This window comes from Sphingomonas trueperi (assembly GCF_011927635.1).
Taxonomy (GTDB): Bacteria; Pseudomonadota; Alphaproteobacteria; order Sphingomonadales; family Sphingomonadaceae; genus Sphingomonas; species Sphingomonas trueperi.
In genome coordinates, this window is the sequence record NZ_JAATJB010000012.1 from 57,072 (window position 1) to 110,870 (window position 53,799).

Genomic DNA, 53,799 nt, shown 5'->3' on the forward strand with positions numbered 1-53,799 from the left:
GTGTAGATGATGCAGGCCAGATCCTCGCGCTTGAACGTGGCGTGCGCGGCGGCGGTGGCGGCATCGGTGGCGTGCGCGGCGATCAGCTCGCGGAAGTCGTGGACCTCGAGGCTGCCCTGTTGCGCCAGTCGGACGTCGTCGATGCCGATCACGATCCGCCCTGCGGAGGATCGCAGCATCGCCGGCAGCAGCGTCTTGGCGAGTTTGGTGTTCGAGACGATCACCGCGCAGGCGCCGCTGTTTTCCAGGATATGCTGGTGATCGCGCTCGGTATTGGTGGTGTAGGTGGGGACGGTGACGCAACCCGCCGCCATGATCGCGAGGTCGCTGATGCAGAATTCGGGGCGGTTCTCGGAAACGAGCATCACCCGGTCGCCGGGCTTGAGCCCCAGCGCCTTGAGCGCGGTGGCGAGGCTCGCCACCTGGCGCGCCGCCTCGGCCCAGCTGGTCGGGTCCCAGGAGCCGCCGGCCTTGTGCCAGAGGAACGGCGCGTCCCCCTTCTCCGCGGCCCGCGTGAGGAACATCGTCACCAGATTATCGAAACGTTCGAGCTTGCGCATTCCTACTCCCCCTGCAGGCGCCCCATCTTATCCTTGAGCGTCCCGCGTCATTCCGACGGGCGGTTGGTCTTGGCACCCACCCGCTGTATAACCGTTACCGAGCCGTCCTGATCCATTGCCACCCCTTCGCTGCGCGGATCGGCGGCGCCCACCCAGCGCCCGCCCACGCGCTCGATCGCATTGGCCTTGAGGCCCATCGGAGCAGCACGGACGTCCTCGCCCAGCGCGCGTAGCACAGGCAGCATCGCGTCAAGCTGGGTACCCTGCTCGGCGATCGCGGTTTTGCCCGGCGCGTAAAGCAGGCCGAGGCCGATCGCGTCCTGCGCGGAGAGCTTCCAGTCCACGACGCCGATGATCGCCTTGGCCACCTGCGCGATGATCGTGGAGCCACCCGCCGCGCCGACCGCGAGGCGGACCTTGCCGTCGGGGCCGAACACGATCGTCGGTGCCATCGAGCTGCGCGGCCGCTTGCCGCCCTCGACCCGGTTGGCCACCAGATACCCGTTCTTCACCGGCACGGTGTCGAAATCGGTCAATTGGTTGTTGAGGATCATGCCGTCGACCGTCAGGCCTGAGCCGAACGGCCCTTCCACCGTGGTGGTGACTTCGACGACATTTCCCGCCCCGTCGGTCACCGCCAGGTCGGTGGTGCCGGCGACTTCCTGCACCTTGGCCATCACGCGCTTCGGCGCGCCCGGCGGCGTGCCCGCGGCGATGCTGGTCATCGTCCTGGCGGGGTCGATCAACTTGGAGCGGCTGGCGATATAGCGGCGGTCGAGCAGCCCCTTCAGCGGTACGGCCACGAAATCCGGATCGCCGAGATACAGGTCGCGATCGGCATAAGCGAGCCGCGAGCTTTCGGCGAACAGGTGCCAGGCGGTGGCCGAGTCCTTGCCCAGGCGCCCCATGTCGAAGCGTTCGAGCTGCGCCAGGATCATCAGCACGGTGATTCCGCCCGAGGAGGGCGGGCCCATCGAGCAGATCTTGTACCCGCGATAGCGCCCGCACAGCACCGGTCGTGCCTTGGCGTCGTACGCCGCGAGGTCGCCGGTGGTCATCTTCGAAGGATTGCGCGCCGCGCCGTTCACCGCCGCGACCAGCTTGGCGGCCTGCGGACCGACATAGAAACTGTCGGGCCCCTGGCTTGCGATGCGCTCGAGCAGCGCGGCCTGCTCCGGGTTGCGCACGGTGGTGCCCGCGGGCAGCGGCTTGCCGTCGGCGCCGAAGAACAGCGCGCGATAGGCGGGATCGACATGGCCGGAGAATTGGGTGAGCGAATTGTTCATCCGCGGGCTCAGCACGAAGCCGTCGCGGGCGAGGCGGATGGCGGGGGCGAACAGCTTGGCCCAGGCGAGCTTGCCCGAACGGCGATGCGCCAGCGCCATTGCCCGCACCGCCCCCGGCACGCCGACGCTGCGCCCGCCGGGCACCGCGGCGAAGTGGCTGAGCGGTTTGCCGGCGGCGTCGTAGAACCAATGGTCGTCGGCGGCCATCGGCGCGGTCTCGCGGCCGTCCACCGTGGTCATCGCCTTGGTCCTGGCATCGTAGAGCACCAGGAAGCTGCCGCCGCCGAGGCCCGAGCTCTGCGGCTCGACCACGCCCAGCGCCAGCATCGTCGCGATCGCCGCATCGGTGGCGCTGCCGCCCGCGCGCAGGATCTCGACGCCCGCCGCCGCCGCGCGGGGATCGGCGGCGCTCACCATGCCCTGGGCATGGGCGAGCAGCGGCGTGAACAGCAGGAGGAGCAGCGCGACCGTTTTTCTCATGGACCTAGGCGTAGCGCGCTTTGCCCCGGAGGCAAGCCGTCAGGCGAGCGCCCGCGCGATGCTGCGTGCCAGACCGGTCCCGCGATAGAGCAGCGCCGAATAGACCTGCACCAGCACCGCACCCGCCTCGATCCGGCGCTTGGCCTCGTCCGGCCCGTCGATGCCGCCCGCCGAAATCAGCGGCAGCTGCTCGCCCGAGATTTCGCGCGCCTCGATCAGCTTGGCGCGGGCGAGGTCCTTTAGCGGCTTGCCCGAAAGCCCGCCGGCCTCGCCGGCATGGGCCGAGGCGAGGGGCGGGCGGGAGATGGTGGTGTTGGAGACGATCAGCGCGTCGACATGATGATCGATCGCCGCGCGCACCGCGCCTTCCAGCCCGGCGCGATCCAGATCGGGCGCGACCTTGAGGAACAGCGGCGTGGTGCCGCGCGCCGCATGCGCGGCCGCCAGCAATTCGTCGAGCGCAGGCCGCGACTGGAGATCGCGCAGGCTTGGCGTGTTGGGCGAGCTGACGTTGATCGTGATATAGTCGGCATGGCGCGCCGCCTTGGTGACGCCCAGGGCGTAATCGGCGACGCGGTCGGTCGAATCCTTGTTGGCACCGACATTGATGCCGAGGATGCCGGGCCGCTGCTTCAGCCGCGCGATTCGCGCCAGCGCGGCGTCGATCCCGTTATTGTTGAAGCCCATGCGGTTGATCACCGCCTCGTCCTCGACCAGCCGGAACAGGCGGGGCTTGGGATTGCCGGGTTGCGGTCTGGGGGTGAGCGTGCCGATTTCGACCGCGCCGAAGCCCAGTCCGAACAGGCCGGCGATCGCCTCGGCATCCTTGTCGAGCCCCGCGGCGAGCCCGACCCGATTGGGGAAGCTCAGCCCTGCCAGCGTCACCGGCGCCGCCGACTCGGGGCCGCCACCGAAGGGTGCGCCCGCGCCGCCCCACAGAGCCAGCGCGCGAATCGCCGCGCGATGTGCCCGCTCCGGATCGAGCGTGAAGACCAGGTTGCGAAGAATCTTGCCCATGAAAGCGCTCATGCATCGCAAGGCAAACGTCGTCAAAGGCTGGAATGTCGATTCCGTACAATACCGTGCCTCTCGAATCGGGTAGAGCATCCCTGCGACCCGAGGGGTTCCGCTTAACGGGGGGAACCCTTTCCTTTGGGCCCGGCCGGGCAACCGGCCGGGCCTCTTTTCCGTTGCGCTTTCCGCGCAGCCATGCTCCAGCTGTGCGACGAACCGAAGCACAGGGGAACAGCGTCGCATGCGTGGCGCCGAAGAGGGCCAGGTTGCAATTGCCGCGCGCCGTGGCGCGGGGGCGGGCCAGCCTTTGAACATTCGCTTTCAGCCGTCCACCGGGCGGCTGATACCGCATGTCGAAAGCTTTTATCTCGCTCATATCGATGCGCCGTGCATCGAGGGCGTCGAGCGCGTCGATCTCGGCCAGTGGCGCTTCTGCCTGGAGGGCGATGGTACCGTCCATTTCCCGGACGCGCATAGCGAGACAACGCTGCCGGTGATGGTCAACGGCCCCGGCACCGCGCACTGGACCTATCGGATCCAGGGCCCCTTCCGCTGCTTCGGCATTTCCTTGCGCGGCATCGGCTGGCGCACTTTGGTGGGCCGCCCGGCGGACCAGGTGGCCGATCGGCTGGTGGACGGCGGCGAGATCTTTGGGCCGGAGGTGCATGCGCTGCATGCCGAACTCCGCACGCTCGATACGCTGGAAGCGATGGTCGCCGCGGTCGAGCCCTTCCTGCTGCGCCGGATCGACGCCGCGCGGCGCGTGCCCAAGGCACATATCGCCTTCCTTCGGATTGTGCGCGAATGGGCGGCCTCGGGCGATCCGACGATCGATGCGCTGTACGACGCGATGGAGGCCGAAACCGGCATGGGGCAGCGCCAGGTCCAGCGGCTGTGCAAGGAATATTTCGCCGGGCCGCCCAACCATCTGCGCCGCAAGTTTCGCGCGATCGGCGCCGCGATGCGCATCCACCAGGGCGCGCCCCTCGCCGAAGTGATGGCGCCCTTTGCCGACCAGTCGCACATGATCAACGAGATCAAGCATTTCACCGGCCAGACGCCGGGGTTGCTGCGCGACGGCATCGATCCGGTGCTCGCTGCGACGCTGGAGAACGAGAAGTTCCACTTTCTCCCCGATGTGATCCCCGAGACGGTTGACCTCGGCGGCCGCTAGGCCCACATGCCCAATCGGATCAACTTTGTCCGATTGGGAGTCGATGCGTCTTTCGAGCCTTGCCGACTATGCCGTGGTGATGCTGGCCGCTGCTGCGCGCCATTGCGGCGCGTCGTGCCGGCTCAACGCGACGCTGCTGGCGAACGAGACCGGCCTGCCGCTGCCGACGGTGCAGAAGCTGGTGAGCAAGCTTTCCGCCGCCGGCCTGATCGAAAGCGCCCGCGGCACCGGCGGCGGCTTCCGCCTCGCCCGGCCGCCCGCGGCGATCAGCCTTGCCGAGATCGTCGAGGCGATCGAGGGACCGATCGCGCTGACCGTGTGCGTCGACTCGGCGCGGCATGATTGCGCCGTGGAAGGAAACTGCCGGGTGAAGCCGCATTGGGGCGTGGTGAGCGATGCGGTGCGTTCGGCGCTCGCCCAGGTCAGCCTCGCCAGCCTCGCTACGCCTCCGGTGCTTGCAGCCCCGGCAATGCCGGTGCATGGGCTCGCGCCTTCCACCTCCGACCTTTCTTCTCCTTCTCCGGTGCTCGCCGGGGAAAGCCAGGTATCTTTCTGATGGCCACCAAGAATGCCGAGGCGCTCGCCGCCGCGAACAAGAAGTACGAATGGGGCTTCGCCTCGGACGTCGAACAGGAGTTCGCGCCCAAGGGGCTGAGCGAGGATACCGTCCGGTATATCTCCGCCAAGAAGAACGAGCCCGAGTGGATGCTCGACTGGCGCTTGAAGGCGTTCCGCCTGTGGCAGACGCTGGAGGCGCCGGACTGGGCCAAGCTCAACGTGCCGCCGATCGACTATCAGGACGCGTATTATTACGCCGAGCCCAAGCAGAAGAAGACGATCACCAGCCTCGACGAGCTCGATCCGGAAATCCGCCGGACCTATGAGAAGCTCGGTATTCCGATCGAGGAGCAGAAGGTGCTCGCGGGCGTCGAGGGCGCGCGCAAGGTCGCGGTCGATGCGGTGTTCGACTCGGTGTCGGTCGCCACGACCTTCCGCGCCGAGCTCAAGGCGGCGGGGGTCATCTTCCTGTCGATCAGCGAGGCGATCCGCGAATATCCCGAGCTGATCCAGAAGTGGCTCGGCAAGGTGGTGCCGCAGCGCGACAACTATTTCGCCACGCTCAACAGCGCGGTCTTCTCCGACGGCACCTTCGTCTATGTGCCGGAGGGCGTGCGCTGCCCGATGGAGCTCTCCACCTATTTCCGCATCAACGCCGAGAATACCGGCCAGTTCGAGCGGACGCTGATCGTCGCCGACAAGGGGGCGTATGTGTCCTATCTCGAAGGCTGCACCGCGCCGATGCGCGACGAGAATCAGCTGCACGCTGCCGTCGTTGAGCTGGTCGCGCTCGACGATGCCGAGATCAAATATTCGACCGTCCAGAACTGGTATCCGGGCGACGAGAACGGCGTGGGCGGCATCTACAATTTCGTCACCAAGCGGGCGCTGTGCCAGGGGCGCAACTCCAAGGTGAGCTGGACCCAGGTCGAAACCGGATCGGCGATCACCTGGAAATATCCGAGCTGCGTGCTCGCGGGCGAGAATTCGGTCGGCGAATTCTATTCGGTGGCGGTGACCAACAACCGCCAGCAGGCCGATACCGGCACCAAGATGATCCATCTCGGCAAGGGCAGCCGCTCGACCATCGTGTCGAAGGGCATCTCGGCCGGGCGCAGCGACAACACCTATCGCGGGCTGGTCCGCGTGGCGGCGAGCGCGGAGAATGTCCGCAACTTCACCCAGTGCGACTCGCTGCTGCTCGGCGACCAGTGCGGCGCACACACCGTGCCGTATATCGAGGTGAAGAACCCGAGCGCCCAGATCGAGCATGAGGCGACCACCAGCAAGATCAGCGACGACCAGCTGTTCTACGCGCTCCAGCGCGGGCTGGACCAGGAGGCCGCCGTGGCGCTGATCGTCAACGGCTTCGCGCGCGAAGTGCTGCAGCAGCTGCCGATGGAGTTCGCTGTCGAGGCGCAGAAGCTGCTCGGGATTTCGCTCGAAGGTTCGGTGGGATGATTCGTCCCGCCGCCCCCGCTCAGCCTGCGCTCATCTCGGCTGACGTATCGACGACGCAGGGCCGCGTTCCGGGCCCGCAGGAGTATCGTGCATGTTGAACGCCCTTCTTGCCGCAGCCTTCGCCCTTCAGGGCGGCGTCGCGATCGACAGCGCGGCCCAGTTCGGCGCGGCGACCAACCACGCGCGCTGCATCGTCCGCGCGATCGGCACCGCGCCGGCGGACGCGGGCGCGCGCGCGACCAAGGTCGCCGGCGCGATCAAGCAGTGCCGCGACTTTCTCGATTCCGATTTCCAGGCCGGTCGTCTATTGCTCAACGACCGGCCCTACCAGCCGAGCGCCTGGCGCAAGCTGACCCCGGTGCTCGACAGGATCGAGGCCGACATCAAGGCCAGCGTCACCGCGCCCAAGCAGTACAAGATCATGTGGAAGCTGCCCGACGGCTCGCTGGTCGATGCCTATGACGCGGGCGCCCAGCCCAAGACCCTCTCTCTCGTGACCGTGGCGATCTAAACCCCATGCTGAACATCCAGAACCTGCACGCCGAAGTCGACGGCAAGGAAATCCTCAAGGGCCTCACCCTGTCGCTCAACGCGGGCGAAGTGCACGCGATCATGGGCCCGAACGGCGCCGGCAAGTCGACGCTGGGCTACGTCCTGGGTGGCCGCAACGGCTACGAGGCGACCAGCGGCAGCGTGACCTTCGACGGGCAGGATCTGTTGGAACTCGAACCGCACGAGCGCGCCGCCGCCGGCCTGTTCCTCGGCTTCCAGTATCCCGTTGAAATCCCCGGCGTATCGAACGTCCAGTTCCTGCGCGAGGCGGCCAATGCCCAGCGCCGCCACCGCGGCGAGGCCCCGCTCTCGGGTGCCGAGTTCCTCAAGCTGGCGCGCGCCCAGGCGGCGGCGCTCGGCATGGATGCGGAGATGCTCAAGCGGCCGGTGAATGTCGGCTTCTCGGGCGGCGAGAAGAAGCGGAATGAGATGGTGCAGATGGGCATCCTCAACCCCAAGCTCGCCATCCTCGACGAGACCGACAGCGGCCTCGACATCGATGCGCTGAAGGCGGTGGGCGAGGGCATCAACCGCATCATGCGCGCGCCCGACAAGGCGGTGCTGCTGATCACCCATTATCAGCGCCTGCTCGATTACGTGAAGCCGGACTTCGTCCATGTGCTGTTCGATGGCCGCATCGTCCGCTCGGGCGGGCCGGAACTGGCGCTCGAACTCGAGCGCGAAGGCTATGGAGCGCTGGCGGCGTGACCGTGCTCGATCTTCCCACGAAGAAGGCGGAGGCGTGGCGCTGGTCCGACATGGACGCGCTTCGCGCTTCGGCCGAGAGCCCGCAGGCACCGGCAGGCATCGACCCGGCGGACCTGTTCCTCGACATCGAGGGCCCGCGGCTGTGCTTCGTCGACGGCGTGTTCGAGCCTGCGCATAGCCGTCCGGGGCCGGTGGAAGTCACCCGCCAGATCGCCGCGACCGACCATCCGCTCGGCAGCCTGGCGATCGGCGAGGGCTGGGCGCTGCACCTCGGTCCCGAACATGCCGCGACCTGCATCCAGATCGTCCATCTCGGCACCGGCGGCGAGAATCACGTGCCTGCGCGCATCCTGCTCGCCGACGATGCCGTGGCGACCGTGGTCGAGACCTTTGCCGGCACCGGCTGGGCGAACCGGCTGACCGCGATCGCGCTCGGCAAGGGCGCGCGGCTGATGCGCTCGGTGCGGCTGGTCCAGACCGGCGGCTTCGTCTCGATCCGCGACGAGGCGGAAGTGGGCGAGGCGGCGAGCCTCGTCTCGATCTTCCTCGGCGCCGGCGGCATGGGCAGCCGGATCGATGGCGCGCTGACCCTCACCGGCAAGGGCGCCTTTGCCGAGATGGGCGGCGCGCTGCTCACCAGCGGCACGCAGCGGCAGGAAGCTGCGGTTGCGGTGCGCCACGAGCAGGTCGAGGGCAGCTCGCGCCAGATCTGGCACGCGGTGGCCGCCGACCAGTCGGTGGCGAGCCTCGCCGCGCGGGTGGAAGTCGCCCGAGGGGCCCAGCAGACCGACGGCGAACAGTCGCTGCGCGGACTGCTGCTCCAGCGCACCGCGACGGTAAACCTCAAGCCCGAACTCGAAATCTTCGCCGACGACGTAAAGTGCGCGCATGGCGCGACGGTCGGCGAACTCGATCGCAATGCGCTGTTCTACCTGCAGAGCCGGGGCATCGAGGAACCACAGGCCAAGGCGCTGCTGACCCACGCCTTTGTCGCGGACGCGCTGGCGCGGATCGGCGAGGAGCCGGTGCGGGAGGCGTTCGCGGCGGATGCGGCCAAGTGGCTGGAGGCGGCGCTGTGAGCGTACTGGCCACCACCGCCCCGCTCGACGTCCTCGCGGACTTCCCCGCGATCCCGGCGGGCTGGGCCTATCTCGACACCGCCGCCACCTCGCAAAAGCCTCGCCCGGTGCTCGACGCGATCGCGCGCGGCTATGGTGAGACCTATGCGACCGTCCATCGCGGGGTGTACCAGCGCTCGGCCGACATGACGCTCGCCTTCGAGGCGGCGCGGGCGCGGGTGGCGAAGTTCATCGGCGGCAAGCCGCAGGAAGTGGTGTTCGTCCGCGGCGCGACCGAGGGGATCAACCTTGTCGCTGAGTGCTACGCCGCCACCCAGCTCGAGGCCGGCGACCGCATCCTGCTCTCCGCGCTCGAGCATCATTCGAATATCGTACCCTGGCAGATGGCCGCCGAGAAGATCGGCGCGCAGATCGATGTGGTGCCGCTAACCGACGATCACCGCATCGATCTCGACGCGATGGCCGCGATGCTGACCGACCGGCACAAGCTGGTCGCGCTCGCCCATGTCTCGAACGTGCTCGGCTCGGTGCTCGATGTGAAGCGCGCGACCGAGCTGGCGCGCGGCGTCGGCGCCAAGATCCTGATCGACGGCTGCCAGGCGGTCGCCCGGCTGCCGGTGAACGTCGCCGAGCTCGGCTGCGACTTCTACGTCTTCTCCGGCCACAAGCTCTACGGCCCGACCGGCATCGGCGTGCTGTGGGGTCGGTACGAGCTGCTCGACGCGATGCCCCCCTATCAGGGCGGCGGATCGATGATCGACCGGGTGACCTTCGCCAAGACCACCTACGCACCGCCGCCGGGCCGCTTCGAGGCGGGCACCCCGCACATCGTCGGCGTGGTCGGGCTGCATGCGGCCATCGACTATGTGGACGGCATCGGGCTCGACCGCATCCACGCGCACGAAACCGCGCTCGTAATTGAGACGCGCGCGGCGCTCGCGGGGATCAACAGCGTGCGGCTGTTCGGTCCCGCGGACAGCGCGGGCATCGTCAGCTTCGCGGTGGAGGGCGTGCACCCGCACGACGTCGCGACGATCCTCGACGAGGGCAATGTCGCAATCCGCGCCGGGCATCACTGCGCGCAGCCGCTGATGGAGCTGCTGGAGGTCCCCGCCACCGCGCGGGCGAGCTTCGGCGTGTATAACGGGCCGGCCGATGTGGCCGCGCTCGTCAAGGGTATCGAACGAGTGACGAGGATCTTCGGATGAACGAAGAACGCAGGATCGTGGTGGAAGAGGTCGAGGCCGTCGAGGCGCCGCCCAAGGCGCGCGTCGACGATGCGGTCGAGCCCGCCGCCGAGCGCAAGCGCGACTATCTCTCCGGTTTCCTTTCGCAGAAGCCCGCCGAGCCCGGCGCCGGCGAGCCGGGCGGACCGCTGTACGAGGCGGTGATCGACGCGCTCAAGGAGATTTACGATCCGGAAATCCCGGTCAATCTCTATGACCTCGGGCTGATCTACGGCGTCGACATCACCGCAAACGGCCATGCCGCGATCACCATGACGCTGACCACGCCGCATTGTCCGGTAGCGGAGTCGATGCCGGGCGAAGTCGAGCTCCGTGTAAGCGCGGTGCCGGGCATCGCCACGGCCGACGTCAACCTCGTCTGGGATCCGCCCTGGGACCCGCAGAAGATGAGCGACGAGGCGAAGCTGGAACTGGGGATGTTGTAATTTCTAGCCCCTTCCCGCGTGCGGGAGGGGGTTGGGGGTGGGCCCCCGGCACCCAATATCCGGAGCGCTCGCGGAGAGCGGGCGCCCACCCCTCGGTCCCCTCCCGCGCGCGGGAGGGGAAGAAGGTTAGAAGACAGACGATGACCACCGTGACCACCCCCCGCCAGCGCCCCGCCGCGCTGCTCCTCACCCCCGCCGCCGAGGCGCGCATCGCCGCGCTGATGGCGAAGGCGCCGGAAGGCACGGTCGGCGTCAAGCTCTCCACCCCGCGCCGCGGCTGCTCGGGGCTGGCCTATTCGGTCGACTATGTCGCCGAGGCCAAGCCGCTGGACGAGAAGATCGAAACCCCCGGCGGCACCTTCTTCGTTGACGGCGCCTCGGTGCTCTACCTGATCGGCTCTACGATGGATTGGGTGGAGGATGATTTCACCGCCGGCTTCGTGTTCACCAACCCCAATGCCAAGGGCACCTGCGGCTGCGGCGAAAGCTTCATGGTCTGATACCGGGCTCAGACGGAGGAGAGGGCTGTACTTTCAACCCTCCGCGTCACCTCGGCGAAAGCCGGGGTCCATTGGGGTCTCCGTCCCGGCTCTTTCGCCGGCCGAGTGGCGAATGGATCCCGGCTTCCGCCGGGATGACGGCTGAAGCTGAGGGAACTGCCGTCACCGCCCTTGGTAAAATCGCGTTGGCTGGAGTAGATCCGCCGAAATGACGAAAGCTTCGGACGATGCCGCGCTGCCGATCCGCGTGGCGGCGCTCTACCAATTTACCCGGTTCGACGATCCGGCGGCGCTGCAGGGCCCGCTGGCCAAGCTCTGCTGTTCGCAGGGCGCGAAAGGCACGCTGCTGCTCGCGCGCGAGGGCGTGAACGGCACGATCGCGGGCAGCGACGATGCGATCGCGGCGGTGGTCGACCATATCCGCGCGCTGCCGGGCTGCGCCGGGCTCGACGTGAAATACGCCCGCGCTGCCGAGCAGCCCTTCTACCGGATGAAGGTGCGCCTGAAGCGCGAGATCGTGACGATGGGCCAGCCGGACATCGATCCGCTGGCGAGCGTCGGCACCTATGTCGCGCCCGAGGACTGGAACGCGCTGATCGCCGATCCGAACACGATTCTGATCGATACGCGCAACGATTACGAGGTCGCCGCCGGCACCTTCCGCGGCGCGATCGACCCGCGCACCAGGAGCTTCCGCGACTTCCCCGACTGGTTCCGCGCGCACCGCGAGGAACTGCTCGGCAAGGGCGAGACGCCGCCCAAGGTCGCGATGTTCTGCACCGGCGGCATCCGCTGCGAGAAGTCGACGGCCTTCCTCAAGTCCGAGGGGATCGAGCAGGTGTTCCACCTCAAGGGCGGCATCCTCAACTATCTGGAAAAGGTGCCCGAAGCGCAGAGCCTGTGGGACGGCGAATGCTTCGTGTTCGACCAGCGTGTGACCGTGGGCCACGGCCTCGCGCCCGGCAGCTACGCACTCTGCCACGCCTGCCGCCGCCCGGTCAGTGCCGAGGATCGCCGTTCGCCGCGCTATGAGGCGGGGGTGAGCTGCGCCGCGTGCTACGACGAGCGCAGCAACGAAGACCGCGAACGCTACCGCGAACGTCACCGCCAGGAGCGCCTGGCGGCCATCCGCGGCGAGCCGCATGTCGGCAAGGTCTATCCCGCCGACCCCGACGCATGAGCGGAACTTCAGCGCCGGCAACACAGGGTTTCCCGCGCGCGGCTTGATCCTGCGCAAGGACGCGCCCATGTGGGCGGCATGCTGATCGAGACCGAAGCCACCCCCAACCCCGCCACGCTCAAGTTCCTGCCCGGCAGGATCGTGATGGAGGCGGGCACCCGCGACTTCGCCAGCCCCGAGGAGGCGGAAGCCTCGCCGCTTGCCACCGCGCTGTTCGCACTGGGCGACGTGACCGGGGTGTTCTTCGGCCGCGACTTCATCTCGGTGACCGCCGCGCCGGGCGTCGAGTGGCTGAGCCTCAAGCCCGACGTGCTCGGCATCCTGCTCGACCATTTCTCGGCCAACATGCCGCTGTTCATGGCAGGCTCGGCCGCCGGCTTCAGCGTGCCGCCCGAGAGCGCCGATTTCGGCGACAATCCCGAGGATGCCGACATCGTCGCGCAGATTCGCGAGCTGATCGACACCCGCATCCGCCCTGCGGTCGCCAATGACGGCGGCGACATCGTCTATCGCGGGTTCAACGAGGGCAAGGTGTTCCTCCAGATGCAGGGCGCCTGCTCGGGCTGCCCTTCGTCCACCGCGACGCTGAAGAACGGGATCGAGCAGCTGCTCAAATATTACGTTCCCGAAGTCACCGAGGTGCGCGCGATCTGATCGCGCACCCGCTTCCCGCCCCCCCAAGCATGAAAGGATCGCAGGCCATGGGCCAGCCGCTGAACGACGTCGCCCTCGACACGATCTTCCGCACCGCGCGGACCTTCAACGGCTATACCGACGCTCCGGTGACCCAGGCCGATATCGAGGCGATGTACGACCTGCTGAAGATGGGGCCGACGTCGGTCAACCAGCAGTCGGCGCGGTTCGTCTGGGTGCTGAGTCAGGAAGCCAAGGACAAGCTCGCTAGCCTGTCGAGCGGCAGCAATGCCGAGAAGATCCGCAAGGCGCCCGCCAGCGTCATCATCGGCTACGACATCAACTTCCACGAGCATCTGCCGGCATTCTTCCCGCACGCGCCCGAGGCGAAGAACTGGTTCCCGACCGAGGAAGGTCGCCGCGAACAGGCGTTCCGCAACTCCTCGCTGCAGGGTGCCTATTTCATCATTGCCGCGCGCGCGCTGGGCTTCGATACCGGCCCGATGTCGGGGTTCGACAATGCCAAGGTTGACGAGGCGTTTTTCGCCGATCAGCCGGGCGTGAAATCGAATTTCATTTCCACGCTCGGCGTCGGTGATCCTTCGAGCCTTCATGCGCGGTCGCCGCGTCCGGCATTCGATCAGTTCAACCGGGTGATTTGACCTGTACCCAGTTCTATGGCTAGCGCGGGGCGATGGCTGAAGCCCCGCGACTGCTCGTGATCGAAACCGCCACTGCCGCCTGTTCGGTGGCCTTGCTGGCGGATGGAGCCGTTCTTGCCGAACGGCACGAACTGGTCGGCCGCGGCCATGCCGAGCGGCTGATCCCGATGATCGGCGAGCTGCCCGGCGGCGGCCGCGCCGATGCGATTCTGGTCGATGTCGGCCCCGGGAGCTTTACCGGGGTGCGCGTGGGCCTCGCCGCCGCGCGAGGCCTGGCGATCGGCTGGGGGGTGCCGGTACACGGCTATTCCTCGCTCGCCCTGATCGCCGCCGCCGGGTTCGCCGGCGACCCCGCGCTCGCCCGGCTGTCGGTGGTGCTCGAAGGCGGGCACGGCGAAGTCTTCGTCCAGCATTTCGCGACGCCGCTGGTCGACACCGCGCCGCTTGCCTCCCTGCCGCCCGAAGCTGCGCTTGCCGCGCTCGACGGCCGCGCCGCATTCGGCAGCGGCGTCCGGCGCCTCGCAGCACTGGCCGAGGGGCTGGACCTGCGCGAGGCGCTCCCCCGCGCCGCCGACGCGGTGCTGCTCCCGCCCGATTTCGCCTTGCTGCCGCCGCGCCCGCTCTATGGCCGCGGTCCCGACGCCAAGACGCTCGCCGAGCGGGGGCTCGCATGAGCGCCGCGCCCCAGCCGATCGAGCTGCGCGAGGGCGGGGTGCACGACCTGATCCCGGTTAACCGGATCATGCAGTCGGCCTTCGATCCCGAATTCGGCGAAGCCTGGACCCAGTCGCAATGCGTGGGGATGATGGCGCTTTCGGGCGTGTGGCTCGTCGTCGCGAGCATCGGCGGGCGCGACGTCGGCTTCGCGATGGCGCGGGCGATGCTCGACGAGGCCGAGCTGTTGTTGCTGGCGACCAGTCCCGGTGCGCGGGGACTTGGCGTGGGCGGAGCGTTGTTGCGCGCGGTGATCGCGGAGTCGCGCAATCGTGGGGCGACCAAGCTCCATCTCGAAGTCCGCGCAGGCAATGAAGCGATCCGCCTCTATCACCGCGAGGGTTTCGAGAAGATCGGCGAACGTCGTGGCTATTATCGCGGTACTAGTGGGCTGGCGCTCGATGCTCTCACTTTGGCACGTCCGCTTGCATAAAAATTACAACCATTGCGACGTTGATCTCTTGCCAATCACCAAGCTTCGCACGATAGGACGCTGCAGGCGACATCCAGAATAGTCGCCATGAACGGGTCGAAAGGAATATCATGGAAGCTTCATCTGAAATTCAGGAAACCCTGATCGCGCTGACCGCCGATATTGTCGCTGCGCATGTCAGCAACAACAGCGTCGCCGTGTCGGACCTGCCGCAGCTGATCCAGAACGTGCATGGCGCGCTCACCGGTCTCGGCACCGTGCAGCCGGAGCCGGAAGTGAAGCAGGAGCCGGCGGTTTCGGTGCGCGCTTCGGTGAAGCCCGACTACATCGTCTGCCTCGAGGACGGTAAGAAGCTGAAGATGCTCAAGCGTCACCTGATGACCCATTATCAGATGACCCCGGAACAGTATCGCGCCAAGTGGAACCTGCCGGCCGACTATCCGATGGTCGCTCCGAACTATGCCGAGCAGCGCCGCAGCCTGGCGAAGAAGATCGGCCTCGGCACCAAGCGTCGCAAGACCCGCTGATCGCCATTCCCAGGATGGACTTCGAAGCGCCGGCCCGGGCCCCGTCCGCGGCCGGCGTTTTCGCATTCGCTCGATTAGGATGAGCGAGCCGCTTGCCCTTTTCCGATGACGTCAATGGCGCTACAGCGGTGTCATGGTTCGCAAGATTGATCTCGAAGCGCTCTGCCACGAAAAGGGGCTGCGCATCACCGAACAGCGCAAGGTGATCGCGCGCGTGCTTTCCGACGCCGATGACCATCCCGATGTGGAAAAGGTCTATGAGCGCGCTGCCGCGATCGATCCCGGCATCTCGATCGCCACCGTCTATCGCACGGTGCGGCTATTCGAGGAGGCGGGCATTCTCGACCGCCATGATTTCGGCGATGGTCGCGCGCGCTACGAGCCGGCGCCCGAGGCGCATCACGATCACCTGATCGACGTCGAGAGCGGCAAGGTGATCGAGTTCGTCGATCCCGAGCTCGAGCTGCTGCAGAAGCAGATCGCCGAGCGGCTCGGTTTCCGCCTCGTCGACCACCGCATGGAACTCTACGGGGTTGCACTCGAGCGCAAGAACTGAGCGCGCCCGGCGCCGCCGCGAGGAAGCGACCCAGGGACTGCCGACCCGGCTGACCGGGGCGGAGCAGGTGCGCCTGTGGTTCCGCATCGCGCGGCTGGTGCTGGCGCTGCTGGTGCATGTGCCGCTCCACTATCTCTTCCGGCTGGTGCGGCTGCCCTCGCCCTGGCCGCGGCTGTTCCTGGGCAGCGCGGCCCGGATCGCCGGCGCCAAGGTGAAGCGCGTCGGCACGCCGCTCAAGCGCGACGTGTTCTACGTTTCCAACCATCTCAGCTGGATCGACATTCTGGCGCTCGGCGGGGCGAGCGGCACCGCGTTCGTCGCCAAGGCGGAGATCGGCGCCTCGCCGCTGGTCGGCTGGCTCGCGAGCCTCAATCGCACGGTATATGTGAAGCGCGAGAACCGGATGGGTGTGGCCGAGCAGATCAACCAGCTGCGCGAGGCGCTGGCGGAGACCTGGGCGGTCACCATCTTCCCCGAGGGCACGACGACCGACGGCAAGTCGCTGCTGCCGTTCAAGACGCCGATGCTGCGCGTGCTCGAGCCGCCGCCGCCGGGGGTGATGGTGCAGCCGGTGATGCTCGATTACGGCACGGCGGGCGAGGACATTGCCTGGATCGGCCAGGAGCGGGGCCTCAACAACGCCAAGCGCGTGCTGGCGCGCAAGCGGCGCTTCCGGCTGCGCGTGCATTTCCTCGAACCCTTCGACCCGCGCGACTTCCCCGGCCGCAAGGCGATCGCGGCGGAGAGCCGGCGGCGGATCGAGGCGGCGATGGTGCGCACGCTGGGCCATCCGCTGCGACCGTTCCGCTTTGCCGAGGACCCGATCGGGTACAAGACGCTGGCGCAGGGTGCATCCGAACCTTCCGTATAAACCGTCATACCGGCGCAAGCCGGGATGACGGGTGGGGTGCGGGTGCCCTTCGCAAACAAGCGCAAGGCCTGTTTTCTGCCGTCATTTCCGCGTATAGGCGCGCCGATCATGACCACCCCCAAGACCTATCACGTCAAGTCGTACGGCTGCCAGATGAACGTCTATGACGGCGAGCGCATGGGCGAGCTGATGGCCGCCCAGGGCCTTGTCGCCGCCGAGGCGGACCAGGCCGATCTCGTCGTCCTCAACACCTGCCATATCCGCGAGAAGGCGACCGAGAAGGTCTATTCGGAGATCGGCCGCTTGAAGCTGCGCGAGGCGGGCAAGCCGATGATCGCGGTGGCCGGCTGCGTCGCCCAGGCCGAGGGCGAGGAGATCGCCCGCCGCGCGAAGGTGGACGTGGTGGTAGGTCCCCAGGCCTATCACAATCTGCCGGAGCTGGTGGACAAGGCCGCCAAGGGCCAGCTCGGCCTCGACACCGACATGCCGATCGCCAGCAAGTTCGGCAAGCTGCCCGCGCGTCGCAAGGTGGGGGCGAGCGCGTTCCTCACCGTGCAGGAAGGCTGCGACAAGTTCTGCACTTATTGCGTGGTGCCCTATACCCGCGGCGCCGAAGTCAGCCGGCCCTATGCGGCGATCGTCGACGAGGCCAAGGCGCTGGTCGATGCCGGCGCGCGCGAGATCACGCTGCTCGGCCAGAACGTCAACGCCTGGGGGGACGACGACGGTCGCGGGCTGCACGACCTGATCGTGGCACTCGACCGGATCGAGGGGCTGGCGCGGATCCGCTACACCACCAGCCATCCCAACGACATGGCCGAGGGGCTGATCGAGGCGCACGCCCATGTGGCCAAGCTGATGCCGTTCCTGCACCTGCCGGTGCAGGCGGGCAGCGACCGCATCCTCAAGGCGATGAACCGCAGCCACACGCGCGATTCCTACCTGCGCATCATCGAGCGCGTCCGTGCCGCGCGGCCGGACATCGCGCTGTCGGGCGACTTCATCGTCGCCTTCCCCGGCGAGACCGAGGCCGAGTTCGAAGAGACGCTGCAGCTGGTCGACGCGGTGCGCTATGCGCAGTGCTTCAGCTTCAAATACTCGCCGCGCCCGGGCACCCCGGCGGCCGACCTGGTCGACCAGTATCTGCCCGAAGCGGTGGCCGACGAGCGGCTCCAGCGGCTCCAGGCGGCGCTCGGCCGCCATTCGCAGGCGTTCAACGAGGCCAGCGTGGGCAAGCGCTGCGCGGTGCTGATCGAGCGGGTGGGGCGCCGCCCCGGGCAGATGATCGGCAAGTCGCCCTGGCTGCAGTCGGTCCATCTGGAGACGTCCGCCAGGATCGGGGACCTGATCGAGGTGGAGTTGGTCAGCGCCGGGCCCAATTCGCTCGCCGGTCGGGAACTGGCGCCAGTTTCCGCGTGACTGGAGGCGCGCCGCGCGCATCGAAGCGCTCCGCCGCCAAGCGGCCGGTGAGCGTCGTCGGCGCGCTTTGGGAGGGACAGCCGTGCCCATACCGGCAACCGCGGCTCGCCGGTGACGACGGGCGAGGTCAACGCGCTGGAGCCGGTGCAGGCCTATGTGCAGCTCGACCTCGGCGCGGCGCTAGAGCATTTTCAAGTTGACCGTGTACGGTCAACGACTCGGAAAATGCGGCAAACAAACATCTAGAGCGTCTTCACCCATGGTGAAAACGCTCTAGGGCCCGGATCGAAGCTTCGGCTGCGGGCTGGCCGCTTCCTGCGCAACCTCGACTCGCTGCTGTCGAACGCGTCGGCGATCGATCGAGAAGGCGCGGCGCTGGTGCTGTGGGGCGGGCTGATCAGTTGCGCGCGGACGATCGGCCCTGCGCTTGTCGAGACGCGCTACCTCCATCTCGGCGAGCACGACACCCCTGGCCGTCCGACGCGCGATCGCTCGCTCGATACCGCCGCCATCCGCTTCGCGCGCGATCCGCTGCCGGCCAGGCTCGACTATGAAGTCGAAGCGATCGGCCAGACCGGGTCGCAATCGGTGAGCCTGGTGGCGGCGGCGGGGCGCCAGCCGGTGCGCGCCTGGTTCGTCCATGGGCGGGTGGGCTACCGGCTGAGCAAGGCGGTGCGGCTGGAGGCCGATGCGGTACTGCTCGCCAAGGGGCGCTTCCTGCGCGATGCCCCGAACGCGCAGCCGGGGCGCTGGACCTGGTAGGGGTCGCTCAACCTGCTGATGAACCTGCAGCCGAGGCCGGACACGACATCGTCGCCCCGGCCCAGGCGGATTTTCAGGCCAGTGCCGCGCGACGCTTGCGGCGGGTGCGGATTGCGCCGCCTGCGATGCCGAAGCCGCCGATCAGCATGGCCCAGCTTGCCGGCTCCGGCACCGCACCACCGGTGGCGCCGGTCAGGCGGATACCGAGATTCTGCTCGCGCAGGCGGCGCCAGTCACCCTCGCTGCCATGGAGGTAGGCGACCAGCGGGTTGGACACGCCGCCCGGCATATAGCTGGTGCGATGTTCGTCGGCGGCCGAGAAGACGACCCAGTAGGATCCCGCCTTCAGGTTCCACTTGAGCGAATCGGCACCCTGCCAGTCGACCAGGCCCCGGTTGACGAAGGTCGTGGAGAAGAGCTGCTTGGCGGGCACGAAATCGATTTCGCTGTAGATGCTGGCGGTGAGGCGCGCGCCTTCGTCACCGCCGATCCAGCCATAGATGCCGTCCACGGTCACGTCGTTCAGGAGCTCGAAATAGCCGGCGAGGCTGCGCGAGCCGGAGACATCCATCGCGCTGGCGGTGGTGGGGTTGCCTGCGCCCGTGTCGAGGATCGGCGCAGCCCGGGCGGCGCCGGTCATGGCGAGCATGGCGGCAGCGAACGCCGCTACAGCGAACTTCATCTTCTTTTCCTTTGCAACTAGACGTGGGGACGCTTGTACAAGCTGCGGGCATTGCGCTCGACGGCAGCGTTGGGGGAATGCGTCTCACCGGTGTGGGTGTGCGTCTCAGCGCTGTCCCACTTTGAGCGTTTCGTGCGAAAGCTATGCGAGCGACGAGCCGGCGTACAGCAGGAGCGCACATGCGAACGCGCCCCGAAGCAGATACTTCATGGAAGACCTTGGTTGTTACTGATGCGTGGCCGTGCAGATAGCGACGGCGTCGTGCATTTCCAACCCAAGGCTGGTTGCTGTCGTTCCCGTTTCGGCACGCGCGGGGCAGGGGAGGCGCCCGGGGGCGACGCGGCAGGGTGTCGCAACCGCGTCACATGCGCGCGGCATTGCACTGGCAACGCACACGCCCCCTGTGCAGCCGCGCCCGCGTCTGCCATCTTGTTCATCGACATGCGCCAAGGAACCTCCGCACGATGCCAAGGTTTGCCCCTCCGGGGCCGCGTGATCCCCGCGCCCCGCGCCAACACCGAAAGGACCGCATGAGCCGCAAGCCTGTCCCCGCCCAGTCCGGCGACCGTTCCCGGGTAGAGGTGACCTTCGACAAGCCCCAGCTCCTGCCGCAGCTCTTCGGAGAGTTCGATTCCAACCTGCTGATGCTCGAGGAGCGGCTGGGCGTGTACATCCACGCGCGCGGCCAGCGGGTCGTGATCGAAGGCGGCACCGAGGCCGTGGCGCATGCCCGCGAGGTGCTCCAGGAACTGCACAGCCGGGTGATCCGCGGCGAGGAAGTCGATGGCGGGCTGATCGACGCGGTGATTGCCATGTCAAGCGAACCGATGTTCACCGGCATCGTCCGCGCCGAGCCGACGAATGGCGGACCCAAGCCCTCGATTATGATCCGCACGCGCAAGAAGACGATCGTGCCGCGCTCGGTGACGCAGACGCATTACATGCGCGAGCTCGCCTCGAACGACCTGATATTCGCGCTCGGGCCGGCGGGTACCGGCAAGACCTATCTGGCGGTGGCGCAGGCCGTTGCGCAGCTGATCACCGGCAGCGTCCAGCGGCTGATCCTGTCGCGGCCCGCGGTGGAAGCGGGCGAGCGGCTGGGCTTCCTGCCGGGCGACATGAAGGAGAAGGTCGACCCCTATCTCCGCCCGATCTACGACGCGCTGTACGACTGCCTGCCGGCCGAGCAGGTGGAGCGGCGCATCGCTTCGGGCGAGATCGAGATCGCGCCGATCGCGTTCATGCGCGGCCGGACGCTTGCGGACGCGTTCGTCATCCTTGACGAGGCGCAGAACACCACGCCGATGCAGATGAAGATGTTCCTCACCCGCTTCGGCCAGAACAGCCGGATGGTGATCTGCGGCGACCCCAACCAGACCGACTTGCCCGGCGGGCCGAGCGCCTCCGGCCTCAACGACGCGGTCAACCGGCTGGAGGGCGTGGAAGGCATCTCGATGGTGCGCTTCGGCGTGGGCGACGTGGTGCGCCATCCGATCGTCGGCCGCATCGTCGCGGCCTATGAGGGGGAAGGTTGAAGGCGAGGATATCCCGTCCTACATTCGGGATATCCCTATCGGAGACGCGGCGTGGCATCGCTCTACATCAAGGACCCGGACACCGCGGCGCTCGCCGCCGAGGTCGCGGTCGCGCTCGGCACCACCAAGACCGAGGCGGTGCGCGACAGCCTGTTGCGGCGCAAGGCGGAGCTCGAGGCCAAGGGCCGCGCGCAGGACGTGCTGCGCAAGCTCGACGCGCATCGCCGCGCCCACCCGCTCCCGCCGCCGACCGGGCTGCCCGCCGACAAGGCGTTTTTCGACGAGCTGTGGGGCGAGCCTTGACGCTGTTTGTCGATGCATCGGCGATGGTCGCGATCATCGCCGAGGAACCCGAGCGCGATCGGCTGGTGGTCGAGGCGGTCGAGGGCGCGCCGGCGATCTGGTCGGCGATGGCGGCCTGGGAAACCGTCGCCGCGCTCTCGCGTTCGCGCGAAATGGATATCAATGCGGCACGCCAGGAAGCGGCACTTTACGCCGATCAGCTCGGGCTGACGCTGGTGCCGATCGGCGCGCGTGAGCTGGACCTGGCGCTCGATGCCTATCAGCAGTTCGGCAAGGGGCGTCACCCCGCCGGACTCAACATGGGCGATTGCTTCGCCTATGCCTGCGCCAAATCGCAGGATGCGCGTCTGCTCTGCAAGGGCGACGATTTCTCCAAGACGGACCTCGCCTGATGCTTGACGTTGCCGCCCTCCTCGAATCGCCCTGGCCGGAAGGCGATTGGGACGCGCTCGCCCTGCGCGCCGCCGAGGCGGCGATCGCGCAGACGCCCTATGCCGAATGGCAGGGCTGGCCGATCTCGGTGGAAGTCGCGGTGCGCTTCACCAGCGACGACGAAGTCCATACGCTGAACCGCCAGTATCGGCACAAGGACAAGCCGACCAACGTGCTGTCCTTCCCGATGATCCAGCCCGATCTGCTCGATGCCGTAACCCAGAACAGCGATGATGGCGAAGTATTGCTGGGCGATATCGTGCTTGCGCACGGCGTCTGTTCGGTGGAAGCCGAGGAGCGTGGCATTGCCGTGGACGATCATGCCACGCATCTGATTGTCCATGGCATGCTGCATCTGCTAGGCTATGATCATATCGAGGATGGCGAGGCGGAAGCCATGGAGGCGATGGAACAGGCCGCCATGGCGGCGCTGAACCTGCACGATCCCTATCCCGTACGCGAGGACTAACCACCAACATGAACGAGGGCCCTAGTACCGGCTCGCCCGAACACCGACACGAAAATGGCGGCATCTGGCGCAGTTTGCGCGCACTCCTGTTCGGCGAGGAACAGGAAGAGACGCTGCGCGAGCGGCTGGAAGAAGCCATCGACGAGCATGGAAGCGACGGCAGCACCCCGCCCGCCGGCGACCTCGCCCCGATCGAGCGTCAGATGCTCAAGAACCTGCTGCATTTCGGCGAGCGCGATGCCGGCGACGTGGGCGTGCCCCGCGCGGACATCATCGCCGTCGAGGAGCAGACCAGCTTCGCCGATCTCGTCCAGCTCTTCGCCGAAGCCGGCCACAGCCGCCTGCCGGTCTATCGCGAGGAGCTCGATACGATCATCGGCATGGTCCATATCAAGGACGTGTTCGAGATCCTCGCCAAGGGCGAGGCGCATCCGCCGAGCATCGCCGGGCTGATCCGCCAGCCCCTCTATGTGCCGCAATCGATGGGCGCGCTCGATCTGCTCGCGCAGATGCGGGTGAAGCGGACTCACCTCGCCGTGGTGCTCGACGAATATTCGGGTACCGAGGGGCTGATCACGATCGAGGACCTGATCGAGGAAATCGTCGGCGAGATCGAGGACGAGCATGACGAGGCGCCCGCCGCGCTGATCGTGCCGATCGACGGCGGTGGCTGGGAAGCCGACGCCCGCGCCGAGCTGGAGGACGTCGCCGAGACGGTCGATCCGCGGCTGGCCGAGGTGGAGGAGGATGTCGACACGATCGGCGGCCTCGCCTTCGTGCTCGCCGGGCACGTGCCGGCGGTAGGCGAGTGCCTGGAGCATGAGAGCGGCTGGAAGCTCGAAGTGATCGACGCCGACCAGCGCAAGGTGAACCGCCTGCGGCTGCATCCCCCCGAAGTACGGGTGGAAGACGCGGCCTGAGCGCCGCGTCTACGCCGCCAGCCCGATCAGGCTGACCTGCCGGCCGTAATCGGGCTCGCCGCGATGCGTGGCGCGGCGGAAGCTGAAGAAGCGGGCCTCGTTCGCATAGGTATCGAGGCCCAGCGCCTCGATCGTCCGCAGGCCGGCCAGTGCCAGCCGGTGTACGACATAGGCTTCCAGATCGAACTGGAAATGCTCGGGGCGGCCGTCGGCGAAGAAGCGTTCGTTGGCCGGGTCCTGCTCGCAAAAGCGCTGGAAGAAGCCGGCATCGACCTCATAGCTGGCCCGGGCGATGCACGGGCCGACTGCGGCAGCGATCCGCTCGCGGCGGGCGCCGAGCGCTTCCATCGCGGCGATCGTCGAATCGGTGACGCCGCCGATCGCGCCCTTCCACCCGGCATGCGCGGCCGCGACCACGCCGGCCTCGCCATCAGCGAACAGCACCGGCGCGCAGTCGGCGGTGAGGATGCCGAGCACCAGCCCCGGCTGATTGGTGATCAGCGCGTCGGCCTTGGGGCGCAGCGCCTCGTCGAATGGGGCGAGTACGGTCACCGCATCGGCCGAATGCACCTGGTAGACGGTGACCAGCTTCGCGCCGGGCAACACCGCCTTGACCGCGCGGCCGCGATTCTCAGCGATCGCCGCCGGACCGTCGTGCGAGCCGGTGCCGACGTTGAGCCCCGCCACCATGCCGGTCGAGACGCCGCCGATGCGGCCGAGAAAACCGTGCGGCACGCCGTCCAGCGCGCGGGCGCGGGTGACTTCGACGTCGCTCACAGTGCCAGCCGCATCAGCCGATCCTCATCGGCATGGTTGCCCACCAGGAAGGCATAGGGTCCGCGATCCTCGAAGCCGTAGCGCTGGTAGAAGCGCTTGGCGCGGTGGTTGTCGATATAGACGGAAAGCCAGAGCTCGGACGCACCCCGCGCGCGGGCGGTGGCGAGCGCCCAGTCCATCAGCGCCTGCGCCGCGCCGCTGCCCTTGGCGCGATCGAGCAGATAGAGCTGGCGGAGTTCCAGCGCGGGGCCCTGCGGTTCGGCGGGCAGGCTGATCGGCCCCAGCTTGCAATAGCCCGCGAGGCCCTCCGCATCCTCGATCACCCGGAATGCGAAGGCGGGATCGGCCAATTCCGCCGCCCAGCCCTCGACGGTGAACTTGGCGAGGAAGCTGGCGAGATCCTCGGCGGCATAGAGATGGCCGAAGGTCGCCTGGAAGCTGGTCCGGAACAGCGCGTCGATCGCGGCGGCATCGGCGGGGGTGGCGTCGCGAAAGCTCATGCGAACCCCGCCGGCACCGGCCAGCCCGGTGCGGTGAGCGCGATCACCTTGAACAGCGAGCCCATCTGGTCGTCGGCGACCAGCCGGTTGCGATCGGCGGCGATGGTGTCGCCGCGCTCCGGTGCGGTGCGGGCAAGCGCGCGGGCGCGCTCGTCGATGCCGAGTGCCTTGAGGAAATCGCCCTGCGTCACCGGCCCATGGACGGTCAGCCCTTCGGCCTCGGCGGCCTCCTTGAGCGTGCCGAAATCGACATGCGCGGTCAGGTCCGCCTCGCCGGGCGCGTCGAACGGATTGGCGAAGGCATGGCCGCGCACTGCCTGCAGCGTGTCGCCGATCGCGGGCCCCTCATAGCCATAGTCGATGATCAGCGCGGCGCCGCCCTGGGCCAGCAGCCGCTGCGCCAGCGCGCGGAGCAGTGACACGCTGGCGGGCGATGTCTCGAGGATCGCGCCTGGGGCGGCGTCGCGAAGCGCTTGCGGGATTACCGGGTCGAAGCCGCGATCGCCGGTGACCGGCAGGAACAGCGTATCCTGGCACGCGACCAGGCGCTCGCGCCAGCCCTGCGCGGTATGGACCAGCTGGCGGATCGGCAGCGCGTCGAAGAATTCGTTGGCGACGACCAGCAGCGGCGCGTCCTCGGGCAGCCCGACCAGGTCGAGATGCCATTCGGCGTGCGGCACGCGTTCCTTCTGCGCGGCGCGCAGTACCGGGCTTGTCTCCAGGAAGTCCACCGGCGGCGTGAACCCGGCCTTGCCCATCGCGCGCAGCGCATCGCTCGCCAGCGTGCCGCGGCCTGGGCCGAACTCGACATAGCGGGCCGCGTCCGGCCGGCCGGCGCGGTCCCACAAATCGGCCAGCCACAGCCCGATCAGCTCGCCGAACATCTGGCTGATTTCGGGCGCCGTGGTGAAGTCGCCGCGCGCGCCCAGCGGATCGCGGGTGGCGTAATAATGCGCGTTGGCAGCCCCCATGAACTGCGAGAGCGGGATCGGCCCGGCGAGCGTGATCGCCCGCGCCAGCCGTTCGGGCAGGGCGGGCTCGGCGGCATTGTCGCGGCGTTCTTCGGGCGGGGCGTCGAGCGGGTTGGTCATGGCGGTCAGGTCAGGCGACGCTCGGCCCGGTGATCGCCTCGATCCGCTTGCGGCGGCCCGGCGCGGTGGCGATGAGGAACAGGCCGCCCGCGATCATCGGCAGGCACAGCCACTGGCCCATGTGCAGGCCGGTGAGGTTGACCAGCCAGACCAGCTGGCGATCGGGCTCGCGGAAGAACTCCACGAAAAAGCGGCACATGCCGTAGCCGAGCAGGAAGATCCCGGCGAGCTTGCCCGGCTGGTATCGCGCATCGGTACGCCAGAAGAAGAACCACAGCACCGCGAACAGCAGCAGGCCTTCCAGCCCCGCCTCGTAGAGCTGGCTCGGGTGGCGGGCCGGCTCGGGGATACCGGCGGGTACGGTACCGCGAAAGACGATCGCCCAGGGTACGTCGCCGGGCTTCCCCCACAGCTCGCCGTTCACGAAATTGGCGAGACGGCCGAAGAACAGCCCGAAGGGTGCGCAGCACACCACATAATCATGCACGCGCAGCCAGTTGAGCTTGTTCTGCCAGGACAGCCAGATAATCGCCAGCGAAGTGCCGATCACGCCGCCATGGAAGCTCATGCCGCCTTCCCACAGCATCAGGATCTGCAGCGGGTTACGGAGCATCTCGGGCGCGTAGAACAGCACATAGCCGATGCGGCCGCCGAGGATGATGCCGAGCGTCGCGTAGAACACCAGATCGTCGGCATGGCGGCGGGCCATCGGCGCGCCGGGCTGGGCCAGCAGCTTCATCAGATACACCCAGCCGATCAGGATGCCGGTGATATACGCGAGCGAATACCATTTGATCTGGAAGAAACCCAGATTGATCGCCACCGGATCGAGGTGGAGATCGGTGAAATGCAGATGTCCGCCGGCAGCGGCAAGCAGAGTGGGCAGCACGATAATCCCCGGCGTGAGAAGCGACTTTGCCCCGCGATAGAGCCAAAACGCCGCAAACCCAAGGGGGAGCGATCAGGCTGATCGAAAGCCCATGCTGGCGTGGGGCCTCGGTGCGCGATAGAGCCGGGGCATGGCTGGCAATACTCCACCCCGCATCAGGCTCGATCGGCGCAGGCTGTTGATCGGCGGCGGCGCGGGACTGGGCCTGGTGGTCGCCTGGGGGCTGTGGCCGCGCAGCTATGCGCCGAACCTCAGCGCCGGGCCGGGCGAGAGCCTGTTCGGTGCCTGGCTCAAGATCGGCAAGGACGGGCAGGTGCGCGTCGCGGTGCCGCAGGCGGAGATGGGGCAGGGCGTCTATACCGCGCTTCCACAGATCCTCGCCGATGAACTGGGCGCGGACTGGAAGCTGGTCGGTGTCGAGCCCGCGCCGCTCAACCCGCTTTATGCCAATCCGCTGGCGGCGCAGACGCTGTTCTCCGCCGCGCTGGGCGGCCTGCCCGAAAAGGTGCAGCGCAGCCATGCCGCGCGTGCGGACCTGATGCTCACCGCCGCCTCCACCTCGGTGCGCGCCTTCGAGGAGGATCTGCGCCAAGCGGGTGCGGCGGCACGGGTGCTGCTGTGCAAGGCGGCGGCGCGGAGTTGGGGCGTCGACTGGCAGTCTTGCGGCACCGCCGGCAGCACGGTGATCCATGGCAACCAGCGGCTCGGCTTCGGCGACCTCGCCGAAGCGGCCGCGCAGGAAAAGGCGCCGGCGCAGCTTCCCTTGCGCGGCGGCGAGGCAGGGCGGCTGCTCGGCCAACCGCTGCCGCGGCTCGATGCGCCGGCCAAGCTCGACGGCAGCGCGAATTTCGCCGCCGATGTGCGCCTGCCGAACATGGTATTTGCCGCGATCCGCCAGGGGCCGGTGGGCGAGACCGAACTGGTGCATGTCGACCGCGAGGCGGCGAACCGGGTGCGCGGCATGCTGTCGATCGTCACGACGAAGCAATGGGTGGCGACGGTGGCGAGCAACTGGTGGGCGGCCGAGCGCGCGCTCCAGGCGCTGCGGCCGCGCTTCCGCAATCCCGCGGCGGTGGTCAACGACGACAGCATCGACGCGGCGCTGGATGCCGCGCTGGAAGGCGAGGGTGCCCGCATCGAGGCGAAGGGGGATCTTGCCGCCGAGTTCCGTGGGGCCAAGGTGGTGACCGCGGACTATCGCGTCGGCCTCGCCCCGCATGCGCCGCTGGAGCCGATGACCTGCACCGCGGACTATGCGCATGGCCGGCTGTCGCTCTGGCTGCCGACCCAGGCGCCGGGCCTCGCGCGCGCGGCGGCGGCCAAGGCGCTCGGCGTCGATCCGGCGCGGGTGACGGTGCATGCGATGCTCGGCGGCGGCTCGTTCGGCGAGAAACTGGAGGTCGATGCGGCAGTGCAGGCGGCGCTGATTTCCCACGCCGTGCAGCGCCCGGTGCAGCTCACCTGGCCGCGCGACGAGGATCTGCGGCGCGATCGCTTCCGCCCTGCCGCCGCGGCACGGCTCACCGCCAAGCTGGGACAAGGCGGCACCGTCTCCGCCTGGCTGGCCAAGATCGCCGCGCCCACCACCGGCCGCGAGCTTGCCGCGCGGCTGCTTGCCGGCGACACGGTCGCAGCAGCCGGGCTGGCGCTGCCCGGCAGGCAAGATCCCTCCGCCGTGGAGGGGGCGGTGCCCGCCTATGCCATCCCCAACCTCGCGGTGGATCACCACCCGGCCGAGATCGGCGTGCCGACCGGCTATTGGCGCTCGGGTGCGCATAGCTACACCTGTTTCTTCGCCGAGAGCTTCGTCGACGAGTTGGCGCATGTCGCCAATCGCGATCCGCTCTCGTTCCGCATGGCGATGCTCGGCAACCAGCCGAGGCTCGCCCGCTGCCTGCAGACCGCAGCGCAGCTCGGCGGCTGGCAGGGCGGCGAGCCGGGGAGCGGGCAGGGGATCGCGGCGCACGCCTTTCGCGGCTCCTACATCGCCGTGATGGCCGAGGCGCATCTGACGCCGCAGCGCGAGATCGTCGTCGAGCGTCTGGTCGCGGCGGTCGATTGCGGGCGGGTAGTGAATCCCGATCTCGTCCGCCAGCAGATCGAGGGCGGGCTGTTGTTCGGCCTGGCTGCCGCGCTGGGGGCGTCGACCACGTTCAGCGAGAACATCGCCGACGTGCAGACGCTCGCCGATCTCAACCTGCCGACGTTGGCGAGCACGCCCGACATTACGGTGGAAATCCTGCCGAGCGGATCGGATCCGGGCGGGGTGAGCGAGCTCGCCGTGCCGCCGACCGCACCCGCCATCGCCAACGCGTTACAAACCGCCACCGGCACGCGATTCCGTCGCCTGCCCCTGCTATCGGACGCCGAATGACCCTGCCCGCAGACCATCCGAAGATCCCGCCCGCCCGTATCGGCGTGCTGCTGGTCAATCTCGGCACCCCCGACGCGCCCGATCCCGGCGCGGTGAAGCGCTATCTGGGTGAGTTCCTCTCGGATCGCCGGGTGGTCGAGATTCCGCCTTTGCTCTGGCAGCCGATCCTGCGCGGGATCATCCTGCGGACGCGGCCGAAGAAATCGGCGCATGCCTATGCCCAAGTGTGGCGCGAGGACGGCTCGCCGCTCGCCGCAATCACCAAGGCGCAGGCGCGCGGGCTGGACGGCGCGTTCGGGGCGAGCGTGACGGTGCTGCACGCGATGCGCTACGGCAAGCCTTCGGTCGGCGAGCAGATTGCCGCGCTCAAGGCGCAGGGTTGCGAGCGCGTCCTGGTCGCACCACTCTACCCGCAATATTGCGCGGCGACGACGGCGACCGCCAACGACGTCGCCTTTGCCGCGCTGATGGCGATGCGCTGGCAGCCGGCGCTGCGCACGCTGCCGCCCTATTATGACGACCCCGCCTATATCGCGGCGCTCAAGACCAGCGTCGAGGAAGGGCTGGCGGGGCTCGACTTCGAGCCGGACGCGGTGATCGCCAGCTTCCACGGCATGCCCCAGCGGACGCTCGAGCTGGGCGATCCCTATCACTGCCATTGCCGCAAGACCGGGCGCCTGCTTGGCGAAGCATTGGGGCGCGAGCTGATCGTCACCTTCCAGTCGCGCTTCGGCCGCGCCAAGTGGCTGGAGCCCGCGACCGACACGACGCTGGAGGCGCTACCCGCCAAGGGTATTCGACGCGTCGCCATCGTGGCGCCAGGTTTCTCGGCGGACTGCCTGGAAACGCTGGAGGAACTCGCGATCCGCGGTCGCGAGTCCTTCCTTGAATCCGGCGGCACGGATTTCGCATATTTGCCTTGTCTCAATGATAGCGCGACGGGCATGGAGTTGCTGCGACAGATCATCGGGCGCGAACTTGCCGGCTGGGTGAACCCCGCCTAGCCAATTCTTGGGTTTGATTGGAGAGGAATGCACATGGCACGTGTAGCGGTCGTAACCGGCGGCACCCGCGGTATTGGCGAGGCGATCAGCCTGGCGCTCAAGGAGGCCGGCATCACCGTCGCCGCCAACTATGCCGGTAATGACGAGAAGGCCGCCGCCTTCACCGAACGCACCGGTATCAAGGCGTACAAGTGGGACGTGGGCGATTTCGACGCCTGTGCCGCCGGTGTGGCACAGGTCGAGGCTGAGCTGGGCCCGGTCGACATCGTCGTCAACAATGCCGGCATCACCCGCGACGGCACCATCCTGAAGATGACGCGCGACATGTGGGAAGACGTGATCCGCATCAATCTGGGCGGCTGCTTCAACATGGCGCACGCCGTGTTCCCGGGCATGCGCACCCGCAAGTGGGGCCGCATCGTCAATATCGGTTCGATCAACGGCCAGGCGGGCCAGTACGGCCAGGTCAACTATGCCGCCGCCAAGTCCGGCATCCACGGCTTCACCAAGGCGCTGGCGCAGGAAGGTGCGCGATTCGGCGTGACCGTCAACGCCATCGCCCCGGGCTATATCGATACCGACATGGTCGCGGCGGTGCCGACGGACGTGCTGGAGAAGATCGTGGCCAAGATCCCGGTCGGTCGGCTGGGCCAGGCGCACGAGATCGCGCGCGCGGTGGCTTTCCTCTGCGCGGAGGAGGGCGGCTTCGTCACTGGATCAACGCTGTCGATCAACGGCGGGCAGCACATGTACTGAACGAACAAGGGGGCCGGCGCCTTGCGGTGCCGACCCCCAACGTCTCTCGATACGCTACGCGAGAGCAACTGTACGCGTACAACCCGTTCTGGATAGAGCGGTTCCCTTGAGCGAACGCTGAACGACTTGGTTATTCGCCGTTCATCTTCGCACCTGCAGCACTGGCGGGCGGCGCGGCAGCCGCTAAGAGGGGCGGATGCGCTTCCGGCTCCGCTTCCTCGCTTATCCGCCGCTGGCGCTGTCGATCCTGTTCCTCACTGCATCGGGCAAGGAATTGCGAACGCCGCTGGGCGCCGACCCGGTGATGCACGCGGCGCGCGTGCCCCTGGTGCCGGGCGACCCGGCGCGGCAGCGAATCGGGCGCCTGCGCTATCTGGGTGGGGTGCGGCTCAGCAGCCCGGACCTGGGTTTCTCCGGCTATTCCGCACTGAATGTGGTGGGCGACCGGTTCACCCTGCTCAGTGATCGCGGCAATCTGGTCCGGTTCCGCATGGGAGCGGACTGGCGGCCGTTTGAGATTCGATTCGCCGACCTTCCCGGCGGCCCCGGCACCAGCGCCTTCAAGGGCGACCGCGACTCGGAGTCGCTCGCGCGCGATCCGGTTACCGGAGAATGCTGGGTCGGCTTCGAATCGCACAACGCGATCTTCCGATTCGATCGCGATTTTCGTGTCACGCAGGGCAAGGCCTATCCGCGAGCGATGAAGCGCTGGCCGCAAAATGGCGGCGCCGAATCGATGGTGCGCCTCGCCGACGGTCGGTTTCTGGTGATCGGCGAGACCGCGCGACCGCGCGGCGGCTCGGTCGATCAGCGCGAGATCTTGCTGTTTCCCGGCGATCCCACCATCGGCAATCCGCAGCCGATCCATTTCGCCTATGTGCCGCCCGACGGCTATGATCCGAGCGACGCGGCGGTGCTGCCCGACGGACGGCTGCTGGTGCTGGTGCGGCGATTCGCGCTGGACACGCTGTTCACCGTGAAGATCGAACTCGTCGATATCCGGGGCGTCAGGGCCGGGCAGGTGCTGCACGGGACCGAGCTCGCCGGCTTTTCCCCGCCGTTCCAGCACGACAATTTCGAAGGGCTGGCGGTGCAGCGCGAGGGCGATTCGCTGGTGCTGTGGATGATCTCGGATGACAATGAGCAATGGTGGCAGCAGACGCTGCTGCTCAAGTTTCGGCTGGACCTCTAGGCCCGGCTTTCCCAGGCGCCAGACACGGCAAAACCCGCCACTGCCGTGCAGTAGCGGGCCAAACCGTTGATCTGAAGAGAGATCAGGCCGCTTCGGCGGTGCCGGCGGTCGCCTTGCGCACTTCGCGCTTCAGGCGACGGGCGCGCAGCGACAGATCGTCGTCGCTGCTCTTCAGGAGCCAGTTGTCCAGGCCGCCGACATGCTCGACCGAACGCAGGCCGTGCGTCGAGACGCGGAGACGGATGCTCTTGCCGAGCGAATCCGAGATCAGCGTCACGTTCTGCAGGTTGGGCAGAAAGGTGCGCTTGGTCTTGTTGTTGGCGTGGGAAACATTGTGTCCCACCTGCCGGCCCTTGCCGGTCAGCTCGCAAATGCGCGACATCGCTTCAAATCCTGAGTTGGGCGGTAAGCCGGAAAGGCCGCGCTGTTAGCGTCGATGCGCGTCGCAGTCAACCGATTCACGGCGGAATGCGCGCAACCTGCTCGCCACCGGGGCGTTGGGCAGGTGAAACGATAGGAGGAGATTGGGATGCGCGCAATCCTGGGGCTGCTGGGAATTCTGGTGCTGGTCGCTGTGGTGCTGATCGCGCTGGGCTTTCTCAATGTCGATGTGCGCGGCGGCAAGCTGCCCACGGTCGCGGCGGAGACGGGCAAGGTCTCGGTCGGCGAATCGAACAGCACGGTGCGCGTGCCCACCGTCGAGATGAAGGACAAGCAGGTAAAGCTGCCGACCATCGACGTACAGAAGGCGCCGGAGCCGACGGCGGCGTCGGCAAAGTGACCCCGTCCGCAAGCCGAATCGCGGCCGCGGCATTGCTGCCGCCGTTCGGCGTCTATCTGGAGGAGGGCGCCGGCCGCCCTTTCCAGATCGCCTGCGCGCTGACCGTGCTCGGCTTCCTGCCGGGGGCGGGCTACGCACTTTGGCGGCTGTTCCGCCGTCCGGAGCCCGCCGCCGCCTGAGCAGGGCGTGACCGGGCGGCGTGCGGTCGCTAAGCCGGGCGCGATGTTCCCTCTGCCCCCTCCCATGCGTGCCGCGCTCGCCGCCGCCCAGGCCGCGGCCGAGCAGGGCGAGGTGCCCGTTGGGGCCGCGATCGTGCGGCAGGGCACGGTGATCGCCACCGCGGCCAACGCCCCGCGCGCGCTCCACGATCCCACCGCCCATGCCGAGATGCTGGCGATTCGCGCGGCGGCGGCGCTGCTCGGCCGCGATCGGCTGGAGGATTGCGACCTGTGGGTCACGCTCGAGCCCTGCGCGATGTGCGCGGGCGCCATCGCCCATGCGCGAATCGCCCGGCTCTATTACGGGGCCAGCGATCCCAAGGGCGGTGCGGTCGAACACGGCCCTCGCTTGTTCGGCCAGCCGACCTGCCATCATCGCCCGGAGGTCTATCCCGGCATCGGCGAGGCCGAGGCCGGCGCGGTGCTGCGCGCCTTCTTTCGCGCCCGCCGCTGAGCCCATTCGGCTTTTGCACCGCAAAAGGTTGTGAAGGGGGCGCCGGTGGGGATATGAGGGCGGTGCACCATGAGCGCACCTTTTCCCTGGATCGACGTAGCGATCATCTTCGTGCTGATCGCGATCAACGGCATTTTCTCCATGTCTGAGCTGGCGATCGTCTCCGCCCGCCCGGCGCGGCTGGAGGCGCTGGCCCGGCTCGGCAACCGCGGCGCCAAGACCGCGATCGAGCTCGCCGAGGATCCCGGCAAGTTCCTCTCCACCGTCCAGATCGGCATCACGCTGATCGGGATCGTCTCGGGTGCCTATTCTGGCGCCAGCCTGGGCGAGCCGGTGGGGCAGCGCATCGAGGCACTCGGTATTTCCGCGGGGCTGGCGCACACGCTGGGGATCACGCTGGTCATCGGTCTCACGACCTACGGCTCGCTGGTGGTTGGCGAACTGGTGCCCAAGCAGTTCGCGCTGCGCTCACCCGAGCCGATCGCTGCCGCAATGGCGCTGCCGATGCGTTGGCTCTCCTGGGGTACCGCGCCGATCGTGTGGCTGCTCGATTCGTCGACCGGGCTCGTGTTCCGCCTGCTCGGCCTCAAGCGCGAATCGGAGAATCGGGTCACCGCCGAGGAACTGCACCTGATCGTGGCCGAGGCCAGCAAGTCGGGCGTGATCGAGGAGCATGAGCGCTCGATCATCTCGGGCGTGGTCCGCCTCGCCGACCGCCCGGTGCGCGAGGTGATGACGCCGCGCACCCAGGTCGACTGGCTCGACGTCGGTCTCGACGGTGCCGGCATTCGCGAGGAACTGCTCGCCACCCCGCACACCCGCCTGCCGGTGGCGGAAGGCTCGATCGATGCAGTGATCGGCGTCGTCCAGGCGCGCGACATCGCCGCCGCGCTGTTCCGCGGCGAGCCGCTCGACCTGCGCAAGCTGATGCGCAAGGCTCCCGTGCTGCCCGATCAGGTCGATGCGATGGACGCGCTCACCGCGCTGCGCCACGCCGAGGTGCCGATGGGGCTGGTGCATGACGAATACGGCCATTTCGAAGGCATCGTCACGCCCGCCAACCTGCTCGCGGCGATCGCCGGCGAGTTCGCCTCGGACGCCGAGCCGGGCGACAACCCCAACATCGTCGAGCGCGAGGACGGCTCGCTGCTCGTCGCCGGCGCGACCCCGGCGGACCAGCTGGCCGAGCGGCTCGGCATCGATCTGCCCGAGGACCGCGACTATGCGACCGTCGCCGGCCTGGCGCTGGCGGTGTTCAAGCATCTCCCGGTGGAGGGCGAGGTGTTCGAGCAGCAGGGCTGGCGGTTCGAGATCGTCGACCTGGACGGCCGCAAGATCGACAAGCTGCTGGTGAGCCGTGAGGGCGCCTAGGCGCTCCCCTGAACGACAGCGTCTCCACACCCCGGGTGGGGGTGGAAACGCTCTCCCCCGATGGAGCGTGGACAATATCGTCCAGTTTCGGAAATCTCCCCTCCGCCCCTTATAGTTGCGCCCCACCCCGGCGCATGGTAGCGCCCGCGGCTTGAATGGGGCCATTCCGCGTCCCTAACTTCAGGCTTTTCGGGAACCCATGTTCGCCACTCCAGCATATGCACAGGCCGCAGGCGCGGCTGGTCAGGGTAGCACTCTGGCCGGGATCGCGTCGGTAGCGCCGCTCGTCCTGATCTTCGTCGTCTTCTACTTCCTGATGATCCGTCCGCAGCAGAAGCGGATGAAGGCGCTGCAGAACGCGGTGAATTCGGTGAAGAAGAACGACACCGTGATCACCGCCGGCGGCCTGATCGGCAAGGTCACCAAGGTCGACGAGACCGAGGTCGAGATCGAGCTCGGCCCCAATGTGAAGGTGCGCGCGATCAAGTCGACGCTCGCCGAAGTGCGCCCGCACGGCGCCAAGCCCGCGAACGACTGATGCTGGATTTCCCGCGCTGGAAGGTCTGGTCGATCACGCTTGGCCTGGCCCTGATGGTACTGCTCGCGGTGCCGAGCCTGGTGCCGGAGAGCCTCCGCAACACCTGGCCGAGCTGGGTGCCCAAGCCCGCCGTCAACCTCGGCCTCGATCTCGCAGGCGGTTCGTACCTGCTCCTCGAGGGCGACACGAGCGACGTGCAGCAGACCAAGCTCGAGCAGATGCGCGAGCAGGTGCGGCTGGCGATGCGCCGCGATCCGCGCGTGGACATCGGCGACATCTCGATCGCCGGCGGCAAGCTCAGCTTCATGGTCCGCGATCCCGGCAAGGTGGATGCGGCGCGCGAAAAGCTGCTGCCGATGACCAACGGTGTCGGCACCACCGGTCAGCGCGACTGGGAAATCCAGGTCGTCGATTCGACCCGCTTCGTGCTGACCCCCACCCAGGCGGGTCTGGCGCAGCAGATCGAAACCGCGATGAACGACGCGCGCGAGGTGGTCGACAAGCGCATCAACGCGCTCGGCACCCGCGAGCCGACCGTGATCCGCGAAGGCAGCAACCGCATCGTCGTGCAGGTCCCCGGCCTGCAGGATCCCAGCCAGCTCAAGGCGCTGCTCGGCAAGACTGCCAAGCTCGAATTCAAGCTGGTCGACACCAGCGTGACGCCGCAGCAGATCGCCAGCGGGGATATCCCCGTCACTTCGCAGCTGCTCCAGTATGAGAATGGCGCGCCGATCGTGGTCAACCGTACCGCGATGATCACCGGCGACATGCTGGTCGATGCCAAGCAGAGCTACGACCAGCAGGGCCGTCCCGACGTGACGCTCCAGCTCGACGGCGCGGGCGCCAAGCGCTTCGCGCGGGTGACGACCGAGAACACCCAGAAGCCGTTCGCGATCATCGTCGACAACAAGGTGATCTCGGCGCCGAACATCAACGAGCCGATCCTCGGCGGCAGCGCCTCGATCTCGGGCGGCTTCACCGTGGACAGCGCCAACGAACTCGCCATCGCGCTGCGTTCGGGCAAGCTGCCGATCAACCTGAAGGTCGTGCAGGAATCGACCGTCAGCCCCGAGCTCGGCAACGATTCGATCCGCGCCGGCGTCACCGCATCGGTGATCGCGATCGTCGCCGTCGTGGTGTTCATGGTGCTGACCTATGGCCGCTTCGGCGTCTACGCAAACATCGCCGTGACGCTGAACGTGCTGGTGATCCTGGCGGTGATGGGCATGCTCAGCGCGACGCTGACGCTGCCCGGCATCGCCGGCTTCGTGCTGACCATCGGCACCGCGGTCGACGCCAACGTGCTGATCAACGAGCGTATCCGCGAGGAACGCCGCCGCGGCCGCAGCGTGATGCAGGCAGTGGAGCTCGGCTATAAGGAAGCCAGCCGCACCATCTTCGAGGCCAACGTCACCCACGCGATCGCCGGCGCGATCATGCTGGTGCTCGGTTCGGGCCCGATCCGCGGTTTCGCGGTGGTGCTGCTGATCGGCATCGCCAGCTCCGTCTTCACCGCCGTGGTGTTCACGCGCATGCTCGTCACGCTCTGGCTGCGCCGCAAGCGCCCGAGCGAGATCCATATTTAAGGAAGCGCCGACATGCGGCTCCTCAAGATCGTACCCGACAACACCAATATCGGCTTCGTCCGCATCCGGTTCATCGCGTTCGCGATTACCGCGCTGCTGACCGTCGCCGCGATCGGTATGGTTGCGGTGCACGGCCTCAATTTTGGCGTCGACTTCGTCGGCGGCGTGTCGATCGAGGAAAAGTTCACCTCGGCCCCGCCGCTCGACGAACTGCGTTCGACGGTGAACGAGCTCGGCTATGGCGAGGCGGTCCTTCAGGACATGGGCGGCAAGAACGTCGTCACCATCCGCCTGCCGGTGCCCAAGTCGAACGATGCGGGCGCGACCAACGCGATGGTCGAGCGGGTGAAGGGCGCGGTGGCGGCCAAGTTCCCCGGCGCCACCTTCTCGACATACTCCACCGTGTCGGGCAAGGTTTCGGGCGAGCTGATCCGCAACGGCGTGCTCGCCGTGGCACTGGCGATCATCGGCATCGCGATCTTCTCCTGGCTGCGCTACGAATGGCAGTTCGGCGTGTCCACCGCGGTCGCGATCCTGCACGACGTGCTGATGACGCTCGGCTTCTTCGCGGTGACCGGCATGGTGTTCGACCTGAACATCGTCGCCGCCGTGCTGACGATCATCGGCTATTCGATCAACGACAAGATGGTGATCGACGACCGCATTCGCGAGAACATGCGCAAGTACCGCAAGATGGGGATGAGCGAGCTGATCGACCTGTCGGTCAACGAGACGCTGCCGCGTACCGTGATGACCTCGCTCACCATCCTGCTGGCGCTGGCCTCGCTGCTGGTGTTCGGCGGGCATGTGCTGCGCGGCTTCACCGCGGCAATGATGCTCGGTATCGTGGTCGGCACCTATTCGTCGATCTACGTCTCGTCCTCGCTGCTGATCACGCTTGGCCTCAAGCCCGGCGTGAAGCCCGAAAAGGCCGACTCGATCGCCGACAATGCCGAGCGCGTGGCGCCGCGCGAGCGGCCGTAACGTGAAGATCGAGCGGCGCAGCGCCGAAGGGCCGCTGATCTCGGGCTTTTCGGGCGGCGGCTTTCGGGTCGACGAGAATGTCTATCACGGGCTGATCATCACGCCCCAGCGCGCCGACGGATGGTCGCCGCCCGCGGTGGCCGAGCTGACCGAGGCGGATCTCGAACCCGCCTTCGCGCTGGATCCGCAGCCGGAATTCCTGCTGCTCGGCACCGGCGCGACACTGGTGCGGCCGCCGCTCAGCCTGGTGAAGGCGCTGGAGAAGCGCGGCATCGGCATCGAGGCGATGGACAGCCGCGCAGCCGCCCGCGCCTGGGGCGTGCTCCGCGCCGAGCTGCGCTGGGTGGCGGGCGCGCTCTACCCGCTCGCCTGAGCTTCCTCCGCGAACAGCGTGGGCAGGGTGCGCTCCAGCCGCGCCAGCGCGGCCTCCCAGCGCTCCGGATCAAACGGACGGGCGAGGCGGGCGAGCAGATCGTCCTCGGGCGCGAGCGGATCGACGCCATCGTTCAGCAGATATTGCGCGAACCATAGCCGCGCCGACTCGGGATCCGGCCGGCGCGCAGTGCCGGCGATGACATCGGCGACGAACGGCTCCAGCGCTGCATAGGCGTTCAGCCAGCCGCCACTGTCGAAGCGCGAATGGCGGTGCATCGGCACGCCGAAGAACGCCGCCAGCGCAAAGGTCTTCGAGTCGCCGACCAGCATGCCGTCGGCGTGGCGCGCCATCGCGAGCGTGGCGGGGTGCATGCCGATCCGCGGGGGGAGCAGCACGACATTGTCGCAGTCGCCGACCGCTTCGATCAGCGGGGCGGCGTCGACATGCGCGTCGTTGAGCGGGTGGTTGGTCACCGCCAGCGTGCAGCGGTCGCCCAGCTGGGCGGCGAGTTCGCGGACCAGCGCGGCATTGGGCTTGGTGGCCAGCCGGTGCATCGCGAGGAAATTATCCTCGGTCTCGCATTCGAGCGGCAGCAGCAGCAGCGGGCGATCCTCGGGGATGCCCAGCCGCGCGAACAATGTGGCGCGCTCTTCCGGTGCGGGCGCCAGGCTATGTTGGAGTCGTTCCCAGGCGGGGGCCAGCATCGTTCGCAGGCGATCGGCTGCGACGGGGGGCATCTCCGCGAGCAGGCCATGGTCGTGCGGCCGCTCGGTGAGCAGGATCCAGCGCGGCGGCGGTGCAAAGGGCTCGTACCGCCCTTCCATCAGCAGGCGGACGATTCCGGGGAAGTGTCGTACGGTCTCGTGATCGGCGGTGCGGCAGAGCACCAGGTCGGGGCCAAGATCGCGGACGAAGCCGATCAGCCCCTCGGCATCCTCGGGCGTGGTGCGGGTGCTGGGATGGTCGGGGCCGTCCATGATGTACCAGCGCAGGTCCGGCAGATCGGCGCAGCGGGCGAGTTCCTCCGGCCCGATACCGGTGCCGCGCCAAGGCGCGGGGGCGAGGACATGGATCTCATGGCGCTCCGCGAGGCGGCGGAGCATCGGCTCGACGATGTGGACGAACCACCAGTTGGTCACCATCGGCAGGTAGAAGAGGATCCGCTGGCGCTGCTCGGGGTGCGGGAGGGGCGGCAAGGGAACTCCGTCGGCGGGGGGACCTGCCTTGCTTATAGGCCCTTGCGGCCGTGGAGGACATGCGGCGTATGCGATTTGCCGGGGCCAGCCAGCGCGGTCCGTCTCAGGCGTGGCCTACCGAATCGAGCGCTGCGTCGACAGCCGCTGCATCGGGCGCCAGTAGCCAGGCTTCGGCGCCTTCGATGCTGTCGAAATAATAGGCGTCGCGGTCGCTGGCCGCCCGCTTGATCTGCATCCGCGCCAGCGACTGGGCGACGACGATGGCGAGGCGGCGCGAAGCGAATTTGGGATTGTTCAGCACATGCTTGAACGACTCGACGCTGTCCTGCGACTGGATCTTCATCCCGCGAATGTCGACCAGCGTGACATGGGCGTTGGCCGCGCATGTCAGTTGACGGTGCGCCTGGTCCCGCGCCGCCACGAAGCGGACGATGTCCTCCATCGCGAAGAAGCCGGACATCGTGATGCGGACGAGGCTGTTGGAAGCGTCGACGTCGATGGAGAAGGCAGCTTCCATGGGGTTTCCGATCCGGCAGCGTCGCGCACCCGCGTGACGCGGGCGTGGCGGGAGAGCCTATGGACGCGCACGGCCGCGCTCAATTCCGTATCGTTCCTAAGGGCTTGCGAAGGTGCGCTCCGTCCCGGCCGCTATCCACACGCTAGGTTCCGCGCCCGACACCTTCAGTCGATGGCAGGACCGTCACGATGACCCGTCGATACCGCGTAAGCGCGGGCATCCCCTTGTCGGTTACCGCGACGATGAAATGTACCGTCTCGAGCTTCTCCACCACCGGCGCCGTCGCGTTGGCGCGGTAGACGTTCTCGGGGCGGTTGATCGGCACCGGCTGCTTCCAGCTGCCCGCCTCGGGATAGGGAAACCAGGCGAAGGACAGGCTGTCGCCGTCCGGGTCAGCGCTCGGCGAGGCGTCGAGGAGGATCTTCTCGCCCGAATGGACGGTCAGCCGGTCGGCATGGGCGAGGCGGGGGGCCGGCGCGTGGTTGGCCTCCGCGAAGGCCCGGGTGGTCCAGGCGATGCGCGCGGCCATGTCGTTCTGATAGGCGTCGCGCCAGCGCCACACCGTCACCATCGGCCCGCGAAAGGTCTTTTCCGACGCGACCGGCCGCGAATAGGGCGTCGGCACCATCGGTGTGTAGGAATCGTCGGCGTTGGTCCAGATCGGCCGCGCCTCTGGCGCAAGCGGAATGCCGCCGGTGACCGTCTCGCCGGGCGGGAAGGGGCGGGGGACATAGCGCTCGTAGCGGCCGCCCCAGCCGCCCCATTCGGGATGCTCGGGCACGCTGAGCCCTGTCGGGATCAGGTTGAGGAACGAAGGCGTGTCGCCCTCCATCGTCCAGGCGACGTCGGGATAGAGCGCGCCCAAGGCCCCATGCCCCTGCTGGATGTTGCGGGCGATCCAGTCGTTGGAAACCGAGCCGTTGTCGATTCCCTCGATCGGCGTGCTCATGCCGGTCCAGCTGCCGTTACTGTAGGGCCCGGTGCTGACGATGTAGAAGAGGTTTGGAAACTCGCGGCGCAGCCAGGCGCCCGAATCGTCCTGGTCGGAGATGGTGTAGACGCGCAGCTTGGCGATCAGCCGTTCCGCCTCGGCGGGGCTGCGGGTGGCGCGCAGCGTGTACAGCGCCTGCGCCAGCGTGTTCGCGCCGCCCCAAACCGCCACCCAGAGGGGGCGCGGATCCGGGCGGTCGAGCGCGCGGAGCAGCAGCGCGGAGCCGGCGCTGTCCTTGCCCGCGCCGACGCTGGCCATGCCATAGCCGGGCTGCCCGCTCTGGATCTGCGCCAGCAGTTGCCCGGCGCTGGGATAGCCGGCGGCGTGGCGCAGCAGATTGGGCTGCACCCTGCCATAACCCGTCACGATCCGCCGCATCGTCTCCGGCTGCGGATCGGTCTTGAGCCAGATCGAGGTGGTGGCGATCAGCCCCTCGATGTCGATCTCGTTGGCGTAGAGCAACAGGCGGATCAGCGACTGGCTGTCGTCGGTCTCCGCCTCGATGTCCGAGAGGAAGATCAGCCGCTGCTTCTCGACCACCGGATCGCTTGCGGCGTGGGCGGGGCCCGCCACGGCAAGCACCGCCGCCAAAACGATGCCGAATCCTCGCATGCGCCACCCCTCTCCCGTTTGGCCGGAGCCTAGAGGGGCAGGGCGGCGGCTGTCACGGAAAAGCTGCGGGCTCAGCCCTTTGTCGTCTGGTACTTTGCGCGGAAATCATTGGCGAAGGCGGTGAGCCGCTGCTCCTCGATCGCCGCGCGCAGGTCCGCCATCAGGGACTGGTAGAACCAGAGATTATGCTCGGTCATCAGCATCGCGCCGAGGATCTCGCCGGCGCGGACGAGGTGGTGGATATAGGCGCGGCTCCAGGTGCCGCAGACCGGGCAGGCGCAGGCCGGATCGAGCGGGCCCTGGTCCTCGGCGAACTTCGCATTGCGGATGTTGATCGGGCCTTCCCGCGTGAAGGCCTGGCCGGTGCGGCCCGAGCGGGTGGGCAGCACGCAATCGAACATGTCGATGCCGCGCTCGACCGCGCCGACGATGTCGTCGGGCTTGCCGACGCCCATCAGGTAGCGCGGCTTGGTCTCGTCGAGCTGGCCGGGGGCATAGTCGAGCACGCCGAACATCGCTTCTTGGCCCTCGCCCACCGCGAGGCCGCCGACCGCATAGCCGTCGAAGCCGATATCCTTCAGCGCATCGGCGCTCGCCTGGCGCAGGCCTTCGTCGAGTGCGCCCTGCTGGATGCCGAACAGGGCAGCGCGGGCGGCATGTTCCTCGCCCGAATCGAAGCCGGCGCGGCTGCGCTTGGCCCAGCGCATCGATCGCTCCATCGCCTTGGCCTGCACGTCGCGGGTCGAGGTGGTCGGCACCAACTCGTCGAACGCCATGACGATGTCGGAGCCGAGCAGCCGCTGGATCTCCATCGAGCGCTCGGGGCTCATCATGTGGCGCGAGCCGTCGAGGTGCGAGGCGAAGGCGACGCCTTCCTCGCTGCGCTTGGTCAGTTCGGACAGGCTCATCACCTGGTAGCCGCCTGAATCGGTGAGGATCGGTCGGTCCCAGCCCATGAACTTGTGCAGCCCGCCCAGCCGGGCGACGCGCTCGGCGGTGGGGCGCAGCATCAGGTGATAGGTGTTGCCGAGCAGGATGTCGGCACCGCTGGCGCGCACGTCTTGCGGCTTCACCGCCTTGACGGTGGCGGCGGTGCCGACCGGCATGAAGGCGGGGGTGCGGATCTCGCCGCGCTGCATGGCGATGGTGCCGCGACGCGCCTTGCCGTCGGTGGCGTGGATGGTGAACTGGAAACGGGGCATGCGTGGCTATTGGCGCGTTTGGGGCCGGAATCCAAGGGAGGGCCGTGTGGCGGAACAGGACGACGAGCTGCGGGCGATGGCGGCGCATCGCGGGCTGAAGCTGGTCAAGTCGCGGCGGCGCAAGCCCGGGGGCGACTTCGGGCGGTACGGGCTCAAGGATGCGGGTGGGGCGGAGATATTCGGCGTCGGGGCGGACGGGCTGACGGCGGATGCCGAGGCGATCCGCGGGTTCTTGCGCGGCGGGATGCGGAGCGACTGGAGTATTTCGGTCGAGACCACGCCCGGACCGAAGCGCGCTCCCAAGCCGAAGCCTTCCCCCAAGTCCAAACCCGCACCGCCGCCCAAGCCGCGTTTCAAGCCTGAGGTCGCCAACCTGCTGCGCGACCTGCCAGAGGCGAAGGACGACGAGGCGTTCACCGATCTGCTCAAGCGCCCAGGCGTGCGGATCGAGCGGATCGTCTCACGCGGGCAGGCGACGCCCGATGAGGCGCCGATGGTGCAGGACTGGGACGAATGGGTGGTGCTGCTCGAAGGTGCGGCGGGGATCCGGATCGAGGATTCGGCCGAGGTGCGGCTGGCCCCGGGCGACCATCTGCTGATCCAGGCCGGGCAGAAACATTGGGTGACATGGACCGCGCGCGACCGGCCGAGCGTTTGGCTTGCCGTACATCTCGACGGATAGGAGCAGCACCCATGGCCGAACCCCTCAATCCCGGCGACGACGCCGCCCCGGGCACGCCGGGCACCGGCGAAGACATCTGCCGCCGTTGCGGCGGGTCGGGTCGCATTGACGGCGGCGAGTGCCCCAACTGCGGCGGTAGCGGCAAGGTGGTGGAGGGGATCGGCGGGGGCTGATCGGCGCATCGCTACACCGAGCGCCTGCCTCACCTCCGTGCCCCTCCGAAAGCAGGGGCCCAGGGTCGCGGGCGACTTGCTCTCCTACCCTGGGCTCCTGCTTTCGCAGGAGCACTAGGAATTACGGCAGCAGCAACCCAGCCAGCGCGGCCGACATCAGGTTCGCGAGGCTGCCCGCGATCAGCGCCTTGATCCCCAGCCGCGCAATCACCGGGCGCTGGTTGGGCGCGAGGCTGCCGGTGGTCGCCATCTGGATCGCGATCGAGCTGAAATTGGCGAAGCCGCACAAGGCAAAGGTGATGATCGCCTTGGAGCGCGGCGCGAGGTCGGTTGCCTTGCCGAGCTCGATGAAGCCGACGAATTCGTTGAGCACCACCTTGGTGCCGAACAGCCCCCCGGCCGTGAGCGACTCGTGCCAGGAGATGCCGAGCAGGTACATCACCGGCGCGAAGATCGCCCCGATGATCGCCTGGAAGCTGAGGTGCGGATAGCCGAACCAGCCGCCGACCATGCCGAGCAGCCCGTTGGCCAGCGCCACCAGCGCGACGAAGGCGAGCACCATCGCGCCGACCGCCACCGCGATCTTCACGCCGGTCGAAGCACCATTGGCCGCCGCCATGATGATGTTGGCGGCGCGCTCCTCCTGGAAATCCTCCTCGGCGACGCGGATCACCTCGTCCTCGCCGGACATCGGCGCGTCGACGACGGCGGGCTCGTCCGGCATGATGATCTTGGCCATCATCAGTCCGCCCGGTGCCGCCATGAACGAGGCTGCGAGGAGGTAGGGGAGCGAGGCCGGCCCGAGCAGGCTGGCATAGGCGGCGAGGATCGTCCCCGCGACGCCCGCCATGCCGACGCTCATCACCGCGAAGACCTGCGAGGGGGTGAGGCGGGCCAGATAGGGCCGGATCACCAGTGGCGCCTCGCTCTGGCCGACGAAGATGTTCGCCGCCGCGCAGAGCGATTCGACCTTGCTGACCCCGGTCACCTTCTCAATCGCGCCGCCGATCCAGCGCACCACCAGCTGCATGATGCCGACATGGTAGAGGATCGAGACGAGCGCGGCGAAGAAGATGATCACCGGCAATGCGGCGATGGCGAGGCTCTGGCCGCCCAGCTCGGGCTTGGCGAGATTGCCGAACAGCAGCTGGGTGCCCGCGCTGGCATAGCCAAGCAGCGCCGAGACGCCGTTCGCCATGCTGTGCAGCGCTACCTGGCCCCAGCCGGTCCGAAGTACGATGACCGCCAGGCCGGCCTGGAGCAGAAAGGCGGGTCCGACGACGCGCAGGCGGATCGCCCGGCGATTGCTGGAAAGCAGGAAGGCGATGCCCAAAATCGCCAGCACCCCGAAAATGCCGATCGGGAAATGAGTCATTCTGAAGTCGATAGTCCCCATCGCCGGCGGAATCGCGGCCAGCAAACCCATCGACCATACACGCGGCGGCGCATCTTGCCAGCCGCTTGCGTTGACCGGGGTGGGACAGGCGTGCTGCCCTAGTCGTCGTCCAGCCCGACGGCGAAGGCGAGCCGCAGCGCTTCGGACAGGCTGCGCGCCTCCAGCTTGGCCATGGCGTTGGCGCGGTGGACCTCTACCGTGCGCGGCGAGATGCCCAGGTCATAGGCGATGGTCTTGTTGGGATGCCCGCGCACCAGCCCGCGCAGCACGTCCTTCTCGCGCGGGGAGAGCAAGGCGATGCGCCGCTCGGCCTCCGCGCGGCTGGCAAGCGCGGCATCGCCCTCCTCCAGCCGCTCAAAGCCGCGTTCGAGGGCTTCGACCAATGCATCCTTCTCGAACGGCTTTTCGAGAAAGTCGATCGCGCCGCCCTTCATCGCCGCCACTGCGGTGCCGACATCGCCGTGGCCGGTCAGCACGATCACCGGCAGCTTGACGCCGCGCCTGGCAAGTTCCGCCTGGACCTCGATCCCGTCCATCTCTGGCATGCGTACGTCGAGCAGGATGCAGCCGGGCTTGGCGCCGCCCACCCTGCCCAGGAAATCGACGCCCGAGCCATAGGTGTCGACGTCATAGCCCGAGGTGCGCAGCATGAAGCTCGTCGAACGGCGGACCGATTCCTCGTCGTCGACCAGGTGGATGCGCTTGCGGTCGCTCATGCGGGTTCCTCGTGTGCGGACATCAGGGTGAAGTTGAAGATGGTGCCCCCTTCGTCGCGCGGCTCGGCCCAGATGCGGCCGCCATGCGCCTCGACGATGGTGCGGCAGATCGAGAGGCCGAGGCCCATGCCGCGCTCCTTGGTGGTGGCGAAGGCCTGGAACAGCCGCGGCGCCTGTTCGGGCACGATGCCGGGGCCGGTATCGGCCACCCAGACGCGGACCAGGTTGCGCGGGGCGACCTCCGATCCGATGGTGATCTCGCGCACCGGGCTCTCCGCCATTGCCTCGATCGCGTTGCGGATCAGGTTGACCAGCACCTGCTGGATCTGCACCCGGTCGCACAGCACCGCGGTGGCGCGCGGATCGAGCGCGTAGAAGGCGCGCACGCCCAGCTCGCGCGACCCGGTGAGCGCCAGCCGGCTGGCCTCGTCGATCAGCCGCGGCAGGTCGACCAGCCCCATGTCCGCCTCGCCGCGCGCGACGAACTCGCGCAGCCGCCGGACGATGTTGCCCGCCCGCAGCGCCTCCTTGACCGATTCTGCCATCGCTTCCTGGATCATCGCCTGATCCTCGGGATCATCGCTGTCGCGCGCCATCAGGTTGCGCCCGGCTTCGAGATAATTGGCGATGGCGGTCAGTGGCTGGTTGAGCTCGTGCGCGAGTGTCGAGGCCATGGTGCCCATCGCCGAGAGCCGCGAGACGTGGATCAGCTCGGACTGAAGCTCCTTGAGGCGGAGCTGGGAGCGCTGCTCGTCGGTCAGATCGCGGATGAAGCCGGTGAAGATCCGCTGCCCCTCGCTGCTCGCCTCGCCGACCTGCAATTCCATCGGGAAATCGGTGCCGTCGCGCCGCTGGCCGACGACGATGCGGCCGATGCCGATCACCCGGCGCTCGCCGGTGGTGAGATAGCGGGCGAGATAGGAGTCGTGCAGCTGCGCGTCGGGGGCGGGCATCAGCATGCTGACGTTGCGGCCGATCACCTCCGCTTCCGTCCAGCCGAACAGCCGCTCGGCAGCGGCGCTGAACGAGAGCATGGTGCCCTGGGCATCGATCACCACCATCGCCGAGGGCACGGTGGCGAGGATCGAGCGCAGGTGGAGCGCGCTGCCGGCGAGCGCGGTCTGCGAGGCCTTGTGATCGGTGATGTCGCGGAACACCTCGGCATAGCCGTGCAAGCGGCCGTCGGCGTCGACGAGCGCGGAGAGCTGGATTTCCGCCAGATATTCACTGCCGTCGCGGCGGACGCGCCAGCCTTCCTCGATCAGCCGGCCGGCGGCGCGGGCGCGTTCCAGGTCGCGCGCGGGCTTGGCGGCCTTGGCTTCTGCCGGGGGGTAATGGAGCGCGACGTCGGCGCCTGTAAGGTCGGCAGGCGTCCAGCCGTCGAGCAGCTCGACGCCGCGGCTCCAGCTGGCGATCCGGCCGTCGACGTCGAGCAGCAGCACGCCGCGATCCGTCGACGCCTCGAACAGAAGCGCCATCGCCGTGGGATCGTGGGCGGGCCTATCTGTCATAAACTCCGATGCTTGTGCGCAATCCTTTCCATACATACGCACCTCCCGGCAGGAAACTAGAATTTGACCGTCGTCAAAGTAAAGGCCGGGTAAATACGGGATATTTCCGCTCTTCTTGATGGAGGCGGAAATGCTCGACGTCATTGGCAGCAACTATCTGTACATGGTGATGGGAGCGATGGGCGTTTTCACGCTCGCGCTCGCGTTTGTCACCCTCAGCGAGTATATGCATCCGCGCGATCGGTGAGCGCAGACGGGCTTCCCCCGCGCGGCGCGGGGCGCTAGCGCGGTTGCATGACTGCGAACCTTTCGATTGCCGGCCTCGAACTGGGCGGCACCAAATGCGTCGCCACTTTGGGCAGCGGCCCGGGCGACGTGCGCGAACAGCATGTTGTGCCGACCACCGATCCGGCGACCACGCTCGCCGGACTCGAAGCGGTGCTCGATAGCTGGTCCTTCGACGCGATTGGCATCGCCAGCTTCGGGCCGATCGAACTCAACCCGGCGCGGCCCAATTTCGGCTCGATCATCGCGACGACCAAGCCCGGCTGGAACGACACCGATCTTACGCGGCGCCTCTCCGCGCGCTACGGCAAGCCGCTGGCAATCCAGACCGATGTCAACGGTGCGGCGCTGGCGGAGGCGCGCTGGGGTGCTTCGGCGGGGCTTTCGACCCACGCGTACATCACCATCGGCACCGGGGTGGGCGTGGGGCTGGTCGCCAATGGCCGGCCGATCATGGGCTATGCGCATGGCGAGGCGGGGCATATGCGCTCGGCCCGCGCGCCCGGCGACACGTTCCAGGGCTGGTGTCCGTACCATGGCGATTGTGCCGAGGGGCTGCTCTCCGGCCCGGCGCTGGCCGCCCGATTCGGCCGGCCGGGGCAGGACGTCGCCGACGACGCGCCCGAATGGGACTATTTCGCGCATGACCTGGCGGCGCTGCTCCACAACCTGATCGTCAGCCTCGCGCCCGAGCGGATCGCGATCGGCGGCGGGGTGATGACCCGGCGGCCGCAGCTGTTCGGCGCGGTGCGGGCGAAAGTGGCGGCAAGCATCAACGGCTATGGCGCGCTGGCGGGCTACTCCGCCGAGCTCGACGAGCGGGTCGGTCCGCCGGGGCTGGGCGACATGGCGGGGCCGCTCGGCGCGATCGCGATGGGGCTGGAAGCGCTGGATCGCTGAGCTTGCGCGCTTTGGGGGTTGCGTCCCGCCCCCAAGCGGCATACAGGGCGCACCCTCGGTCGGGGCGTAGCGCAGCCTGGTAGCGCATCACACTGGGGGTGTGGGGGTCGCAGGTTCGAATCCTGTCGCCCCGACCAAGCCACACCCAAGCAATCACGAAATCGCCGGATCGTTGCGCTTGCGCGGCCTTAGGGGAACTCCCCCTTTGCACGCCCGCACCCGCCACCCATATGCGCGTCCATGAGTGACAAGAACGCTGCGTGGCACGGCACGACGATCCTCTCCGTGCGCAAATCGGGAAAAGTGGTGATTGCGGGCGACGGCCAGGTTTCGGCCGGCAACACCGTGATGAAGCCTAATGCGCGGAAAGTGCGTCCGCAGGGCGGCGGCAAGGTGATCGCGGGCTTTGCCGGTGCCACCGCCGATGCCTTCACCCTGTTCGAGCGGCTCGAGGCCAAGCTGGAGCGGCACCACGGCCAGCTGCTGCGCGCGGCGGTGGAGCTCGCCAAGGACTGGCGGACCGACAAATATCTCCGCAACCTGGAGGCGATGCTGCTCGTCGCCGACAAGGACGTCACGCTGGTGGTCACCGGCAATGGCGACGTGCTCGAGCCCGAGGCGCACGAGCATGGCACCGTCGCGGCGATCGGCTCGGGCGGCAATTTCGCGCTGTCCGCGGCGCGCGCGCTGATCGAGTACGAGCCCGATGCCGAAGTGGTCGCGCGCAAGGCGATGGCGATCGCCGGCGAGCTGTGCGTCTACACCAACGACCGGCTGACCGTGGAGTCGCTGGACAGCGCGAACTGACTTCTTCTCCCCTCCCGCGTGCGGGAGGGGCCGGGGGTGGGCCCTCGCTCGCCTCCAAAGACATCGCTCGCGGATGGCGGGCGCCCACCCCTAGCCCCTCCCGCAAGCGGGAGGGGAACGAGTACAAAATGAACCAGAACCTCACCCCCAAGACGATCGTCGCCGCGCTCGACGCGCACATCATCGGCCAGAAGGACGCCAAGAAGGCCGTCGCCGTGGCCCTGCGCAACCGCTGGCGCCGGCAGCAGCTCAGCGCGGATCTGCGCGACGAGGTGACGCCGAAGAACATCCTGATGATCGGGCCCACCGGCTGCGGCAAGACCGAGATCAGCCGTCGCCTCGCCAAGCTCGCCGATGCGCCCTTCGTGAAGGTGGAGGCGACCAAGTTCACCGAGGTCGGCTATGTCGGCCGCGACGTCGAGCAGATCGCCCGCGATCTGGTCGAGGAAGCGATCCGACTCGAGAAGGAGCGTCGCCGTTCCGCGGTGAAGGACAAGGCCGAGGAGGCGGCGATGGGCCGGCTGCTGGATGCGCTGACCGGCAAGGATTCGAGCACCGCGACTCGCGAGGCGTTCAAGCAGCGCTTCAACGAAGGGCTGCTCGACAACACCGAAGTCGAGATCGAGGTCGAGCAGGCGCCGCAGATGCCGTTCGACATCCCCGGCGGCGCGCCGCAGATGATCAACCTGTCGGAGATGATGAAGGGCCTGACCGGCACGCCGCTCAAGCGCCGCAAGCTCAATGTCCGCTCCGCCTGGGAGAAGCTCGTCGAGGAAGAGGCCGACAAGCGCCTCGACCAGGACGAGGTCAGCCGGGTGGCGCTGGCGGACGCCGAGGCGAACGGGATCGTCTTCCTCGACGAGATCGACAAGATAGCCGTGTCCGACGTGCGCGGCGGATCGGTGAGCCGCGAGGGCGTGCAGCGCGACCTGCTGCCGCTGATCGAGGGCACCACGGTGGCGACCAAATACGGCCCGATGAAGACGGACCATATCCTGTTCATCGCCTCCGGCGCGTTCCACGTCGCCAAGCCCAGCGACCTGCTGCCCGAGCTGCAGGGCCGCCTGCCGATCCGGGTGGAGCTCAAGGCGCTGACCGAGGAGGATTTCGTCGCGATCCTCTCCGACACCAAGGCGAGCCTGGTGCGGCAATATGCCGCGCTGCTCGGCACCGAGGGCGTCTCGATCGACTTTACCGAGGACGGCATCCGAGCGGTCGCGAAGATCGCCGCCGAGGTGAATGCCGAGGTGGAGAATATCGGCGCCCGCCGCCTGCAGACGGTGATGGAGAAGCTGCTCGAGGAAGTCAGCTTCGAGGCCGAGGATCGCAGCGGCAGCGCCGTGGTGATCGACGCGGCCTATGTCGACCGGCAACTGGCGAGCGTGGCGCGGAACACGGACCTGAGCCGCTACGTGCTGTGAGGTTGCAATACTAAGCCCCTCCCCTTCAGGGGAGGGGCTTGAGTAGCATCCGTCCCAACGATCTGGCAGGTTCCCGCGATCGACTCGATCCGGGGGACTCCATGAAGAAGCTCGTTCTTGCCACGCTGCTGGCCGGCGCCGCCGCCGCGCCGCTGGTCGCCCAGACCAGCGCCCCCACGCCGCCGGTCGCCGCGAAGAAGCCCTACGCGGTGAAGGCCCCCTTCGGCGCCACCCGCGAGGATCCCTATTATTGGCTCCGCGACGATACGCGGAAGAATCCCGAGATGCTCGCCTATCTGGCGGCCGAGAACGCCTATGCCGATGCGGTGCTCGCGCCGACCAGGCCCATGGCGGACACGCTGTACCGGGAGATCATCGGCCACATCAAACAGGACGACGCCAGCGTCCCCTATGCCAAGCACGGCTATGTCTACTACACCCGCTTCGATACCGGCGCCGACTATCCGGTGGTCGCGCGGCGCAAGGGCAGCATGGCGGCGCCCGAGCAACTGCTGTTCGACCAGCCGGCGATGGCCAAGGGCAAGGGTTTCTTCCAGATCGGCAACTGGCGGGTAAGCCCCGACAACGCCCGCATCGCCTGGGCCGAGGACACCGTCGGCCGCCGGCAATATGTGCTGAAGGTGAAGGACATCGCCACGGGCACGCTGCTCGCCGACACGGTGCCCAATATCGAGGCCGGGCTGGTGTGGTCGGCGGACGGCAAGACGATCTTCTATGTCGAGAAGGACCCGGTCACGCTGCTCGGCACGCGGGTGAAGGCGCATGTGCTCGGCACCCCCGCCTCGGCCGACCGGCTCGTCTATACCGAGAAGGACGACACCTTCTACATGAGCATCGGCGCCACGACCGACGAGCGCTATATCTGCATCAACCTCCATTCGACCGTGAGCGACGAGCAGCGCTGCGCGCCGGCCGCCAATCCGGTTGCCTTCACGCCGGTCGCGCCGCGCGCGCGGGACTTCCTCTACAATGCCGATCACCTGGGCGGGCGCTGGATCATCCGCACCAACTGGCAGGCACCCAACTATCGGATCATGGTGGTGCCGGATGCGAAGGCCGCGGCGGGGCGCGCCGGCTGGGCCGATCTCGTGCCGACCAGCGACACGGTGTTCATCGAGAATTTCCAGCCCTTCGATCGCTTTCTCGCCATCGAGGAGCGCTCGGGCGGCAACAAGCGGCTGCGGATGCTGACCCCGGCCGGCAAGAGCAGCTTCGTGACCGCGGACGAGCCCGCCTATGTCATGGACCTCGGCACCAACGAGGACCCGGCCAGCCCGGTGCTGCGCTACACCTATGGCTCGCTGGTCACGCCGACCACCACCTACGAAGTCGATGCCGCGACCGGCAAACGGACGGTGCTGAAGGTGCAGCCGGTACCGGGCTATGACGCTTCCAGATATGTGACGGAGCGCGTCTGGGCCACGGCGCGCGACGGCACCAGGGTGCCGGTCAGCCTCGTCCATGCCAAGACCTTCCGGAAGAACGGCACGGCGGCGCTGTTCCAGTACGCTTATGGCAGCTACGGCTATTCGACCGATCCGAGCTTCAATCCGACGCTGCCGAGCATGCTGGATCGCGGCATGGTCTATGCCATCGCGCATATCCGCGGCGGGCAGGAAATGGGCCGCAAATGGTATGATGACGGCAAGATCTTCCACAAGAAGAACAGCTTCACCGACTTCGTCGACGTGACCCGCTTCCTGGTCGACCAGGGCTATGCCGCCAAGGGCCGGGTGGCGGCGATGGGCGGCAGCGCGGGCGGGCTGCTGATGGGCGCGGTCGCCAACATGGCGCCGCAGGACTATCGCGTGATCATCGCGCAGGTGCCGTTCGTCGACGTGGTGACGACGATGCTCGACACCTCGATCCCGCTGACCACCGGCGAGTTCGACGAATGGGGCAACCCCGCCGAGCAGCGCTATTACGACTATATGCTCAGCTACTCGCCCTACGACAATGTGACGGCGCAGGCCTATCCGTCGCTCTATGTCGGCACCGGCTTGTGGGACAGCCAGGTACAATATTACGAGCCGACCAAATGGGTGGCGAAGCTCCGCGCGACCAAGACCGATGCCAATCCGCTGGTCTTCCGCGTCAACATGGAGGCGGGCCATGGCGGCAAGTCCGGCCGGTTCGAGCGCTACAAGCAGAATGCGGAGTATCTCGCCTTCGCGCTGGACCAGCTGAAGGTGCAGTAAGCAAGCGGGGGTGGGCTGCTCAGCCCCCCTTTGCCCGGGTATAGGGCGTGAACTTCCCCAGCCGGCAATAGCCGCTGGGGATGCTCATACCCGGCGTCACCACCCGGAACTGGTCGTTGCGGCAGAGCTGGCTGCCGCGCATCTCGACGATCACCGTGCTCAGCGGCGCCAGCGACGGGCATTCGGAGGCGAGGTCGTTGCGATAGAGCCGCGCGCCCTGGCGATAGACCAGGGTGCGCGTATCGATGATCTGCGGGCCGTCGGTGAAGCCAGGGTTGATGCAGTCCTGCGGCTTGCCCGGCACCCGGTCGCCCAGCGCGCTGGCGAGTTCGCGCCGCGCCTGGGCGTCGCGCTGGGCCTGATAGTCGGCATTCTGGACGCAGCCGGCGAGCGTGAGCGCGCCGATGATAGTGGTGATGGCGAAGCGCATCGTTTCTCTCCTCGCCGACCCTACGACTCAGCCGGCAAAACTATCCTTCGCGGCGCGGCGTTCGGCCAGCATGCGCGCATCCGCCGCGCGGAGGAAGGGGTTGGTCACGCGTTCGGCGGCGATCGTGGTCGGCACGGTCGCCTCGCCGGCGGCGCGCAGCCGCTCCACCTCGGCCATGCGGTCGCGGATCGCGGCATTGTGCGGCTCCGCCACCAGCGCGTAGCGGCCGTTCGACAGCGTATATTCGTGCGCGCAATAGACGATGGTGTCGTCGGGCATCGCGGCGAAGCGCTGCATCGCCGTGAACATCTGCTCAGGCGTTCCCTCGAACAGCCGCCCGCAGCCCATCGCGAACAGCGTATCGCCGACGAACGCCAGGGCGTCTTCGGCAAAGTGGTAGGCGATGTGCCCGGCGGTGTGGGCCGGCACTTCCAGCACCGTCGCGACATGGCCGCCGATCGCCACCGTATCGCCCTCGGCGACCAGCCGATCGGCGGTGGGGATCTTCGCGGCCTCGGCGGCCGGCGCGATCACGGTACAACCGGTCGCCGCCTTGAGCGCGGCGTTGCCGCCGGTGTGATCGGGATGCCAGTGGGTGTTCCAGATCGCCGAGAGCTGCCAGCCCTGTTCGGCCAGCGCCGCCAGCACCGGCGCCGCGTCGCCCGGATCGACCACGATCGTCTCGCCCGACACGGGATCGTGGACGAG

The 53,799-nt window shown here is 67.9% G+C and carries 60 protein-coding genes and 1 tRNA gene (2 of these 61 running past the window's edge); 43 read left to right on the forward strand and 18 right to left on the reverse strand.

The genetic code is table 11. The features are described 5' to 3' along the window. The 3 genes in view from GGR89_RS16675 to GGR89_RS16685 are tightly spaced (at most 47 nt apart) and all read right to left on the reverse strand, a layout consistent with a single transcriptional unit that may run on beyond the window. Positions 1–560 carry the beginning of an AMP-dependent synthetase/ligase gene (locus GGR89_RS16675; RefSeq protein WP_125977782.1) on the reverse strand. Its footprint begins 1,225 nt before the window's first position, so the window shows 560 of its 1,785 coding nt (coding positions 1–560); its start codon is at positions 558–560; its stop codon lies off the left edge, out of view. Between the two features lie 47 nt (positions 561–607). After that, the gene (gene ggt, locus GGR89_RS16680; RefSeq protein WP_206434336.1) at positions 608–2,326 is read right to left on the reverse strand and encodes a gamma-glutamyltransferase; all 1,719 of its coding nucleotides are present in this window, start codon (positions 2,324–2,326) and stop codon (positions 608–610) included. A gap of 39 nt (positions 2,327–2,365) precedes the next feature. After that, positions 2,366–3,343: a quinone-dependent dihydroorotate dehydrogenase gene (locus GGR89_RS16685; RefSeq protein ID WP_241213114.1), complete on the reverse strand. Its 978-nt coding sequence runs from the start codon at positions 3,341–3,343 to the stop codon at positions 2,366–2,368. Positions 3,344–3,647: 304 nt separating this feature from the next. On the opposite strand from GGR89_RS16685, the gene GGR89_RS16690 reads away from it, so the two are divergent. From GGR89_RS16690 to GGR89_RS16780, 19 genes are all read left to right on the forward strand, one after another. After that, positions 3,648–4,514: an AraC family transcriptional regulator gene (locus GGR89_RS16690; RefSeq protein WP_241213115.1), complete on the forward strand. Its 867-nt coding sequence runs from the start codon at positions 3,648–3,650 to the stop codon at positions 4,512–4,514. A 43-nt stretch (positions 4,515–4,557) separates the two neighbouring features. Next, positions 4,558–5,070 (forward strand): SUF system Fe-S cluster assembly regulator, encoded by a 513-nt coding sequence (locus tag GGR89_RS16695; protein WP_125977776.1) that lies wholly within the window; start codon positions 4,558–4,560, stop codon positions 5,068–5,070. Then, positions 5,070–6,533, forward strand: a complete 1,464-nt coding sequence (gene sufB, locus GGR89_RS16700; RefSeq protein ID WP_125977774.1) for a Fe-S cluster assembly protein SufB — start codon at positions 5,070–5,072, stop codon at positions 6,531–6,533. The genes GGR89_RS16695 and sufB overlap by 1 nt, the downstream gene beginning before the upstream one ends. 91 nt (positions 6,534–6,624) lie before the next feature. Further along, on the forward strand, positions 6,625–7,044 hold the full coding sequence (locus GGR89_RS16705) for a hypothetical protein (RefSeq protein WP_125977772.1): 420 nt from the start codon (positions 6,625–6,627) through the stop codon (positions 7,042–7,044). 5 nt (positions 7,045–7,049) lie between these two features. After that, the gene (gene sufC, locus GGR89_RS16710) at positions 7,050–7,793 is read left to right on the forward strand and encodes a Fe-S cluster assembly ATPase SufC (protein ID WP_125977770.1); all 744 of its coding nucleotides are present in this window, start codon (positions 7,050–7,052) and stop codon (positions 7,791–7,793) included. Beyond that, on the forward strand, positions 7,790–8,872 hold the full coding sequence (locus tag GGR89_RS16715) for a SufB/SufD family protein (RefSeq protein ID WP_206434335.1): 1,083 nt from the start codon (positions 7,790–7,792) through the stop codon (positions 8,870–8,872). The genes sufC and GGR89_RS16715 overlap by 4 nt, the downstream gene beginning before the upstream one ends. Next, entirely contained in the window at positions 8,869–10,080 is a 1,212-nt protein-coding gene (locus GGR89_RS16720) for a cysteine desulfurase (protein WP_125977768.1), read from the forward strand. The genes GGR89_RS16715 and GGR89_RS16720 overlap by 4 nt, the downstream gene beginning before the upstream one ends. After that, positions 10,077–10,544: an SUF system Fe-S cluster assembly protein gene (locus GGR89_RS16725; protein WP_125977766.1), complete on the forward strand. Its 468-nt coding sequence runs from the start codon at positions 10,077–10,079 to the stop codon at positions 10,542–10,544. The genes GGR89_RS16720 and GGR89_RS16725 overlap by 4 nt, the downstream gene beginning before the upstream one ends. 140 nt (positions 10,545–10,684) lie before the next feature. Beyond that, a complete protein-coding gene (locus tag GGR89_RS16730; RefSeq protein WP_167713012.1) occupies positions 10,685–11,044 on the forward strand; it encodes a HesB/IscA family protein in 360 nt (119 codons plus the stop codon). Between the two features lie 208 nt (positions 11,045–11,252). After that, the gene (trhO, locus tag GGR89_RS16735) at positions 11,253–12,224 is read left to right on the forward strand and encodes an oxygen-dependent tRNA uridine(34) hydroxylase TrhO (RefSeq protein WP_125976084.1); all 972 of its coding nucleotides are present in this window, start codon (positions 11,253–11,255) and stop codon (positions 12,222–12,224) included. Between the two features lie 78 nt (positions 12,225–12,302). Then, positions 12,303–12,878, forward strand: coding sequence for a NifU family protein (locus GGR89_RS16740; RefSeq protein ID WP_125976082.1), 576 nt, complete (start codon positions 12,303–12,305; stop codon positions 12,876–12,878). 47 nt (positions 12,879–12,925) lie between these two features. Continuing rightward, positions 12,926–13,519: a malonic semialdehyde reductase gene (locus GGR89_RS16745; RefSeq protein WP_125976080.1), complete on the forward strand. Its 594-nt coding sequence runs from the start codon at positions 12,926–12,928 to the stop codon at positions 13,517–13,519. Between the two features lie 32 nt (positions 13,520–13,551). Next, the gene (gene tsaB, locus GGR89_RS16750) at positions 13,552–14,193 is read left to right on the forward strand and encodes a tRNA (adenosine(37)-N6)-threonylcarbamoyltransferase complex dimerization subunit type 1 TsaB (protein ID WP_125976078.1); all 642 of its coding nucleotides are present in this window, start codon (positions 13,552–13,554) and stop codon (positions 14,191–14,193) included. Continuing rightward, a complete protein-coding gene (rimI, locus tag GGR89_RS16755) occupies positions 14,190–14,666 on the forward strand; it encodes a ribosomal protein S18-alanine N-acetyltransferase (protein ID WP_125976076.1) in 477 nt (158 codons plus the stop codon). The genes tsaB and rimI overlap by 4 nt, the downstream gene beginning before the upstream one ends. Positions 14,667–14,776: 110 nt before the next feature. After that, positions 14,777–15,193: a Ros/MucR family transcriptional regulator gene (locus GGR89_RS16760; protein ID WP_064310290.1), complete on the forward strand. Its 417-nt coding sequence runs from the start codon at positions 14,777–14,779 to the stop codon at positions 15,191–15,193. A gap of 133 nt (positions 15,194–15,326) precedes the next feature. Beyond that, positions 15,327–15,749 (forward strand): Fur family transcriptional regulator, encoded by a 423-nt coding sequence (locus GGR89_RS16765; RefSeq protein ID WP_066724328.1) that lies wholly within the window; start codon positions 15,327–15,329, stop codon positions 15,747–15,749. After that, positions 15,727–16,620, forward strand: a complete 894-nt coding sequence (locus tag GGR89_RS16770; protein WP_125976074.1) for a lysophospholipid acyltransferase family protein — start codon at positions 15,727–15,729, stop codon at positions 16,618–16,620. The genes GGR89_RS16765 and GGR89_RS16770 overlap by 23 nt, the downstream gene beginning before the upstream one ends. 108 nt (positions 16,621–16,728) lie before the next feature. Beyond that, a complete protein-coding gene (miaB, locus tag GGR89_RS16775; RefSeq protein ID WP_125976071.1) occupies positions 16,729–18,039 on the forward strand; it encodes a tRNA (N6-isopentenyl adenosine(37)-C2)-methylthiotransferase MiaB in 1,311 nt (436 codons plus the stop codon). A gap of 378 nt (positions 18,040–18,417) precedes the next feature. Continuing rightward, positions 18,418–18,801 carry an alginate export family protein gene (locus GGR89_RS16780; RefSeq protein WP_164521666.1) on the forward strand — a complete coding sequence of 128 codons (384 nt, stop codon included), beginning with the start codon at positions 18,418–18,420 and terminating at the stop codon, positions 18,799–18,801. Between the two features lie 73 nt (positions 18,802–18,874). On the opposite strand, the gene GGR89_RS22385 is transcribed toward GGR89_RS16780, so the two are convergent. After that, positions 18,875–19,483 carry a PEPxxWA-CTERM sorting domain-containing protein gene (locus tag GGR89_RS22385; RefSeq protein WP_241213116.1) on the reverse strand — a complete coding sequence of 203 codons (609 nt, stop codon included), beginning with the start codon at positions 19,481–19,483 and terminating at the stop codon, positions 18,875–18,877. A 530-nt stretch (positions 19,484–20,013) separates the two neighbouring features. On the opposite strand from GGR89_RS22385, the gene GGR89_RS16790 reads away from it, so the two are divergent. The 5 genes from GGR89_RS16790 to GGR89_RS16810 are packed head-to-tail and all read left to right on the forward strand — an operon-like array spanning position 20,014 to position 23,142. Continuing rightward, the gene (locus GGR89_RS16790; RefSeq protein ID WP_125976067.1) at positions 20,014–21,018 is read left to right on the forward strand and encodes a PhoH family protein; all 1,005 of its coding nucleotides are present in this window, start codon (positions 20,014–20,016) and stop codon (positions 21,016–21,018) included. A gap of 51 nt (positions 21,019–21,069) precedes the next feature. Then, on the forward strand, positions 21,070–21,321 hold the full coding sequence (locus GGR89_RS16795; RefSeq protein WP_125976065.1) for a type II toxin-antitoxin system VapB family antitoxin: 252 nt from the start codon (positions 21,070–21,072) through the stop codon (positions 21,319–21,321). After that, complete coding sequence (locus GGR89_RS16800; RefSeq protein WP_125976063.1) at positions 21,318–21,713, forward strand: type II toxin-antitoxin system VapC family toxin; 396 nt, start codon at positions 21,318–21,320, stop codon at positions 21,711–21,713. The genes GGR89_RS16795 and GGR89_RS16800 overlap by 4 nt, the downstream gene beginning before the upstream one ends. Further along, complete coding sequence (ybeY, locus tag GGR89_RS16805; protein WP_125976061.1) at positions 21,713–22,222, forward strand: rRNA maturation RNase YbeY; 510 nt, start codon at positions 21,713–21,715, stop codon at positions 22,220–22,222. Before GGR89_RS16800 ends, ybeY begins: the two co-directional genes overlap by 1 nt. Positions 22,223–22,230: 8 nt before the next feature. After that, entirely contained in the window at positions 22,231–23,142 is a 912-nt protein-coding gene (locus GGR89_RS16810; protein WP_125976059.1) for a hemolysin family protein, read from the forward strand. Positions 23,143–23,151: 9 nt separating this feature from the next. On the opposite strand, the gene pgeF is transcribed toward GGR89_RS16810, so the two are convergent. From pgeF to lgt, 4 genes are read right to left on the reverse strand one after another with little or no spacing between them, the layout of a single operon-like run. Then, positions 23,152–23,919: a peptidoglycan editing factor PgeF gene (gene pgeF / locus GGR89_RS16815; protein ID WP_125976057.1), complete on the reverse strand. Its 768-nt coding sequence runs from the start codon at positions 23,917–23,919 to the stop codon at positions 23,152–23,154. Beyond that, positions 23,916–24,419 carry a GNAT family N-acetyltransferase gene (locus GGR89_RS16820; RefSeq protein ID WP_125976055.1) on the reverse strand — a complete coding sequence of 168 codons (504 nt, stop codon included), beginning with the start codon at positions 24,417–24,419 and terminating at the stop codon, positions 23,916–23,918. Before GGR89_RS16820 ends, pgeF begins: the two co-directional genes overlap by 4 nt. Continuing rightward, a complete protein-coding gene (locus GGR89_RS16825; protein WP_125976053.1) occupies positions 24,416–25,510 on the reverse strand; it encodes a class I SAM-dependent methyltransferase in 1,095 nt (364 codons plus the stop codon). The genes GGR89_RS16820 and GGR89_RS16825 overlap by 4 nt, the downstream gene beginning before the upstream one ends. A 10-nt stretch (positions 25,511–25,520) precedes the next feature. Further along, on the reverse strand, positions 25,521–26,402 hold the full coding sequence (lgt, locus tag GGR89_RS16830; protein ID WP_425338773.1) for a prolipoprotein diacylglyceryl transferase: 882 nt from the start codon (positions 26,400–26,402) through the stop codon (positions 25,521–25,523). 127 nt (positions 26,403–26,529) lie between these two features. On the opposite strand from lgt, the gene GGR89_RS16835 reads away from it, so the two are divergent. From GGR89_RS16835 to GGR89_RS16850, 4 genes are all read left to right on the forward strand, one after another. Continuing rightward, positions 26,530–28,773, forward strand: coding sequence for a xanthine dehydrogenase family protein molybdopterin-binding subunit (locus tag GGR89_RS16835; RefSeq protein ID WP_125976048.1), 2,244 nt, complete (start codon positions 26,530–26,532; stop codon positions 28,771–28,773). Continuing rightward, positions 28,770–29,777 carry a ferrochelatase gene (gene hemH / locus GGR89_RS16840; RefSeq protein WP_125976046.1) on the forward strand — a complete coding sequence of 336 codons (1,008 nt, stop codon included), beginning with the start codon at positions 28,770–28,772 and terminating at the stop codon, positions 29,775–29,777. Before GGR89_RS16835 ends, hemH begins: the two co-directional genes overlap by 4 nt. A gap of 33 nt (positions 29,778–29,810) precedes the next feature. After that, on the forward strand, positions 29,811–30,533 hold the full coding sequence (gene phbB / locus GGR89_RS16845; RefSeq protein ID WP_125976044.1) for an acetoacetyl-CoA reductase: 723 nt from the start codon (positions 29,811–29,813) through the stop codon (positions 30,531–30,533). Positions 30,534–30,729: 196 nt separating this feature from the next. Beyond that, entirely contained in the window at positions 30,730–31,725 is a 996-nt protein-coding gene (locus tag GGR89_RS16850; RefSeq protein ID WP_125976042.1) for an esterase-like activity of phytase family protein, read from the forward strand. A gap of 82 nt (positions 31,726–31,807) precedes the next feature. Here GGR89_RS16850 and rpmB read toward each other — a convergent pair whose 3' ends face one another. After that, positions 31,808–32,107 (reverse strand): 50S ribosomal protein L28, encoded by a 300-nt coding sequence (gene rpmB, locus GGR89_RS16855; protein ID WP_093296900.1) that lies wholly within the window; start codon positions 32,105–32,107, stop codon positions 31,808–31,810. A 147-nt stretch (positions 32,108–32,254) separates the two neighbouring features. Between rpmB and GGR89_RS16860 the strand changes: the two genes are divergently transcribed. The 8 genes from GGR89_RS16860 (at position 32,255) to GGR89_RS16895 (ending at position 38,030) form a co-directional block, all read left to right on the forward strand. Further along, positions 32,255–32,506, forward strand: a complete 252-nt coding sequence (locus GGR89_RS16860; protein ID WP_125976040.1) for a hypothetical protein — start codon at positions 32,255–32,257, stop codon at positions 32,504–32,506. After that, positions 32,503–32,685: a YqaE/Pmp3 family membrane protein gene (locus GGR89_RS16865; protein WP_125976038.1), complete on the forward strand. Its 183-nt coding sequence runs from the start codon at positions 32,503–32,505 to the stop codon at positions 32,683–32,685. Before GGR89_RS16860 ends, GGR89_RS16865 begins: the two co-directional genes overlap by 4 nt. Positions 32,686–32,749: 64 nt before the next feature. Beyond that, a complete protein-coding gene (locus GGR89_RS16870) occupies positions 32,750–33,178 on the forward strand; it encodes a nucleoside deaminase (protein ID WP_125976035.1) in 429 nt (142 codons plus the stop codon). A 69-nt stretch (positions 33,179–33,247) separates the two neighbouring features. Next, positions 33,248–34,549 carry a hemolysin family protein gene (locus tag GGR89_RS16875; protein WP_125976033.1) on the forward strand — a complete coding sequence of 434 codons (1,302 nt, stop codon included), beginning with the start codon at positions 33,248–33,250 and terminating at the stop codon, positions 34,547–34,549. A gap of 199 nt (positions 34,550–34,748) precedes the next feature. Beyond that, on the forward strand, positions 34,749–35,087 hold the full coding sequence (gene yajC, locus GGR89_RS16880; protein ID WP_125976031.1) for a preprotein translocase subunit YajC: 339 nt from the start codon (positions 34,749–34,751) through the stop codon (positions 35,085–35,087). Next, on the forward strand, positions 35,087–36,673 hold the full coding sequence (gene secD / locus GGR89_RS16885) for a protein translocase subunit SecD (protein ID WP_125976029.1): 1,587 nt from the start codon (positions 35,087–35,089) through the stop codon (positions 36,671–36,673). Before yajC ends, secD begins: the two co-directional genes overlap by 1 nt. 12 nt (positions 36,674–36,685) lie before the next feature. Then, positions 36,686–37,657 carry a protein translocase subunit SecF gene (secF, locus tag GGR89_RS16890; RefSeq protein WP_125976027.1) on the forward strand — a complete coding sequence of 324 codons (972 nt, stop codon included), beginning with the start codon at positions 36,686–36,688 and terminating at the stop codon, positions 37,655–37,657. A 1-nt stretch (position 37,658) separates the two neighbouring features. Next, the gene (locus GGR89_RS16895; protein ID WP_126000621.1) at positions 37,659–38,030 is read left to right on the forward strand and encodes an Mth938-like domain-containing protein; all 372 of its coding nucleotides are present in this window, start codon (positions 37,659–37,661) and stop codon (positions 38,028–38,030) included. Here GGR89_RS16895 and GGR89_RS16900 read toward each other — a convergent pair. From GGR89_RS16900 to tgt, 4 genes are all read right to left on the reverse strand, one after another. Beyond that, positions 38,015–39,229, reverse strand: a complete 1,215-nt coding sequence (locus GGR89_RS16900; protein WP_125976025.1) for a hypothetical protein — start codon at positions 39,227–39,229, stop codon at positions 38,015–38,017. The genes GGR89_RS16895 and GGR89_RS16900 overlap by 16 nt on opposite strands. A gap of 103 nt (positions 39,230–39,332) precedes the next feature. After that, the gene (locus tag GGR89_RS16905) at positions 39,333–39,746 is read right to left on the reverse strand and encodes a hypothetical protein (protein ID WP_125976023.1); all 414 of its coding nucleotides are present in this window, start codon (positions 39,744–39,746) and stop codon (positions 39,333–39,335) included. 142 nt (positions 39,747–39,888) lie between these two features. Continuing rightward, on the reverse strand, positions 39,889–41,349 hold the full coding sequence (locus GGR89_RS16910) for a DUF1593 domain-containing protein (RefSeq protein WP_125976021.1): 1,461 nt from the start codon (positions 41,347–41,349) through the stop codon (positions 39,889–39,891). 71 nt (positions 41,350–41,420) lie between these two features. After that, the gene (gene tgt / locus GGR89_RS16915) at positions 41,421–42,551 is read right to left on the reverse strand and encodes a tRNA guanosine(34) transglycosylase Tgt (protein ID WP_125976019.1); all 1,131 of its coding nucleotides are present in this window, start codon (positions 42,549–42,551) and stop codon (positions 41,421–41,423) included. 46 nt (positions 42,552–42,597) lie between these two features. On the opposite strand from tgt, the gene GGR89_RS22815 reads away from it, so the two are divergent. Both GGR89_RS22815 and GGR89_RS16930 read left to right on the forward strand, forming a co-directional pair. Next, a complete protein-coding gene (locus GGR89_RS22815; protein WP_241213117.1) occupies positions 42,598–43,233 on the forward strand; it encodes a cupin domain-containing protein in 636 nt (211 codons plus the stop codon). Positions 43,234–43,244: 11 nt separating this feature from the next. Then, positions 43,245–43,406: a hypothetical protein gene (locus GGR89_RS16930; RefSeq protein ID WP_164521667.1), complete on the forward strand. Its 162-nt coding sequence runs from the start codon at positions 43,245–43,247 to the stop codon at positions 43,404–43,406. A gap of 121 nt (positions 43,407–43,527) precedes the next feature. Here the strand turns inward: GGR89_RS16930 and GGR89_RS16935 are convergent, their stop codons facing one another. The 3 genes from GGR89_RS16935 to GGR89_RS16945 all read right to left on the reverse strand — a co-directional run bounded on the left by GGR89_RS16935 (position 43,528) and on the right by GGR89_RS16945 (position 47,029). Next, entirely contained in the window at positions 43,528–44,781 is a 1,254-nt protein-coding gene (locus tag GGR89_RS16935) for a NupC/NupG family nucleoside CNT transporter (RefSeq protein WP_125976017.1), read from the reverse strand. A gap of 119 nt (positions 44,782–44,900) precedes the next feature. Continuing rightward, positions 44,901–45,518 (reverse strand): response regulator transcription factor, encoded by a 618-nt coding sequence (locus tag GGR89_RS16940; protein ID WP_125976015.1) that lies wholly within the window; start codon positions 45,516–45,518, stop codon positions 44,901–44,903. Continuing rightward, positions 45,515–47,029 carry a PAS domain-containing sensor histidine kinase gene (locus tag GGR89_RS16945; protein ID WP_164521668.1) on the reverse strand — a complete coding sequence of 505 codons (1,515 nt, stop codon included), beginning with the start codon at positions 47,027–47,029 and terminating at the stop codon, positions 45,515–45,517. Before GGR89_RS16945 ends, GGR89_RS16940 begins: the two co-directional genes overlap by 4 nt. Before the next feature lie 294 nt (positions 47,030–47,323). On the opposite strand from GGR89_RS16945, the gene GGR89_RS16950 reads away from it, so the two are divergent. The 5 genes from GGR89_RS16950 to GGR89_RS16970 all read left to right on the forward strand — a co-directional run bounded on the left by GGR89_RS16950 (position 47,324) and on the right by GGR89_RS16970 (position 52,661). After that, a complete protein-coding gene (locus GGR89_RS16950) occupies positions 47,324–48,214 on the forward strand; it encodes an ROK family protein (RefSeq protein WP_125976011.1) in 891 nt (296 codons plus the stop codon). Positions 48,215–48,274: 60 nt separating this feature from the next. After that, positions 48,275–48,351: transfer RNA gene (locus tag GGR89_RS16955), tRNA-Pro, on the forward strand. A 103-nt stretch (positions 48,352–48,454) separates the two neighbouring features. Further along, complete coding sequence (hslV, locus tag GGR89_RS16960) at positions 48,455–49,021, forward strand: ATP-dependent protease subunit HslV (protein ID WP_125976009.1); 567 nt, start codon at positions 48,455–48,457, stop codon at positions 49,019–49,021. 128 nt (positions 49,022–49,149) lie between these two features. Continuing rightward, complete coding sequence (hslU, locus tag GGR89_RS16965) at positions 49,150–50,442, forward strand: ATP-dependent protease ATPase subunit HslU (protein ID WP_125976007.1); 1,293 nt, start codon at positions 49,150–49,152, stop codon at positions 50,440–50,442. Positions 50,443–50,543: 101 nt separating this feature from the next. Then, positions 50,544–52,661 (forward strand): S9 family peptidase, encoded by a 2,118-nt coding sequence (locus GGR89_RS16970; protein WP_206434294.1) that lies wholly within the window; start codon positions 50,544–50,546, stop codon positions 52,659–52,661. A 19-nt stretch (positions 52,662–52,680) separates the two neighbouring features. Here GGR89_RS16970 and GGR89_RS16975 read toward each other — a convergent pair whose 3' ends face one another. Continuing rightward, complete coding sequence (locus tag GGR89_RS16975; protein WP_125976004.1) at positions 52,681–53,091, reverse strand: hypothetical protein; 411 nt, start codon at positions 53,089–53,091, stop codon at positions 52,681–52,683. A gap of 27 nt (positions 53,092–53,118) precedes the next feature. After that, a protein-coding gene (gloB, locus tag GGR89_RS16980) for a hydroxyacylglutathione hydrolase (RefSeq protein ID WP_125976003.1) crosses the window boundary here: on the reverse strand, positions 53,119–53,799 show its 3' portion. Its footprint extends 54 nt past the window's final position; 681 of the gene's 735 nt are visible here — the last part of the coding sequence; the start codon falls outside the window, past its right edge; the stop codon is at positions 53,119–53,121.

What these genes read in the sequence shown, in the direction of transcription:
- GGR89_RS16760 (WP_064310290.1), top strand. Translation starts at nt 14,777, where the DNA reads ATGGAAGCTTCATCTGAAATTCAGGAAACCCTGATCGCGCTGACCGCC.
- GGR89_RS16850 (WP_125976042.1), top strand. Translation starts at nt 30,730, where the DNA reads ATGCGCTTCCGGCTCCGCTTCCTCGCTTATCCGCCGCTGGCGCTGTCG.
- yajC (WP_125976031.1), top strand. Translation starts at nt 34,749, where the DNA reads ATGTTCGCCACTCCAGCATATGCACAGGCCGCAGGCGCGGCTGGTCAG.
- GGR89_RS16820 (WP_125976055.1), bottom strand. Translation starts at nt 24,419, where the DNA reads ATGAGCTTTCGCGACGCCACCCCCGCCGATGCCGCCGCGATCGACGCG.
- GGR89_RS16930 (WP_164521667.1), top strand. Translation starts at nt 43,245, where the DNA reads ATGGCCGAACCCCTCAATCCCGGCGACGACGCCGCCCCGGGCACGCCG.
- hslV (WP_125976009.1), top strand. Translation starts at nt 48,455, where the DNA reads ATGAGTGACAAGAACGCTGCGTGGCACGGCACGACGATCCTCTCCGTG.
- GGR89_RS16835 (WP_125976048.1), top strand. Translation starts at nt 26,530, where the DNA reads ATGGCTGGCAATACTCCACCCCGCATCAGGCTCGATCGGCGCAGGCTG.
- GGR89_RS16825 (WP_125976053.1), bottom strand. Translation starts at nt 25,510, where the DNA reads ATGACCAACCCGCTCGACGCCCCGCCCGAAGAACGCCGCGACAATGCC.
- GGR89_RS16860 (WP_125976040.1), top strand. Translation starts at nt 32,255, where the DNA reads ATGCGCGCAATCCTGGGGCTGCTGGGAATTCTGGTGCTGGTCGCTGTG.
- GGR89_RS16945 (WP_164521668.1), bottom strand. Translation starts at nt 47,029, where the DNA reads ATGACAGATAGGCCCGCCCACGATCCCACGGCGATGGCGCTTCTGTTC.
- GGR89_RS16935 (WP_125976017.1), bottom strand. Translation starts at nt 44,781, where the DNA reads ATGACTCATTTCCCGATCGGCATTTTCGGGGTGCTGGCGATTTTGGGC.
- rimI (WP_125976076.1), top strand. Translation starts at nt 14,190, where the DNA reads ATGAGCGCCGCGCCCCAGCCGATCGAGCTGCGCGAGGGCGGGGTGCAC.
- secD (WP_125976029.1), top strand. Translation starts at nt 35,087, where the DNA reads ATGCTGGATTTCCCGCGCTGGAAGGTCTGGTCGATCACGCTTGGCCTG.
- hemH (WP_125976046.1), top strand. Translation starts at nt 28,770, where the DNA reads ATGACCCTGCCCGCAGACCATCCGAAGATCCCGCCCGCCCGTATCGGC.
- sufB (WP_125977774.1), top strand. Translation starts at nt 5,070, where the DNA reads ATGGCCACCAAGAATGCCGAGGCGCTCGCCGCCGCGAACAAGAAGTAC.
- GGR89_RS16740 (WP_125976082.1), top strand. Translation starts at nt 12,303, where the DNA reads ATGCTGATCGAGACCGAAGCCACCCCCAACCCCGCCACGCTCAAGTTC.
- tgt (WP_125976019.1), bottom strand. Translation starts at nt 42,551, where the DNA reads ATGCCCCGTTTCCAGTTCACCATCCACGCCACCGACGGCAAGGCGCGT.
- secF (WP_125976027.1), top strand. Translation starts at nt 36,686, where the DNA reads ATGCGGCTCCTCAAGATCGTACCCGACAACACCAATATCGGCTTCGTC.
- GGR89_RS16695 (WP_125977776.1), top strand. Translation starts at nt 4,558, where the DNA reads ATGCGTCTTTCGAGCCTTGCCGACTATGCCGTGGTGATGCTGGCCGCT.
- GGR89_RS16975 (WP_125976004.1), bottom strand. Translation starts at nt 53,091, where the DNA reads ATGCGCTTCGCCATCACCACTATCATCGGCGCGCTCACGCTCGCCGGC.
- GGR89_RS16730 (WP_167713012.1), top strand. Translation starts at nt 10,685, where the DNA reads ATGACCACCGTGACCACCCCCCGCCAGCGCCCCGCCGCGCTGCTCCTC.
- hslU (WP_125976007.1), top strand. Translation starts at nt 49,150, where the DNA reads ATGAACCAGAACCTCACCCCCAAGACGATCGTCGCCGCGCTCGACGCG.
- GGR89_RS16790 (WP_125976067.1), top strand. Translation starts at nt 20,014, where the DNA reads ATGAGCCGCAAGCCTGTCCCCGCCCAGTCCGGCGACCGTTCCCGGGTA.
- GGR89_RS16950 (WP_125976011.1), top strand. Translation starts at nt 47,324, where the DNA reads ATGACTGCGAACCTTTCGATTGCCGGCCTCGAACTGGGCGGCACCAAA.
- GGR89_RS16940 (WP_125976015.1), bottom strand. Translation starts at nt 45,518, where the DNA reads ATGAGCGACCGCAAGCGCATCCACCTGGTCGACGACGAGGAATCGGTC.
- ggt (WP_206434336.1), bottom strand. Translation starts at nt 2,326, where the DNA reads ATGAGAAAAACGGTCGCGCTGCTCCTCCTGCTGTTCACGCCGCTGCTC.
- GGR89_RS16905 (WP_125976023.1), bottom strand. Translation starts at nt 39,746, where the DNA reads ATGGAAGCTGCCTTCTCCATCGACGTCGACGCTTCCAACAGCCTCGTC.
- GGR89_RS16725 (WP_125977766.1), top strand. Translation starts at nt 10,077, where the DNA reads ATGAACGAAGAACGCAGGATCGTGGTGGAAGAGGTCGAGGCCGTCGAG.
- GGR89_RS16810 (WP_125976059.1), top strand. Translation starts at nt 22,231, where the DNA reads ATGAACGAGGGCCCTAGTACCGGCTCGCCCGAACACCGACACGAAAAT.
- miaB (WP_125976071.1), top strand. Translation starts at nt 16,729, where the DNA reads ATGACCACCCCCAAGACCTATCACGTCAAGTCGTACGGCTGCCAGATG.
- GGR89_RS16870 (WP_125976035.1), top strand. Translation starts at nt 32,750, where the DNA reads ATGCGTGCCGCGCTCGCCGCCGCCCAGGCCGCGGCCGAGCAGGGCGAG.
- GGR89_RS16970 (WP_206434294.1), top strand. Translation starts at nt 50,544, where the DNA reads ATGAAGAAGCTCGTTCTTGCCACGCTGCTGGCCGGCGCCGCCGCCGCG.
- GGR89_RS22385 (WP_241213116.1), bottom strand. Translation starts at nt 19,483, where the DNA reads ATGAAGTTCGCTGTAGCGGCGTTCGCTGCCGCCATGCTCGCCATGACC.
- trhO (WP_125976084.1), top strand. Translation starts at nt 11,253, where the DNA reads ATGACGAAAGCTTCGGACGATGCCGCGCTGCCGATCCGCGTGGCGGCG.
- GGR89_RS16705 (WP_125977772.1), top strand. Translation starts at nt 6,625, where the DNA reads ATGTTGAACGCCCTTCTTGCCGCAGCCTTCGCCCTTCAGGGCGGCGTC.
- rpmB (WP_093296900.1), bottom strand. Translation starts at nt 32,107, where the DNA reads ATGTCGCGCATTTGCGAGCTGACCGGCAAGGGCCGGCAGGTGGGACAC.
- GGR89_RS16875 (WP_125976033.1), top strand. Translation starts at nt 33,248, where the DNA reads ATGAGCGCACCTTTTCCCTGGATCGACGTAGCGATCATCTTCGTGCTG.
- sufC (WP_125977770.1), top strand. Translation starts at nt 7,050, where the DNA reads ATGCTGAACATCCAGAACCTGCACGCCGAAGTCGACGGCAAGGAAATC.
- GGR89_RS16745 (WP_125976080.1), top strand. Translation starts at nt 12,926, where the DNA reads ATGGGCCAGCCGCTGAACGACGTCGCCCTCGACACGATCTTCCGCACC.
- phbB (WP_125976044.1), top strand. Translation starts at nt 29,811, where the DNA reads ATGGCACGTGTAGCGGTCGTAACCGGCGGCACCCGCGGTATTGGCGAG.
- GGR89_RS16910 (WP_125976021.1), bottom strand. Translation starts at nt 41,349, where the DNA reads ATGCGAGGATTCGGCATCGTTTTGGCGGCGGTGCTTGCCGTGGCGGGC.
- GGR89_RS16685 (WP_241213114.1), bottom strand. Translation starts at nt 3,343, where the DNA reads ATGGGCAAGATTCTTCGCAACCTGGTCTTCACGCTCGATCCGGAGCGG.
- GGR89_RS16765 (WP_066724328.1), top strand. Translation starts at nt 15,327, where the DNA reads ATGGTTCGCAAGATTGATCTCGAAGCGCTCTGCCACGAAAAGGGGCTG.
- ybeY (WP_125976061.1), top strand. Translation starts at nt 21,713, where the DNA reads ATGCTTGACGTTGCCGCCCTCCTCGAATCGCCCTGGCCGGAAGGCGAT.
- tsaB (WP_125976078.1), top strand. Translation starts at nt 13,552, where the DNA reads ATGGCTGAAGCCCCGCGACTGCTCGTGATCGAAACCGCCACTGCCGCC.